The organism is Exiguobacterium sp. s5 (assembly GCF_018618075.1).
In the GTDB taxonomy this organism is placed as follows: Bacteria; Bacillota; Bacilli; order Exiguobacteriales; family Exiguobacteriaceae; genus Exiguobacterium; species Exiguobacterium mexicanum_A.
In genome coordinates this window covers 567,285-623,664 of record NZ_JACSLK010000001.1, presented here as the reverse complement: position 1 = coordinate 623,664, position 56,380 = coordinate 567,285, and the positions used below count along the sequence as shown (strand labels likewise).

The following is a 56,380-nucleotide window of genomic DNA, read 5'->3' as shown; positions in this document are numbered from 1 at the left end:
CGAGTTCGCGAGGAGCCTGCGTTTCGAGCAGCTGTCCAGCTTCCGCGACATATCCGCCAAAATAAGTGAGATAGAAGATGCGCACCCGTTCCGTGAGCACCGGATCCGTGAAACGTTCTGCTTCTTTGACGATGGCCGCCCCTTCACGCAACATGTTAAAGTTCATCAAAAAACGATTCGTTCCCTTGTCCCCTAGTCGGACAATCTCTTTGATGAGCCGAAGCATCTCTTCAGCTTCGAAGCCTTCGCTGAAATAACGGTTCAACGTCGTCTTCACGTCTGCGTGCTGTTTATACAGACCGACGATGAGCTCAATCAACTCGTTTTGGTCGAATTGCTTGAGCTCGGCCCGCAACTCGCCCACCTTCATCTTCTTCATCCAATTCCCTCGCTTCATTTTTTGCCTCATTCATCATAGCCGATTTTTTGAACGGGTGAAATTACGTTTCCACAAAAAAATGATGACGTCACTGTCATCATTCCCCGGATTTGCCCTTCGCAAGCCGAAACGTCAAGAAATCTTCATCCGACAGCATGTTTCAAGCGTATTCAAATAGACGAGAGTGGGTACAGTATAGTATAGTAGTCTTACCAAATAATCAGAATATTCTAATAAAAGGAGGTGTGGAGAATGGCTTCCGTCATTCGTAACCGTCACCACATGGTACATGACCCGAAACGTTCATTCTCTAACTTCGGATTTTGGTGGTTCACCGGCGCCTTTTCCGTCGGACTGCTCATCGTCGCCTTCGAACCAATCCGGGAACGATTCACCGCCATCCATCCGATTCTGTCCGTGCTGTCCTTTGTGTTCCTTTCGTTCTTCATCGGTGTCGCCATGAAACTCGCGCGTGACGTCTGGTGGCTCAACTACCTGCTCGAACGCACATCGAACCGATACATGTACATCGGAGCCGACACGCTCCGTAGCTGGCAGTACACGCTCGACTCCATCTGGTTATTGACCCGCACGTCACAAAAAAAACTCGGCCGATTGTATATCCAAATCGACCGAACTGTCCGTTCTGAAGAGGCAAAACGTCTGTTCGCCGCCTATTTGATTGATCGTGGTGTGCTCGTCGTCTACTCGAGACCATCGAAACCGAAGAAGATGGCTTAACCGAGATACGGCGCCAGCCAGGTCTGCGCTGCCTCAACTTCTTCCATACGCAGCTCGTGCCCGCCTTCGTGATAGAAGAGTTCAACGTCCGCTCCGGCACTTCGGAGCGTCGATGTGAGCTCTTCTGTTTCTGTTTTCGGGCAAATCGGGTCACGCTCCCCGGCCGAGATGAACACGTTCGCCCCCGTAAGGTCTGGCAATGTGAGTGAACGGTCGGGCACCATCGGGTGGAACAAAAGTGATGCGTGGAACGCATTCTTCCGGTAAAGCGCCGATCCGATCAAGTTGGCCCCGTTCGAATAGCCGAGCGGGATCATCTGGTCGCGGTCGATGCCATACTCCGCCGCCGCATCATCCAAGAACGTCAAGAACCGTTCCGTCTGCTGCTTCAAGTCCTCTAGGTCAAGGACCCCTTCCGCATGACGCCGGAAGAAGCGGGACATGCCGTTCTCAAGCACGTCCCCTCGGAGCGTCAAAATGTTCGCCTCGGGAGCGAATCTTCGTGCGAGCGGAATCAAGTCCTGCTCCGTCCCTCCTGTGCCGTGCAATAAAACGAGTGTCGTCTCGGTCGTGCCTTGAATGAATTGATGTATCATGTCATGTCTCCTCTCGGGATTGTAATTGTCGGTAACGTACGGGTGATCGCGTCACGGTCTTGTTCGAACCATGCCGGGAGCTGGAGCGTCGAGCCGAGGCCCTCCAAACTCTCATCAATCAAAAAGCCGGGCGCATCGGTCGCCAGTTCATGTAGAATTCGGCCGGCGTCATGGAAGTAGACCGAGCGGAAGTAATGGCGCTCCTTCACTTCGGTCGGACGGAGCCCGAGCTCGAAGATGGCGTCTTGCCACGTCGTGTAGTCTTCCCCGTCGCCAATACGCCACGCGATATGATGGACCGTCCCCGAACCGGGCACCCCGTTCGGCAGGATGGTCTTTTTCACGTCGATGACGTTGCCGTAGTCGGCAGAGGCTTGTAGGCGAATCCATTCTGAATCTTCCCCTACCGCCTCAAAGCCAAACAGTCCCGTCAACAAGCGGACCGTCGCCTCAGGGTCTTTCGACAACAGCGTCGCCCCGGCAAAACCGGTGATCGCTTCAGCTGCTGTCACGCCCGGCACGACCCAACTCGTCTGTTTCGAACTCGCCCGGGCGACGAGCTCGACGACGAGTCCGTCCGGGTCTTCAAACAAGAGCGACGGCTCGCCGAACCGTTCGGTCGCGACCGTGCCGACGCCATGGTCGTTCAATCGTTTCTCCCAAAACAAGAGACTGTCTTCCGGGACGAGATAAGCCGTGACCCCGACTTGTCCGCTGCCGACGCTGCCTTTGCCGACCCCTGGAATCGGGAAGAACGTGATGACCGTCCCCGGTGACCCTTGCTCGTCCCCAAAGTAGAAATGGTACGTGCCCGGGTCATCGAAGTTGACCGTCTGTTTGACGAACCGGAGTCCGAGGACATTCCCGTAAAAGTCTAATGTGCGTTGTGGGTCTTTCACCATCGCCGAGATGTGATGGATACCCGCTGATTGCTTCGTCATCTCATGTCCTCCTTTTTATTATCTTGATTTCAAGATAAATCATTTTCGAAGAAATGTGAAACTTTTTGCTCAATATGGCGTACGCTAATAGTAGACACCTATAAGGAGGTACATATATGACGTTACAAATCGATCGTGTGTCAAAACAGTTCGGTGACTTCACCGCTGTCGACGACTTGAGCTTCCACGTCCCGAAAGGCGAGATGTTTGGCCTGCTCGGGGCGAACGGGGCTGGGAAGACGACGACGTTCCGCATGATTCTCGACATTCTAAAACCGAGTGACGGGACGATCCTCTGGGACGGCCGAAAAGTCGACCACCGCATCGTCGGCTATCTGCCGGAAGAACGGGGCCTTTATCCGAAGTCACCCGTCCGGGACCAGCTCGTCTTTCTAGCAAGCTTGAAAGGAATGCGCCAAGCCGAGGCGAAACGGGCGGTCAAGTCATGGCTCGAACGACTCGAAATCCCGCAGTATGAGACGATGCGCGTCGAACAACTGTCCAAAGGGAACCAGCAGAAGATTCAACTCGTGGCCGCCCTGCTCCACAACCCGGAGCTGCTCATCCTCGATGAACCGTTCAGCGGGCTCGACCCGGTCAACGTCGAGATCTTGAAACGTGAAGTGCTCGCCCTCCGCGACGCTGGGACGACGATCGTCTTCTCGAGCCACCGGATGGAGCACGTCGAGGAGCTGTGCCAACACATCGGCATCTTGAAAGGCGGCCGCGCGGTCGTCAGCGGCGACGTTCCGACGATCAAGGAACGTTACGCTGAACCGGTGCTCTTTATCGAGACGGACCGACCTGACGTGCTCCAAGCCCTCCCGGTCGTTCGGGCGATCGAGTCGCATAAAGATGGTCTTTTCGTCCGACTCGACTCATTTGAAGACAGTGATGCGGTGCTCGGGGCCCTCGTCTCGAACGGCGCCACCGTCAAGACGTTCATGCGCCAACCCGTCTCATTAAACGACATCTTCATCAAGGAGGTCGGTCAACATGTTTCATAACTTCGGACCACTTTACTCGTTCACGTTACGCTCGAAGCTGCGCTCAAAGGCGTTCCTCATCTCGACGATTTTAACGATCTTGTTCATCCTCGGCTTCACGAACATCGACCGTCTGCTCGCGAACTTTGAGGATACCGACCAGGCCCAAGCCATCCTCGTCACTGAAAACAACGACCTGACGACGCTCATGCAGTCGCTCGGTTATGAAGACATCGAATCGGCCGCGATTTCCGAGTCCGAGGCGCGTGCTGGTCTCGACAATGGGGATTATGAGATTGTCGCTTTCATCGAGGGCGATTCGGCCCGCGTTCTATCGGAACGTCCAGAACCGGACTTCACGACGGTCCTCCAGACGGCACTCCGCGAAATTCGGAACGCCGAACTGATCGAGACGTCGAACATCGATCCGGCCGTCCTCGCGGCATTGAATGAGCCTGTCACGGTCGAAGAATCATATCTCGGCCGCGGCGGAGAAAACTCGGACGAGCTGTTCTCGTCGTTCGCGTTCGTCTACGTCATGCTCATGTTACTCTACGTCTCAATCATCACGTACGGCTCGATGATTTCGACCGAGGTCACGACCGAGAAGTCGTCACGCGTCATGGAGCTAATCATCTCGACGACGCATCCGGTGACGCACATGCTCGCCAAAATCTCGGCCATCGGGACGCTCGCGTTGCTTCAAATCGCGATTTTCCTCGGCTTCGGGTACTTCAGCGCCCGCAGCAACGAGATGGCCCAGTCGGTCATCGATAACGCCGGCAACGTCCGCGCCGTCGTCTATCTGTTGACGTTCTTCACGCTCGGCTATCTGCTCTATGCGGCCATGTTCGCCGTACTCGGCTCACTCGTCAGCCGGGTCGAAGAGTCGCAACAGATGACGATGCCGGTCATCATGCTGCTCGTCGCCGGGTTCCTCGCCGCCATGTTCGGCTTGAACAACCCGGAAGCACCAATCGTCACGATTTTGTCGTACGTCCCGTTCTTCACGCCGATGCTCATGTTCCTTCGTGTCATGCTCGTCGATGTGCCGGTATGGGAAGTCGCGTTGTCGATTGGCATCATGATTGCCACAATCGGTGTGATTTTGTGGGTCGGTTCGAAATTTTATCGCGGCGGCGTCCTATTCTACGGCAACAACGCGATTAAACAATGGCGACAAATATTACAGAATCGACAATAACGTTTACAGCATTTTCGTTTTCGTATACTCTAAAGAATGTGCAAAATGAGGAGGAAACGAACAATGCGATCACGATTACTCGCAGCTTTAATCTTTACTTTCATGACGACGCTCACGACGTTCATCTGTTATACCGTCTTCTTGGACGCCGATGCGCTGTGGCAAATCTTGCTCGCATACGCGGGAAGCACGTTCCTCGGGACGCTCGCTTTTTGGTATCCGGTCAGCCGGCGTCCAGAGACGTCGCGGTTCGGCGGCGCGTGGATCGGCATCTTGATCACGACGACGACGCTCATCGGATTCACCGCGATCCGCTTCACCGTTCGTGGTGACGCCGCGTCCTTACTCGACTGGCAGACGATGCTCGCGAGCCTCGCCTATACGTTCGGTTACGTCGGTTGGGTGCTCACGATTCTCAACATCGTGCTCGGCTTCCTACTTGCCGGGACACGACCGAAAGTAAGATATGACTCGCGCATGGCGCGTTAATATCGACAAAAGGAGCCAAGACAATGTGTCTTGGCTCCTTTTGTATTTATCCTTTGCTCTGTTCCTTTCCAATTTGCTGATGATATAACATCGACGCATCAAGTAGTTCATCAAGTTTAAGAGATAGCATCATTTTCTCTCGTTTGCTTAATTTCTGTCCATAAAACATCAAGTCTCTAAATTCACTATCCGCACTTCGATAACTTTTACCTAATTGCTCCCTAGAGCTTTTCATTGTTTCCACCATCTCCATATCTGTACCTCCTCCCTAACTAAATTAAAAAAACACGAACTTTTAGTCCGTGTTGTTCACTGCAATTTATACGATTTATCGACGACCCCGAACTCCGTGTATTGGAACGAGTTGTCGACGAACTGGTCCGGTACGAGCTGCTCGATATAGCGGGCGAACGGCACGATCCGATGCGTCGGTTCGTGCGAGCGTCCCAGGTCGAGCACAGCATCGACGAGCGCCTCGAGCGCATGATGTGACGTCGGTTCCTCGTCCTCGGCGAAGATGCGACGGAGTTCTTCCTCATGCATGAGGTCGAAGATGCGCATCCGCGCCTCGAGCTGCCGCTGCATGTCCTCGGTCGACTTGCCGTGCATCGCCTCATCGTAGGCGAGCTTCATTTGTTCAAGTTCTGGGACCGTCCCTTTCATGAGCACTTTGAGCGACTCGCCCGTCCAAATATGGCGGGCCAAATAGTTCGCGTCGATCTTGAGCGCCTCGGCGAGCGCCTCTATGTAAGGCATCGTCGGGTAGACTTCACTCAGTTCGGTCCGGCGAATAAAGTACGGGGCGACGCCGATGCGGTCGGCGAGTGCCTCGACCGAGATGCCGGCCCGCTCACGTAATATTCGAATCCGATCCCCATAACCCCGGTACGGTGCGTTTTTTCCATCCATGTCTCTCTCCCCCTCTCTTTTTAGTATAGTTCCCGAATCCATAAAAAAATACTCGGAAGCATACGCCTCCGAGTAAAATGTTCAACTTATTTTTTCGTCAATTCGACGACTTCTGTAGAACCGGCTGTGACCGTGTCGCCTTCAGCAACGAGTTTGTTCACGCCGAAGCTGTCGTGGTTCGTGATAATCACCGGTGTGATCGTCGACGGCGCGTTCGCTTTGATGAAGTCGAGGTCGAACGTGACGAGCGTGTCGCCAGCTTTGACGGCTTGACCTTCTGTCACGTGCGTTTCGAAGCCTTCACCTTTAAGGTTGACCGTGTCGAGACCGATGTGAATCAAGTACTCTGCACCGTTGTCAGCGTTGATTCCAATCGCGTGTTTTGTCGGGAAGACAGTCGCGATTGTACCGTTGACTGGCGAGACGACTTTGCCGTCTGTCGGTTCGACGGCGATGCCGTCACCCATCATTTTTTGCGAGAACACTTGGTCAGGAACGTTCGTGATGTCAATGACCTTCCCTGTAAGCGGTGAAACCGCGTTAAGTTGTTCTTCTTTACCACCAAATAGTTTTTTAAAGAATCCCATAGCTTAATCCCTCCAACATGTTCTGTTAATCAAAGTCTTAGCTTTTATACCCGAAAAGCTTCCTCTTCAATCCCTACCCTATAAACGGTATAGTTGTAATAAGGTAGTGCGAATTCGTTTACACATCGTAAGAATACGAGTGTGCAATCGCTTTTGCAAGCCCTTTTTACACTTTATAAAAATTTCACATGATGGAGGCGCTTACAATGACGACTTTCACAAAATTGTCATATGAACGGCCCGACTTGGACGCTTTGAACAGCCGATTGTCGGACTATTCAGTCGAATTGCAACAAGCGAGCACACTCGAAGAGGCGAACGAATTGATTCGCCAAATCAACCAGGAACGGAACGCGTTCGAGACGCAAAGTCAACTCGTCGCAATCCGCCACTCGATCGATACGCGTGATGCGTTCTACGAGGCTGAGCAGACGTTCTTTGACGATGCGTTACCGGTTTACGAGAAAGAGGTCCAAGCGTATTATCGCGTCTTGACCGAGCACGACCTGCGCAGCCAACTCGAACAGGAATGGGGCAGCCAGTTGTTCGAACTCGCCGAGCGTGCACTCAAGACGTTCGAGGAGTCGCTCATCCCGAAACTGCAGGAAGAGAACCGATTGGCGACCGCCTATCAGAAAGTCATGTCGGCGGCCCAAATCGAATTCGACGGCAAGACGCTCAACTTGTCCCAGTTCGGCCCGTATCTACAATCCCCTGACCGTTTGGTACGAAAAGCGGCATCCGAGGCCCGTTATACATATCTGGCCGACAACGGGGACGAACTCGACCGCATCTACGGCGAACTCGTCCGCGTCCGGACCGACATCGCGCACGCGCTCGGCTTCCCGTCGTTCGTCGAGCTCGGTTACGCCCGGATGCAACGCGTCGGCTATGACGAGTCGAACGTCGACAACTTCCGCAAACAAGTGCGCGACGTCATCGTCCCGCTCGCGACGACGTTAAAAGAGAAGCAGGCGAAACGGATCGATGTCGATTCGCTCACGTACTACGACGAGTCGTTCGTCTTCCCAGACGGCAACGCGACGCCACAGGGCGACGAGGCGTTCATCATCGAAGGCGGGAACACGATGTATCGTGAACTCTCAAAAGAGACGGACGAGTTCTTCCAATTCATGCAACAGCGCGGCGCCCTCGACTTGACGGCGAAACCGGGCAAGGCCGGCGGCGGTTACTGCACGTACCTCCCGTCGGAAAGTCTGCCGTTCATCTTCTCGAACTTCAACGGGACGGCCGGCGATATCGACGTGCTCACGCACGAGGTCGGTCACGCCTTCCAAGTGTACGAGAGCCGTCATTTGACGACGCCAGAATACGCGTTCCCGACATACGAGGCGTGTGAGATCCACTCGATGTCGATGGAGTTCTTCTGCTGGCCATGGATGGAACTGTTCTTCGGCGATCAAGTCGACAAATACAAGTTCAATCACTTGGCAGGAAGCATCACGTTCCTCCCGTACGGCGTCCTCGTCGACGAGTTCCAGCACGTCGTCTACCGCAACCCTGACATGACGGTCGCTGAGCGGCGCCAGGCATGGCGTGACCTTGAGAAGGTGTACTTGCCGCACCGTGACTATGAGACGAACGACTACCTCGAGTCAGGCGCTTGGTGGCACCAACAAGGACACATCTTCCAGAGCCCGTTCTACTATATCGACTACACGCTCGCGCAAGTGTGCGCCTTCCAGTTCTGGGTGCGCATGCATGAGGACCGTGAGGCGGCGTGGAGCGATTACCTCACGCTCTGCCAAGCCGGCGGCAGCCGCTCGTTCCTCGAGCTCGTCGAATTGGCCGGCCTCAAGTCACCGTTCGAGGACGGCGTATTGAAACAGACGGTCGGACAGATTGAAGACTATCTATTGAAACACCCGCTCGCGAACTAAAACGAACCCACTCACATCAGCGTGAGTGGGTTTTCTCGTTCCAGCCCGAGCATGGCGCCGACGTATTGCGAGGCCGTCATGAAGGCGATAAAAGCGCAAAGTTCACTGATCTCGGCATCTGTGAAGACGTCTTGGAGCACACGGATCGACGAGGCCGGCGTGTCGCCTTTCAGTTGTAAAAACACATCGGCGAACCCGACGGCGAGTGCCGTCCGTTCGTCGAACATATGCGGTTCAGGCTTTCCTTTCGCCTGGCAGTAGTCACAGCCGTTCTGTTGGGCGAGCGTCCGTCGTACCTGCTCTTTCAGCTCGGCGGACAGTCTCCCCTCGCCCGTTAACATGTCTCCGAGCATGGACCACTGTCGCATCACACCCTCGTCATGCCCGAGCAATCGTTCGAACGGTGTCTTTCCGATGACAGCTGGTTGGATTCGACTCATTTCAACACCTCCTGTATATAAGTATAGAAGGTGCCCATGACGTTTCCCATTTCATTCATAACGGAATCCAGGTACAATACATGCCATATAATACGAAAAAAAGGAGAATTCATTTCATGCTAAAAATCGACGATATCGACCGTCTCCTCTTACATGAACTAACAAACGACAGCCGCCTCTCGATGAGCGAACTCGGGCGCCGCATCAATTTATCGGCTCCGTCCGTCGGCGAACGCGTCCGCCGACTCGAGTCATTTGGCGTCATCAAAGGCTACACGATTGATATCGATCATGAATTGCTTGGTCGACCGATTCAATGTCTCATCGAGGCGACCGTGAAGAACGGGAACTATGAGGCGTTCACTCAGTTTTTGGGTCAGCAGTCGAACGTGTCATTCTGTTATCGCATCTCCGGGAGCGCCTGCTATATGCTGAAGATGCAATTCGCGACGTTCGCCGAGGCCGAGCAGTTCATCGATGCGGCCATCCCTTACGCCCAGACCGTCACACATTTCATCTTCTCCGAGGTCAAGACGCAACAACAGGTGAGCCCGTGAGCCCACCTGTGTCTTCAAATCACATCTAATGGTTCTTTTTGGCTCGGTGGCGGGAACGCCTCGTCAAGCGCATTAAAGTCATCCTCGGTCAAGTTGAGGAGCAACGCCGCGCCGTTCTCTTCGACGTGCGCTTTCTGCCCCGCTTTCGGGATAGCGATGACGTTTCCGCTCCGCACCGTCCACGCGAGCAAGATTTGGGCCGGTGTCGCACTGTACGCCTCGGCGATCCGGTTCACCGTCTCGTCGTTGAAGACTTTCTCTTTCACGTCGCTGCCTTCGGCGAGCGGGGCGTAAGCCATCATCGGGATTCCTTGCTCCTGTAAAAACGGCAACAAGTCGTATTCGACGCCGCGGCTGCCGAGGTGATAGAGCACTTGGTTGACCGCGCAATGTTTCCCTTTCGGCAAGGCGAGCAGTTCTTTCATGTCGTCGACATCAAAGTTCGAGACACCCCACGCTCGGATTTTACCGTCCGCCTTCAACTGTTCGAGCCCGTCGACCGTCTCCTCGAGCGGGATGTTCCCGCGCCAATGCAGGAGATATAAGTCGAGGTAATCGGTGCCGAGCCGTTCGAGCGTCGCGTCACAAGCTTGGACGAGTTTGTCGCCCCCGGCGTTATGCGGATACACTTTCGAGACGAGGAACACGTCTTCCCGCCGGTCTTGGATCGCTTCACCGACGAGCGACTCCGATTTCCCTTCCCCGTACATCTCCGCCGTATCGATGACGTGCAACCCGCAGTCGAGTCCCGTCCGGAGCGCCTCGATCTCGGCATCCCGTTTCGATTCGTCTTCTCCCATGCGCCATGTGCCTTGCCCGAGAGCCCTCATTTCACGCCCGTCTGGCAGTTCAGCCACGTGTTGTTTCAGTGTCGCCAAAATTAATGTATGTGGAATGCGGTTCATGCCATCTCCTCCTTCGTCCATTGTTCATGTAACGGCCCGGTCGTCCCAAAGACGGGATCGGTCGCCGGTTTGTCGACTCGTTCGATCCGTTGCACACTGTCCGGCCGTTCTTCCGGTTTCCCTGTCAACGTGTCATAATCGCGTCCTTCCGGATAGGCACCGACGATGGCGAAGTCTTCACTCGCCTCGAGACGGCGATGTCCCGTCCCGGCCGGCAAAATCAAGACGTCTCCTGCTTGAAGCGAGACGAGGTCCCCGGTCGCACCGCCAAGTTGGACGGTCGCCCGGCCCGACTTCACGCCGAGCACTTCATGCGTGTTGCTATGGTAATGGTGATAATCGAACACCCCGTTGACCCAACTGTTGCCCCAACCGTTATGTTCGAACGTCGCCTGCATCCCGTCCGTCTCATCGAACACGCCGCGATACAACAACACCGGGAAATCCGGATTGTTCGGGATCGAGCCGTCATCTTCAAATCGATATGTCAACACATCCATATTGTTCCCTCCTTGTCTCTGTCTTTGTACCCGAGTTGACGCCCGATTAACCTGTGAGCCAACTCACGGTGAAAAAGTTCAAAAAGATAATTCAAAAAACTTAGTTTGTTCGATAGACAAACTAAAAAGTTTGATGTATTCTATTCCTGAAAACGATTACAGAAATGAGGAGGATGAATCGCATGTCACAAACTCAAACGAAAAAGGAATACTATCAAGGTGTCGGACAAATCAAATTTGAAGGTACTTCTTCTACAAACCCATTCGCCTTCAAACACTACAACCCAGAGGAACAAATTGGTGGGAAGTCGATGGAAGAGCTGCTCCGTTTCGCCGTCTCATATTGGCATACGTTCACAGCCGATGGAACCGATCCGTTCGGCAAAGCCACGATGATCCGACCGTACGACCGCCTTTCAGGAATGGACCTCGCCAAAGCCCGTGTCGAAGCGGCGTTCGAGTTCTTTGACAAGTTGAACGTGCCTTACTTCTGCTTCCATGATTTCGATATCGCCCCCGAAGGAAGCACGCTCGCTGAGACAAACCGAAATATCGATGTCATCGTCTCGATGATGAAAGAATATATGAAAACGAGTAAGACGAAATTACTTTGGAACACAGCGAACATGTTCTCGCATCCGCGCTGGATTCACGGAGCCGCCACGGCACCGAATGCAGATGTGTACGCCTACGCAGCAGCGAAAGTGAAAAAAGGATTAGAGGTCGGGAAAGAGCTCGGGGCCGAGAACTATGTATTCTGGGGAGGTCGTGAAGGGTATGAAACGTTGCTCAACACCGACATGGGACTTGAGCTTGATAACTTGGCCCGCTTCTTCCACATGGCCGATAGCTATGCCAAAGAGATCGGCTTTGATGCCCAGTTCTTGATCGAACCGAAACCAAAAGAGCCGACGAAACACCAATACGACTTTGACGTGGCGACGGGTCTCGCCTTCTTGCAAAAATATGACTTGGCGGACCGCTTCAAATTCAACATCGAAGCCAACCATGCGACGCTCGCCGGACACACGTTCGAACATGAGCTCCGCGTCGCCCGCGTGAATGGGATGCTCGGGTCCGTCGACGCGAACCAAGGTGACCCGCTCCTCGGCTGGGATACGGATGAATTCCCGACCGACCTCTATTCAACGACGCTCGCCATGTACGAGATCTTGTTGAATGGTGGGCTCGGAAGCGGTGGGCTCAACTTCGATGCGAAAGTCCGCCGCGGTTCATTCGAACCTGAGGACTTGTTCTATGCCCACATCGCAGGCATGGACAGCTTCGCCGTCGGTGCGAAGGTCGCTCAACGCTTGATTGATGACCGTGTGTTCGAAAACGTCATCCAAGATCGCTACGCAAGCTACAATGAGGGAATCGGAAAAGACATCGTCTCCGGTCAAACCGACTTCCACAAACTTGAGGCCCATGCGTTCACGCTTACTGACATCCAAAATAAATCGGGACGTCAAGAACAGCTCCGTCACATCCTCAACCAATACTTGTTGGATGTACAACGCCCTTAATCGCGAAGCCCAGACTCCATGATGGGGTCTGGGCTTTTAAATCAAACCGGAAAGGATGAACCTAATGAAATACGTCATCGGAATCGATTTAGGGACGAGTGCGGTCAAAGCCATCCTCGTCGACAAAAACGGGCAACTTTGCGGGGAAGCGAGTCGCGCCTACCCCCTCATCCAAGAACGAGAAGGCTACAGCGAACAAGATCCGTCAGCCTGGGTCGAACAGACGGTCAACGCCTTGACCGAGCTCGTTCAACAGTTCGAAGGACGTCCTGAAGACATCGAAGGCATCAGCTTCTCGGGACAAATGCATGGGCTCGTCTTACTCGATGCGCAACATCAGTTGCTTCGCAATGCCATTCTTTGGAACGATACGCGGACGACGGCTGAATGTGAGGAGATCAAAGATCGACTCGGACCGCTACTCCTCGACCTCACTAAAAACCCTGCGCTCGAGGGTTTCACGCTCCCGAAACTACTATGGGTGAAACGGCATGAGCCTGACTTGTTCCGTCAAGCTGCCGTCTTCCTGCTCCCGAAAGACTATGTCCGCTATGCGTTGACAGGTCAACTGCACATGGATTATTCGGATGCAGCCGGAACGCTTCTCCTCGATATCGCTAAAAAGGAATGGAGCGACGAAATCTGTGAACGGGTCGGTGTGCCGAAATCCCTCTGTCCCCCACTCGTCGAGTCGTCTGATCAAATTGGGACGCTCAGCTCTTACTACGCGACGCGCACCGGCCTTTCTTCGAGCGTTAGCGTGTTCGCCGGAGGTGCGGACAATGCCTGTGGTGCCATCGGGGCCGGTATTTTGAACGATCAACAAACGATGTGTAGCATCGGCACGTCGGGTGTCGTCTTGGCCTATGAACCAACCGCCCGGCTCGATTTCAAAGGGAAAGTCCATTATTTCAATCATGCTAAGCCAGGTGCCTATTATACGATGGGTGTCACCTTGGCAGCAGGACATAGCTTATCCTGGTTCAAGGATACGTTCGCACCAGATCAATCATTCGAGACGTTGCTCGCCGAAGTGAAAGACGTACCGATCGGGGCGAACGGCCTCTTGTTCACTCCTTATCTCGTCGGTGAACGGACCCCTCATGCGGATGCCATGGTGCGAGGAAGCTTTATCGGGATGGACTCCACCCATCGCTTGGCCGATTTTTCACGGGCCGTGCTAGAAGGGATCACGTTCTCCTTAAAAGAATCCCTCGAGCTGTTCCGTGCGGAAGGAAAAGTGATCACGTCGATCGTTTCGATTGGAGGGGGCGCCAAAAACGAGGCGTGGCTGCAAATGCAGGCAGACATCTTCGACGCCACCATCATCAAGCTTTCCAACGAGCAAGGCTGTGCGCTCGGTGCCGCCATGTTGGCTGCTTACGGCTGTGGGTGGTTTGACAGTCTCGAGGCCTGCAGTGAGGCGTTCATTCAGGAAGCGAAGCGATACGAACCGATTCCAGAAAACGTCACACGCTACCACGCCTTGTTCGCACTCTATCAACAAGTCTATCCGGCCACGAAACAGCTCTCTCATGGCCTGTCCGCATTTCGGAGAAAGTGAGACGACGATGAACTATACATCCGACCATTACGGGACCGTGGACGGTATCCCCGTCTCGCGTCACCGCGTATCGACAGACTCGTTCAGCTTTTCTTGTATCGATTATGGGTGTACCATCACGGAAATTGCCGTCCCCGATCAACTGGGGAACATCGAGAACGTCGTATTAGCGCTTGATTCGCTTGAGGAATATGTCTGTCACGATTATTATCTAGGTTGCGTGGTCGGACGGGTGGCCGGAAGGATACAGAATGGTCAGTTCACACTCGACGATCAGACCGTTCACCTGCCTTTGAACGACGGTCCCAACCACCTTCACGGTGATCACTTCCATAAGGTCGTCTGGAACCCATCCATCGAACAGACGGATGATGGCGTGACCATTCGATTTGAACGGTCGTTTCCGCATGGCCATCACGGATACCCTGGGAATATTGACGTGTCGGTCGAATACACGATTACTCCCCACGCCGTGGCGATTCGCTATGAGGCGAAGACCGACGCGCCGACCGTCATGAACATGACGAATCACACATACTTCAATTTATCAGGGACGTCCATGCCGATTTCTGACCATACGCTTCAGCTTATGAGCGACTCGTTTTATGAACTAGACGAGACCCTCATTCCGCGCCGCGTGAAGTCCGTCATGACCTCCCGTGCATTCGATTTTAGAGAGGCGAAACGAATCGAAGATGGTCTAAACGATACAGATGCACAACTTGACCTCGCCGGAGGCTTTGACCACCCGTTTTGCCTGTCCCAAACGGAACGTCCTCAAATCGAGCTTCGTCATGCTTCCGGCCGCAGGCTTTCCGTCCATACGACCGAGCCGTGTGTCGTCTTCTATTCGGGCAATATGCTTCCGAACGGGCTGAGACGGACCGGCCTTTGTGTAGAGACCCAACAAGCACCGAACCTGTTGGATCCTCGTAGTGTATTACGTCCCGGCGAGACGTACGTCGCCGAGACGACGTGGACGTTTGCCCCATAACAATAGCCCGCCACCTGAAGGTGACGGGCTATTTGTCATTGCATCATTCGACGCTGTAAAAACTGCTCGATGGCAAGCGAGGCCATGCCGATCGCTGAAGCGTGGTCGCTCAATTTCGACGGGATGAGCTCGAACGAGTGGTCGGCTTGCGCATACACGCGCGATGAGATGGCCGTGCGAATCATGTTGAGGACCATCGGATGCGACTCGATGACCCGACTTTGAATGATGATCGCTTTCGGATTATAGACGTTCAGTACCGTATTCAACCCGATCCCGACGTAAAAGCACCATTTTTGTAGTTCATTCAACACCGATGCCTCATTGGCCTGTAAACTTCGTTGGAGCGTCTCGACCGTGTGCCCCGGCAAATACTTGTCCCATAGTACTTTTTCCGAGGCATACAACTCCCAACACCCGCGGTTGCCACACGTACATTTCGGCCCATTGTATTCAATCGACATATGCCCGAACTCGCCAGCGAACCCGTCCTCGCCTCGATACAGTTCCCCGTGTAAGATGATGCCCGTTCCGACACCGGTCCCGAGACTGACGAAGACCATCTCCTCATGGTCTTTCCCGGCCCCGAACCGTCGTTCTCCGTAAGCCCCCGCATTGGCCTCGTTCTCTAAATTGACGGGTACATCATAACGGTTCTCTAAATCGTGTTTCAAACTCGTCACGTCAGGACGGAGGTTCGGGACAAAAATGACTTGTTGCTCCCGATTGATGAGTCCAGGCACCGAGACGCCGATCCCAATGAGCCCGTATGGAGAGGACGGCATCTTACCAAGCAACGCATCGATGGCAGCTCTCACTTTCGGTTCCGCCTCCTGGTCCGCCTCGGCCCACTCGGTCGTCAACGACTCCACGACGTTGCCTTTTAAATCGGTCAATACCGCATTGATCGCTTTCACGCCTAAATCGACTCCGATGGTGAATCCTGCCTGCTGGTTGAACACGAGCATGACCGGGCGACGCCCCCCGCTCGAATCGCCTTGTCCGATTTCAAAGATCAGTTCTTCATTCAAGAGAACCCCGACTTGTGCGGATACTGTCGATTTGTTCAATCCCGTCACTTCTGACAGTTTTGCGCGTGAAATTGGATAACTACGAATGATTTCATTCAACAATACGGTTTTATTCATTTTTTTCACAAGCTGTTGATCAGCGGTCACATCTAATTTTGCCAATGACTTTGTCTCCCCTTTATACGAAGTGATGTCTCATCCATCGTTTAACTTTCGTTCCATTCCGTTTACTCTCAAATTCATTATACAAAAACTGAAAAAATATAGTTGAGAATTCGAGGCTCATTTTGTATGATAAGGATAGTTAGTTTATCCGTCAAACAAACTAACTTATTTTTTAACTTGATATTGTAAGCGTTACCAATTCCAAGGAGGGCAAAACGTGATGAAACAAAATCAGAACACGCTATACCTCATGACCATCACACTCGTCGCGACATTAGGTGGCCTGTTGTTCGGTTATGATACTGCTGTCATCTCAGGCGCAGAGAAATCATTGGAGAAGTATTTTATTGACGGGCTGAACTTAAGTTCGCTCGTACACGGGGCGACCACTTCCTCGGCATTGATCGGTTGTATCATCGGGGGGATCATCTCCGGTATATTCGCAAGCCGATTTGGTCGTAAAAAATCATTGATTTTCGCGGCCACTCTTTTCTTCTTGTCCGCACTGGGATCGGCTTATCCCGAAGTCCTCTTCTTTACGAAAGGCGAACCGACAATTGCCCTTCTACTTACGTTCAACTTGTATCGCATCATCGGCGGAATCGGCGTCGGACTTGCCTCGGCCATCACGCCGATGTATATCAGTGAGGTCGCTCCAGCTGCGATTCGAGGACGGCTCGTGTCGCTAAACCAATTCGCCATCATCCTCGGGATGCTCGTCGTCTACTTCGTCAACTGGTCGATCACAAGTGGGCAAACGGTCGCCTGGATCGATGACATCGGTTGGCGGTATATGTTTGCCTCTGAAGCCATTCCGGCCCTCCTTTTCGGTTCGCTCTTATTGATTGTTCCGGAAACACCACGGTATTTGGCGCTCCAAGGCGAGGAAGAAAAAGCTCTCCACATCCTCAGTCGAATCAATGGCAAAGAACGTGCCGAAGCGATCATGCAAGACATCAAATCGTCTGTCAGTCATTCTTCAGCCAAGCTGTTCACTTACGGAAAACTGGTCATCACCATCGGGATTCTACTATCGGTGTTCCAACAATTTGTCGGCATCAACGTCGCATTGTACTATGCCCCACGAATCTTTGAAAGTATGGGTGCCGCTAAAGACGCTTCCATGATGCAGACCGTCGTCATGGGGCTCGTCAACGTCGTCTTCACCATCGTCGCCATCTTGTTTGTCGATAAAGTCGGTCGAAAACCACTGCTCATCATCGGTTCGGTCGGCATGGCAATCGGGATGTTCGGTGTCGCTTCGATGGCCTACACGAATGCAATCGGAATCGGTACACTCATCTTCATCATCATCTACACAGCCTCATTCATGATGTCATGGGGACCGATTTGTTGGGTACTCATTTCGGAGATCTTCCCAAATAAAATCCGAGGGCAAGCGGTCGCGATCGCCGTCGCCGCTCAATGGACAGCCAACTACTTCATTTCATCGACCTATCCGATGATGATGGAATTTAGTGGCACGATGACATACGGATTTTACGGGGTGATGAGCGTATTGTCCGCCTTGTTCGTCTGGAAGCTCGTACCGGAGACGAAAGGCAAAACGCTCGAAGAGATGGAGACGTTATGGAGTCGCAAACAAGCTGTCTCAAAAGACGCATCCGCCTCATAACGATAAAAAGACAGCGGTTCTCTCATTGAAGAGCCGCTGTCTTTTCTGATTTAGGAAATGACATCTTCCCCGGTCTGTTCAATATGCCCTTCTCCCCAGGCACACATCGCATCCAAAATCGGTTGGAGCGACCAGCCGTAGTCGGACAGGGAATAGACGACTTTCGGTGGGACTTGTTCATACACCGTGCGAATGATGACACCGTCCGCCTCGAGCTCGCGCAACTGTTGCGTGAGCATTTTTTGCGTGATGTTCGGCATGAGCTTTTTCAACTCGCTCGTCCGACGTTCCCCTTTAATCAAATGACACATGATGACGACTTTCCACTTGCCGCCGATGACGTCGAGCGTCGCCTCGACCGGGATGTTGTATGGCATGATGGTTCCTCCTTATGGACCGGGATAGGTACTTTTCGGTGCCTATCGTACTTGAAAGTGCGTACTTCCCAATTAAATTCGATGGACTTATGATAGCAACTGTAGCTCAGTTATACAAGTTCATCTCACCAGTAACCGCTTCTTGAGACAGTAAGGATCTTTTTCGACCGTACTGGACAATAGAGAAGATGGGAGATGCTCGAGCTGCCTCGAGATGAAGGGCCCTCATCTCAACAAACATTCTTAGGAGGAATTACTCATGAATCAACCGTACACCCAGCCTGTCGACGAACAGGCACCGAAAAACGGAGGGCTGGCACTGCTCGCCCTCGCCATCAGCGCCTTCGGCATCGGGACGACCGAGTTCGTCCCGGTCGGCCTGCTCGCATCAATCGCCAGCGACTTGAATATTGGCATCACGCTCGCCGGTCTTATCATCTCCGGTTATGCCATCGGCGTCGCCGTCGGTGCGCCGATCTTGACGGCACTCACGAACCGGATGAATCGCAAGACGTTACTCATGGCACTCATGGTCGTCTTTATCGGCGGGAACTTGGTATCCGCCTTATCAACCAGTTTCGAACTGTTGATTGCCGCCCGATTTATCACCGCGTTCGCACACGGTGTCTTCTTCTCCATCGGGGCGACGATTGCCGTACAGCTCGTGCCACCGCATAAAAAAGCGAGTGCCATCGCACTCATGTTCACTGGCTTGACGGTCGCGACCGTGACCGGCGTCCCGCTCGGCACGTTCATCGGTCAAGCGTTCGGATGGCGCGCCACGTTCTTCGCCGTCGCCGCACTTGGGATCGTATCGATCATCGCCAGCTTCTTCTTGATTCCGAAAGATTTGAAACAGTCGCCACCAGCGAAGTTCTCCGATATGAAGAAATTGCTCACGAACGGCCGAATCATGCTCGGCTTCTTGATCACAGCACTCGGTTACGGCGGAACGTTCGTCGCCTTCACGTACTTGACGCCAATCATGCAGGACGTGACGAACATCAGTCCGAGCTTGATTAGTATCGTCCTACTCGTCTACGGGATCGCCGTCGCCATCGGCAACTGGGCAGGCGGAAAACTAGCCAATGAAGACCCGGCCAAGGCGTTGTTCTATATGTTCATCGTCCACGCCGCTGTCATGATCGTCATGTCGTTCATGATCCCGTTCAAAGTCGCGGGACTCATCGCCATCGTCTTGATGGGACTGCTCGCCTTCATGAACGTACCTGGCCTTCAACTATATATCGTGCAGTTGGCAGAGAAGTATGTACCGGCCGCGGTCGATGTCGCGTCGGCGCTCAACATCGCCGCCTTCAATATCGGTATCGCGCTCGGTGCGACCATCGGTGGGATTGTCGCGGACTCGATCGGTCTCGTGCATACGCCTTGGGTCGGTGGCATCATGGTCATCATCGCTGTCATCTTGACCGCCGTCTCACGTCGTTTGGAAGCGAACTAAGGAGGACACCATGTTCAACAATCATGTCAGCTACAATCGGATGTATCGGGAGGGCGAGCTCACGCTCGGCCTCCACATCCCGTTAGAAAATTTCAAGATGCGCACCCCGACGCTCGAACGTCAAGTCGAGCTCGCCCAACGAGCAGACGACTATGGCTTCACGGCGCTCTGGCTCCGAGATGTCTTGCTGAAAGACCCGAACTTCCTAGACCCGGCCGTCGGACAGATTTACGACATGCTCATCTATGGGACACACTTGCTCGGTCAGACGAAACGCATCGCCCTCGGCACGTCCGCCCTCGTTTTGCCGCTCCGGCACCCGCTCCGTTCGGCGAAAGAAGTCGCGACGATTGAAGCGTTGTTCCCAGAACGTTTGATTCTCGGCATCTCGTCCGGTGACCGTCGAGCCGACTTCAAAGGACTCGGGGTCGACCCTGCGACACGGGGCGAGCAGTTCAAAGAGTCGCTCCGTGTCATGGAGCAGGCGCTCTACCACAACTATCCGACCATCGATTCGTCGTACGGTGAGGTCCATGAGGCGACGCTCGTGCCCCGTCCGAAAACACGCATTCCGACGATGATCACCGGTTTCGCGCAGCAGGACATGGACTGGCTCGGGCAACACGGGGACGGGTGGATGTATTATCCGCAGGCCCCATTCGCCCAACAGCAAGTTCTGAGCGATTGGCGCGAGTCAGGTCAGACGCATGGAAAAGGGTTCCGCCCGTTCTCGATGCCGATGCATCTCGATTTGGCGCATGACGCGGACGAGCTTCCGACTCCAATCCGGCTCGGCTTCCGTGTCGGTCGCAATCAATTGATCAAACTGCTCGAGGCGTATCGGGCCATCGGCGTCAATCATCTGTTCTTCGCCTTGTTCGACGGGCAACGTCCGGCCGACGAGGTCATCGAGGAGCTCGGGGAATATGTGCTCCCCCATTTCCCGCCGCTTTCGTAAACTCCAGGTATTCAAAAAGACGACCTCCCCCCGTGGAAGTCGTCTCTTGCGTTACAGCCAGTGGCTCGGTCGCGTGTAAACGGGCGCCAATTTCGTATGCCGGTCCCCGTTCATCGCGTTCACTTGCATCTGTGTCAAAAACAGACTGTCGGTCAACGTTGCTCCTCGCACATCCAAATCTCGTACGTCGGCCCCCATGAAATCGACATAGGACAGGTCTTGCCCACGTAAGTTAGCACCAATCAACAAGGCGCCTCGATAACACGTCCCTCTCACGTCATGCTGACTCACGTTTCGACCAATCAAATCGGCCCGGTCTTGCTCGTGGCGTGACGTCAACGTCAGGCCGTTATGTTTCAACCCTTCCGCTCGAATGTGCCGACTGAGTCGGACAAACAATGGGCGGGCCCGTTGTCGGAATGCCATCAGTGCCGTACCGCTCAACTGTTCAGGCGGTAACTCACGGAAAGCCAGTAGCTCTTCCAATAACGTCTCGAGTAATCGTGCATCGCGCTTTGGGATTACTCGGCTCAGGATGTCGCTTATGTAGAACAACAGCTCATGGACTTGACTCATGATGGGTAGCACCGTGAACATACGCGTATCGTCGACATCCGCCTCCCGCCAGCTTCGTCCGTGAAACGTCACTTGTGACACGAACTGCCCGGCCCCGAGACAGTCGTACACCGTACATCCTTTGAAGCCCCGCTCGCGCAGTTCGGAATGGATGTTGCAGGCATACGAATCTGCCAAATGGACGCACGGCTGTCCTGCGGGTTTATCAATCGGGAAATCCTCAGATTTCAAGTAGTGGAACGCCACACAACAGAGACCGAAACAATTCGCACAATCCGGTTTGAGCGATTCACGCAGCATATGTAAATCGGGCATCGCCATTCATTGTCACTCCTTCCTTGTATGTCTTGACTCTATACGTAAAAGTATAAGGAATGTCCCTATTTTTCCATAGCCTTTATTCAATCAATTAGCGTTGCCTTCATCCTTTTCCCCATAAAGCAGTTGCTCCCTCGTTCGCCTTTTCTGCTCTGCCTCGGATATTTCTTTGTAAAGAGCAATCACGGCATCGAACGAGCTTTCGACGTCGATTCGTTGTTCCAACAGTTGATCAACATAAAATCCGTGACGCAAATCTTCGAGATAGAGTTCCGTTGCTTGATCGAACATCATCTCAAACTGCTCTTTTGCGTCTCGAATCTCGTCATAGGGTTCCTTATCCGTTAAAAGTTGCTGGTCGAAAGGGTCTGTTGAATGAATGAGCTCGTCCCACGCTTCCGGTGACAGTCTGGCTTTCCAATAATCATAGCCCGATTCAAAGCGTTGCAATGGTTGACCGGACGGAAACGACTTTTCGGCATACGCTTCGTACAGCTTAAGCCAATGCTCGAAAAACCACTTGATGATCGCCATGTCCCAATCCATAAACATCTCTGATTTGTCATGTTCGACATATTGGACCCTTCCGCCTTGATACTTCACCTCGAAACGAATCGTCCCTTGAATGGACTCGTCGCGATAAAACATGTCATCGCGATACTCGATGTCATCTAAATCGAGGTCTGCCGGTTTCTCATACGCTTCGAGTGCACTCGCAAGCGATTGGACCGCTCCTGTCGTCAAATCGGTGAACGTCACTTCAATCCGCTCGATAGTTCGGGGTGTCTCGATGATTCCTTCGTTGTAACAGACGGCCAACACGAGCGGTCGTAGGCTGTCCGTCGAATCGGGAATGACAATCCATTTCTGCAGCAGCGGGTCATGGTAATATCCCTCTTTGATTAACGCTTCTGTGTTGTGGGCATCATTTTCAATAATTGAATACAACAGAACGTCAAGTGGTTGAACTTCACCGTAAGGGATGATCCCATAGAAGTTCTCTTCTATCTCGTCACCTGTCCGGAAGTCTCGACCACTGCGCCACTCCACGACAAAACGCCATCGTTCGATGAGCCACCATACCCACTCACCGCCGCTCATACCGGTTTGCCATTCATTCCGTTCATGGGCGACCCACTCGTCTTTATCGTACAAGACGGACTGAGAAGTCCCATCTTGGTAGCGGACCTGATAGGTGAAGATGCCATGTAACGTGTCTCGGTGAAGCAAAGAATAGGCGGATTCATTCAAAAACAACATAAAGTCGATGAAGTTCACCGTTTCCTCAGACCCTGCCTCTTGAAACCATAGCTCAATCGATTCAATGACTTGTGCTTCCATCTATAGCTCGCCTCCCCGTTGCTTGTACTCACACATACAAAAACCAACCCGCTTTCACAGGTTGGTCCATTCGTTCAGTTCACTTTATTCTCGAGCTGTTGCAACTTCGTCGAGTAATACTCGATGATGTCGCGGCGCCGGATGATGCCGATGAAATACTTCCCGTCATCGACGACCGGCACGAAGTTTTGATCGGTGATCGCATCGACGAGCTCCTCGATTTGCGCCGTGATGGCGACCGGCTTATACCGTACGCGTTGCTTGATGTCTTTCAGGCGTGTCCGGAGCACTTTTTCGTAGTCTTCTTCCCCGCGAAGCTGTTCGGCGAGTGCCCAGAGCAAATCTCCTTCCGTCATCGTGCCGGCGTAAAAGCCGTTCTCGGATACGAGCGGCACCGAGGTGAAGCGATGATGTTTCATCTTCTCGAGCGCTTGACGCACCGTCGATTCCGGGTCTAAATATTTGACGTCTTCTTTCGGATATAAAAAGAAAGCGATATTCATGTACAATCTCTCCTCAATCTAAAAATCCACCTCTCCATTGTACCATGTATTAAGGTCTAGTCAGCACAAATTGACCATCTAAATGTCATCCGTTCTAGCAAAAGGAGGCTTATTTCTTTTTTCTTGTGAAGCGTTTCCAGACGAGCTATTCGAATTGTGTGAGAACACAAAAACAGGCACGGTCCCGAGCGGCTTTTCCATAGCCATCCTTGACCGTGTGACGAACACCAACGACTCTATGTCAAAACCTCGACATACAGCAAACTTGTTCAATCTCAACTCGAATAAAGTGCTTCATTTTAGCTATACCCGTGTACAAGTCGTTCTAGCCTCAAAATCCGTAACAAACATGCTACAGATGGCCATCAAAAAAAGCCTAGGAACGTCCTAGGCTTGTCACACACTCAAATAAATTCGAGCAACGTCTTGTTGAACTTGTCCATCTCGTCGAGGACGGTACCGTGACCGCTCTCCTCGAATCGCTCGATCCGGGCGTTCGGGATCCCTTTTTCCATCTCGAGCGCGAACTCGAACGGACAAATCTTGTCATGGACGCCATGGATGATAAGCGTCTCGACATTGACTTTCGGCAAGTCCTCGCGCAAATCCTCATCACGGAGCGCTTTCGCCGAAGCAATCGTCCCGTGGCTCGACGCGACGAGCGACAGATGATGGAACCAGTTTTGCATCGGTTTCGAATGTTCTTTCTCGAAGAAAATCTCACCGAACCCTTCGAGCATCTTCGGACGGTCTTTCAGCGTATCCTCAATCAACGCGTCGACCTCGGCTTGCGTCATCCCGTACGGATAGTCTGGACGTTGCGTGAACACTGGTGCCGCTGCGCCTGAGAGGACGAGTTTCTTCAACCCGTCATCCGGGAAATCGACGGCGTAACGGATGGCGATGGCCCCGCCCATCGAGAAGCCGACGAGCGTGAAATCTTTGATGCCAAGCCCGTCAACGACCATGTGCACGTCCGACGCCATCGTCGCATAGTCATAACCTGTCGCCGGTGCATCGGACTTGCCGTAGCCACGATAGTCGATCCCGACGTAGCGATAGCCTGCTTCGAGCAATGCATTCTTTTGATACTCGAACATGTTGTTGTTTGCCGGCCAGCCGTGCAAGAAGACGACGGCATCGCCTGTCCCGACGTCTTCCACGTAAATACTCGTTCCGTCATGTGCGGTAATATAATTCCCCATTGGTCAAAACCCCCAGTTGGATTGTTGAGCGGCATGCTTGTTTGCCCACAACCCAACTTTTCCCGTTTGACCGATGTGGAAACCTATCAACTGTCGCGCCAGAGCGATTCGCCTTTCAAGACATGCTCAATCGCCGCCGCTCCTTCGCGTAATACGGACGTCCGCCACGACTCGTCTTCCGGATAAAACATCGCCATGAACTCTTTTCGAATGCCGTTGCGGGCTTCCGGGTCTTTCGTCCCTTCAAAGTAGAGCCGGTTCTCGAGGATGATCGTCAAGAACTCGCGAATCGTCGCTTTCGTCGACGTCCCGAATGTCCCGAACTCGAACAACGCCGAGACGAGTTGTTTTTCCGGGTGATGTGTGTCGCGCACATAGTAGAAGTGGTTCGTCGAGTCCCCGAGGACGTCGGTCGGGTCATACGTCTGGATGTTCTTCAACCCGTAAGTCCGTTTCAACTCGTCGACGTCACGCCCGTCGCGCTCACTGATGACCATCGTCACTTCGTTCGTCGGACCGAGCGCCGTATGCCAATCCATGTGGACGACGCGGTCATAGCGATCAAGCAGGTCATGTTGAATCTCCTTCAAAAAGATGGCGGACGGCTCATCCGACTCACCGCCATAATAGACGCCTTTCGGGAACTGATATTGTCCCATCCCTTTCGCCTCGGTCATCGCCTCGAAGCCGTCGAGCTTGATACCAGAACCGAGGAACGAGTAAATATGTTCGCGCGATTCATGGTAGTCATCGATGACGCCGTCCGGGACGAACAAGTGCCGCATAACTTCATACTCTTTATTGACGTTACGCGGGAGTGATTCCCGGTCGATGACGTAGTTGCGGTTCAAGTCAACGTTATGTTCATTGACGCGGCGGAAGTGCTTCATCCCCCACGGATTGACCGCATGGATGAGACAGATCCCTGTCGACTCGTGCCGAAGGTTTTCGAGTTGCGTCTCGATGAACTGGTGTGTCACCGCGGCCCCGGCGTATCCTTCGATGCCGTGCTCCCCGATTGTCATGAGAAGCACCGCTTCGCGTGATCCCGCAGGTTCACCGATGATGACATCAATCGTGTCCTCCCCGATCGAGTGGGACATCACGCGGGCCGTCGGATAATAGGGTTTGATGCGGTCGAGCAGGGCGAGAAACTTCTCGCGCGACTCTTCGTATGACGATGAAAAATACTGACTCATAGCGACTCCCTCCATTCTAATCTTCTGTATCCCATTCCCATTCCACGCCAGACTAAAAACGCCTCCCTAAGGAGACGTTTTCTAAATTTAGTGGGCCCCGGCTTTCGTTCCACGGTTTTGACGCCGGAACTCGAACAAGTAGACGAGCGGAGCGAGCAGAACGGCGCCGAACACCCAATACGCGCCCGGGCTCACAAACAACATCTCGAACGCCCGGAAAAACCAGGCGACGAGCGAGAAGCCGACGACGAGTTCGGCCGTCCAAATGACACTACGACGAACAGCAAGCGTAAGCGTGTTCGTTTTTTGGAAGAGGGCCGCGAGAAAGGCGATCAAAAAGGCCGGGAAGCTACTGAGCCAAAGCATCCGGTTCATCGTGGACTCGGCAAAATACGTGTTGCCGAGTGATACCGTGATCACATAATGCGCAACGAGCACCAATAAGACGACAATCCAACCCATGAGGACGTCACGTTCCCATTTTTTCATCATTCTCCCTCCGTTCCACACAATAGAGCTACCCTTATATTTACCCGTTTTGCGAACGCTTCGGACAATTCTGCGTCAAAAAAGACGCGTCCCGTAAGGAACACGTCAGATTATTTGTCCATCAAGTGACGGGCCCATTCGGTCGCCCGCTCGAGCTCTCCGTCTTTAAGTGGTCCTTCTTTATCAAGGACGATGAACGATTCTTTCAGCACCGGCTCCGCTCCTTTTTCGAGCAATAACTGCTCCATCCGGGTCGAGGCGTGACCGAACCATTTGACGATTTTCCCGACGAAAAAGCCTTGATCTTCTTCGGCCATACTCGTATCGAAGGCTGCAGCTCGCGTACCACGCAGTGCATGGTCCGATAAGCCGTCGAGAAACGTCTTCACATCCTCGGTTTCGCGCCCTCCGTGAGTCGGCGAACCAACGATGAACAAATCAAGGTTGGCGAGGTCGCCGTATCCGACGTGGCTGATCTGCATGATGTCGACGCGGTGTAAGTCGCTGAATCCGTCCTTGATGGCATATGCGACTTTTTCGGTACACCCGTACATCGAGTCAAAGATGATGAGGATTTTCATGTTTGTCCCTTCTCTCTCCAAGACTGGGTAACCCCTACATGAATCTGTTCCCCATTTCCATACTTGATTATCAACTTACCAACTTTCTTCTGTTAACACTTTCGTGAACTCGTCCAGGTGCTCCAAATCACTAGCCTCGGCGTGCGTGCTTCTAAACCGATTGATTTGGTCGATGAGAAACGTCTTATCTCCTTCATAGATGGGGACAATCACTTTCAACAATTGAACATGAACGTCATTGTAAACGGCTAGATGCAGTTCATGCCACATCAAAATGAAACGTTGAAAAACCATGTCTCGTTCCGCCTCTGGGATTTCCTCAATGGCTGACACCATCAAATCAGTGACTTCGTCCCGCACAGCGAACAACAAGTGAAGAAATATATCACATCTCATGATTGTCGGAGTGACTGTATCAAGAAATGAAATACTATTGAATAAGCGTGATACAGGATTTTCATCTGACTGAATCACATCTATTTTACGAAACAGATAACGTTTCAAGGTCTTCATTTCTTGTTGATTAATCGTGCCGTTTGAAAACTTTTCGGCAATTTCTCGCTCACAGACTTGAACGAATGTTTCTGGGTTGCTTGATGGCGGTCCGAGGTCGTGTGCCAAACGATGGTGAATATCCGGGTCATGCGCTAGCTTTATCATCACATCGATGAGGTCGGCTTTCTTCAGCTTACCGAGTTCTTTTGCTAAATCAAATGGTGCCCCCGGTGTAAGCCGATCGCGTAACCAATAATAAACTGCGACTTCATGTTTACACGTTCCTTGATTATAGGGGCAATCGCATGACGATTGAATCATCCACTCGTTCGCACATGTAACCCCCACTCGATAAACGCTACTGCCATATACATCAAACCAGTACGTATTTCGAGTTTGTGACACTAATTTGAGGTTCCCACTCATATAATAACCGTAGCCACGGTCCTCGATTCGCCGTGATACATATCTTTCAAACTCAAATAAATTCATCTTGTCCCCCTAAATCGATACATAACAAAAAATACGAGGCCGAGTCCGACGAATCCATATGCCACCTTATCCAAATGGTCACGCATGCTGAACGGGGCGTCATGCCGATATTCGGCCCGCTTCCACCCAGACCCATCCTCGACCGCGAGCACGTCCTCCGTCGCTTCCCCGTTCACTTTTCGATAGGTCGTCCCGACCGGATACATGTTCGAGGCGTCCCCATAATAGCTGCCATCCATATCGTCGGCCATCGTCTTGACCTCGCCGACGACTTCTCCCAAGTCAGCCTCCAATACCGCGACGTCCATCACTTCATACACCCGTCCATCCAACACGACGAACGCATACGCCCAAGATAAGGCTTGGGCTGACATTGAAACCGATAGGAACAGCAGCACCAATCCGATGATACGCCTCATCGAATCGCCCACACGAACGTCGCCGAGTCACTCAAGTCAATCTCATCCGGCTCGAGTTCTGGCATTGCCGCCTCCGAGAAGAGAACCTCGTCATGGAGCGTGAGACGCGTCGGCGAATAAAGATGAAGCTCGCCCCACGTGTAATCGATTTGAAGCAAGTCACCGAGCGTCGCCCCGGCCCCTTTCGCCAACAGTTCGGCCCGATGACGCGCGTTCGCCGCCGCGCTCGCGAGCAGTTCGTCTTGGATTGTGTCCGCATCCTTGATCGTAAACGAGATGGACAGCTTCGGCTCGGCTAGCGAGTTGCTGACATGTTCGATGACCGCTGACAATTGTTTCGTATCGAGCGAAAATTCGAGTTTCGTCTTCTGCTGACAGACGTAACCCCGGAAACGAGACTTGTAGTTACCTTGTTTGTCGCGGTAGCTCTCATAGTCGGTGTCAATCGAGAAGTCGGTCGTCTTTAAATCCGTTTTCGCGAAGCCAGCCTGCTCAATCGCTTTTTGCAGACGTGTGACGGCGAGTGCCGCCCCGTTCATCGTCTCCTCATAGCGGACGGCTCTTGACGACAAATCCATTCTCACGACAATCAAATCAGGCTTGGCCGATACTTTCCCTGTGCCTTTGACAGTGATGGTGCGGTCCATATGATTTCCTCCTTCATTGTTGGCGATTTAAAAACGGCACACTGCTTTTAGTTCACGAAAATGCGCAATAACGCATAATTTCGATATTTACGATTTCTCCGCTCTGTGTTCGAAGCGTATAAAAGTTCTTTTTCCACAAGTTGATGAAGTGCTTTTCGAACCGTGTTCGGTGAATAGCCTGTCATTTCGACACCTTTCGCCACCGTCAAGATTGGTTGTTCAAAGCTCGTAATCCATAGTTTACGTTCCGCTTCGTTTTCAATTAGCTGTTCACCTTCTGACAGCAAGCGATTGGCTTTATTCAATTGATCCAACAACTTTGTCGCCATTCGTTCTGAAGCATCAACGAAAAACAGTAACCATTTCCCCCAATCCGACTGGTCTCCACGAACACCGTTGAGCAAATCGTAGTAGCGGGCTTTTTCTTTCTCAAGTTCTTCACTCACAAAAAAGATGGGGTGCGTAATCACTTTTTGCTGCAGGAGGTAAAGCACAATTAGAATCCGCCCTAAACGCCCGTTCCCGTCCAAAAATGGATGGATGGATTCAAATTGAGCATGCATAATTCCTGTTTTAAGAAGTGGAGCCGCTTGTTCATTAATGACATATCCGTCTGACTTTAAGTGGTTCTGCGGTAGCAATCGTCCGTAAGAATCAGTATTGATAAATTTTTCTAAGTTCTCCATGTATTCGTTAATCAAATGAGCCTCTACCGGAATATAAGAAGCATCTTCTAATCGATTCGTCGGCCCGATAAAATGTTGAATTTTACGGAACTCACCGGCTGAACTGACTTCGCCTCGACTTCCTTTCATCAAAATCTCATGTAACTGCTTGATCAATCGCGTCGTCACCGGATAACCATTTTCGACAGATTCATACCCAAACTGCAAGGCCCTCATATAGTTCTGAATTTCGATAACATCGGAATCGTCACTTTTCTTCAGCGAAGACTCCATCATATCCGTGAACGTCACCTGTGATCCTTCGATTTTCGTTGATTCAACGGATTCTTGAAGCGATAAGAGTTGCATTAATTGCTTACTTGCTTTCGAATGCGTCAATTCACCATCGAGTTTTCCAAGTAGCGTATTCACATGCGCCAGACGTTCAAGTAATTTGATGGCTTGTGTGATTTCTATTTTGACAGGTAATTTGGTTAATCCTTGTATCGCCATGACACTCATCCTTTAAGTCATATTTATTATAATATTGACTTAATAATAATCTATCAGCTTTTAAAAATCAAATATACATGAAATGTGACTTATTTAAATTTAGTCATCATGAACTCCTCTATGTCATCAAGTGTTTCAGCGCCACGTAGCGACGGATAGGCATCTCGACTGAAGACGAGTCCTTCGTCCGTGTTCAAGAACATGTACCGCTCACCGTCCGGAAATCCGTAATCACTCACATCCATCACTTGAAGCGTGGCTTCGTTTTGTGACCAGATGTGTGACGCATCGTATGGGATCGGCATAAAAATCCCTTCCATCCCAAGGCGAAGTTCAGAGATGACGTCCGCATCCGACTGAAGCACTTCAGAACCGACACCGGCAACGGTAAGTACTTTCATCTCACTCCCAGGCTCAACCTCACCCCGATAGACGTCTGTCACGCTAATCGTCACAATCGACTGATATTCCGCTTGTCCGTTGAAGTCGAGCTCGATGTGGTCAATCTGTTGCACGACGCCCCGTACCACCGCAGGTTCCCATTTCGAGAACAGCTCGTCTTCACTCATCTCGGCAAGGTTTGCCGATGACATCCCGACGTCGATGTCCCCTTCATCGATATAAGCGACCGACATATTGCTCGAGCTGTCCGACAGCGGAATCAATTCTTTAAAACTGTCCCATGTCACGACAAAGAGTGTGACAGCGGCTGCTGCGATGAGACCGCCCATCCAACGCCAATGTCTTCGTTTCTTTACCTCGACTTCCATCGATTCCTCGACGAAACGATCATCGACGTCCCCCATCAAACGTGTAAGTCGATCTCCATTCATAGCGCCACCCCTTCCGCTTCGAGCGCTTGCTTCAAGTCATTACGGGTCCGCAGCAGCACCATCTTGACCTTGCTCTCACTCACCTGGTGCATCTTCGCGATGTCTTTGATCGATTGAAAGTAAAAGTAACGTCCCATGAAAATCTGCCGGGTCTCTTGCGATAACTGGGCCAAAAAGTCGTTCAACAACTCGACGACTTCTGAATCGGTCGCGACGGAGGAGGCGAGACAGTGCTCGAGCTCACTGACAATGAGCGGGACTTGCCCCGCTCCACGCTTCTTGGCGTTCGCCTTCTCATACTTATGGAGCGAGACGTTACGAACAAGCTTCGCCAAATAGGCGGCGAGTCGTGCTGGACGTGTCGGCGGAATCGCTTGCCACGCCTTCATGTACGTATCATTGACGCACTCGTCCGCGTCCTCTCGGCTATTCAAAATATTATAGGAAATCGTATGACAATAGCCGCCGTACTTTTGGGCCGTCGCCTCAATCGCCCGTTCGGAACGTTGCCAATACAAATCGATAATCGCTTGATCGTCCAATCGAATCCCCCTCTCGATGTACTTACATCTTTATGGACCGGAAATGAAGTCCATCGGTCACAACTTCTGTAAAAGTTTTTTGGAGCGGCTCTTCACGGCCGGACTCCCTGTCTCGAGCTGCGACTCGAGCAATGCTTTCAGCTCGTCACGGAATCGCGGATGCACGGCGCTCAAGTCGAACATCGCCTGTAGGGAGTTGACGATGACGATGTTGCTCGTCTCCGTGGCAATCCAATCGGTGAGCACATGAACGATGTCGGCCGCCTCGTCTTCCGTCCACGTCAGCCGTGGCATCACTTGCGCCAAGTGCCACCTCACTTCTTGTTGAGTGGCACGATGTAACTGTTGGAATAAGGACGCTTGATGCGCTTGAAGCAGCTTTGGATGACGGCGTGTCACTTTCTCCATCGCGTCTGCGCTCCGCATCCGAACGACGGGACGGTCATCGGTCAAGCCGGTCATCAATTCGCTGAATCGGTCCGGGTCGTTCCCGACGTAGGCGACGACCGCATCGACATGGCCAATCGAGCGCAAATCCCCACCACTCAATACTTCTCGGATGTCCATTCTCCCACCTCTTTCTTCTCTCTCATTTTACAGAAAAAGGGACTCAGTAGACACTGAATCCCTTTGCATGCATATTAGTTATTCTCTTGCTTCAACCGGTCGATGATATTATCCGACTTCACTTTCGAAATCGCGTACAGCATCGAAGAACCAACGATGAGGAAGATTACGACCGTGACGAACAAGATATCGCCCCACGGCAACGTGAACGCTGCTTCGAACGTGTTGATTTGCGCTCGGTAAATGAGGTACATGATGAGAATACTGATCGGCACTCCATACGCCAATGCTTTCATGCCGTAGAAGATGCTCTCATAGTACACCATCTTGTTGAACCCTTTCGGTGTCATCCCGACCGACCGTAGCATCGCGAATTCGCGGCGTCGGAGTGAGACGCTCGTCGAGATTGTGTTGAAGATGTTCGCCACCGAGATGAGCGAGATCAAGACGATGAATCCATAGACGAAAATCGATAACAGCAACAAGACCTGCTCTTGTTGTTCACGCTGCTCCGACACGTTGAAGATGTATTGGTCCATATTTTGTTCCGCCTCAATCACTTGTTGCGTCGCCTCAGGATTACTCGTGTTCAAGGCGATTGATGGACTTGATTGTTTCATCAATTGACCAATCGCATCCTCTTCAAACGTCCCTTCCCGAACGATCACATCAAGCCATCCAAGTGAGCTCGTCATCACACCGGTCGGGGGGACGTCGGTCATGGCGCCGATTTTGATTGTTTTGAGCGGTGCCGTCTCGTCCGTTGCGTTCTCGTCCCGGAGTTCAAGCGTATCGCCGATTTCGGTCTCAATCGTCTTCGAGTTCACAAATTTCTTCTTGTCGACGTCTTGATACGAAATTTCATCAATCAAGACGGCACCCGGCATCTCCCCGTCTTCAAAATTGCTGGCGGATGCCCCGATCTGCTTCAAGTACGCATCGAAACTTTCATCATCTAATTGATAAAGAGAAACGTAGTACACAAATTTCCCATCGACGAACGTGGACACCAAGTCTTCATTCTCGGTGACCGCGCTCGGTAACCGCGCTTCGTCAACCACCGTCTGGACGGTCGTGTTCTCGAAGTACGTCCCGCTCGTCACATGGTCCAACGTCTCATAGCGACGTAAGTCATCTTTACTGAGATGCGACCCGTTCACGAGAATGTCGAACTCGTACGTGCCTTGTGACATCTCGAGTGACTGTTCGAGTCGATCCGTGAAGTAACTGACGACTAAAAACAGCACGATACTGATGACGAGCGAGAACACCGTCGCCAAATACCGTTTCCGGTTGCGTTTTGTGTTTTTCAGCCCAATCTCCGCTTCCAATCCGAAGATCCGTCGCACGAGTTTCGAGGTCTTCACGTTCTTCGACGTCAGTCGCACGTCCTGGGTCTGACGAATCGCGTCAATCGCAGAAATCTTTGATGCGCGGCGAGCCGGCAGATAACACGAGATGAAAATCGTCACGCTCGAAATGAGCACCGTCAACAGGAGCGTGATTGGTGTGACGACGACTTCAAACTTCTCCGTCACGTTGAGCGCCTTCTCCGCAAAGGCATTGATGAACAGGAACGTGACCCCGATTCCGGCCACCCCGGCAATGATACCGATTGGGATGCTGATTCCTCCGATAATCAATCCTTCAAAGAAGACCGAATTTCGTTTTTGCCGTTTCGTCGCCCCGACACTCGCGAGCATCCCGAGGTAGCGTGAGCGCTCAGATACGCTGATGGCAAAGGCATTATAGATGAGCGAAATCGAGCCGATGACGATGACCGCCATGATGATGCCACCGAACCCGTACAGCGTCTTGCGCAAGCCGTCATCATCGGTCACCCCATAATAGCGAAGCAACGACGCGTTATAGGCAATTCCTTCAATTTTCTGTTCGCGCATCAGTTGTTTCGTATCTTCATAAATCGAACCGTTCACGTCGTTCAAGGCGACGAACGTATCGACGGTCGCACCGTTCAACGCTTTGTCGTCAATGTATCCGACGACCGTATACCCCGGCGACCAAGTCGGCTCCCAGGCCGGGCGCGTCATTGTGCCGACGACGGTCAACGTTACCGTATCTTCGACCTTCAACTGTTCAAGCATTGTCTCCCCTTCGCGGATCAATCCATCGTTTTGGGTCAACACCCGACCGGACGACTCGTCCACGCGCTCACCGACATCAAGCGTCAATTGATCACCGATGTTGTACGTGACTTGCGCATTTTGACGGATGGCCTCGGAAATGACGACTTCGCCTTCTTTGTTCGGCAAACGCCCGTCCGTCAATTCGATGGGAAAGTTTTTCAGCCCCGACGTGTTATAGTTCCGGACGTATAAGTAAGGTTTATACGCATTCTGCGATTCCTTTAATTCCGCATAGCCGTCACTTGATAGGATGACGTCCTTCGTCGATGCATCATTCCGGATCGCCTCGACCTGCTCCTCATTCGTGTTGATGTATTGGACGTGCCATTCCCCATTGTCCGCGATGTCTTGACGGATCATCAAGTCCAGGAACGACGAACCCAGTGTCGTCACGGCCGTGATCATCGCCACCGAGATGATGACCCCGATGATAGTGACGAGCGAGCGCCGCTTGTTCTCGCGCAAGTGGCGAAGCGTCATTTTATTGATGATGTTCATGAGCGGACGACCTCGTTCTTCGCAATCTTCCCATCCTCAATCGAGATGATGCGGTCGGCCTGCAAGGCGATTCGTTCGTCATGCGTGATGATGATCAGCGTCTGATTGAACTTCTTGTTGAACAGTTTCAGGAGGCTCATGATCTCTTCACTGTTTTGACTGTCTAAGTTCCCCGTTGGCTCATCGGCCAAGATGATGGCCGGGTTGCTGATGAGCGCCCGACCGATGGAGACCCGTTGTTGCTGCCCGCCAGACAGTTGGTTCGGCAGATGCGTCAACCGGTTCGATAGCCCGAGGATGCCGATGATGCGCTCCAAATGGGCGGCGTCGACTTTTTGTTCGTCCAACAACATCGGCAACGTAATGTTCTCCTCAACCGTCAAAATCGGAATCAAGTTGTAAAACTGATAAATCAAACCGATTTGACGGCGACGGAAGATGGCGAGCTGCGTCTCGTCCAATTTATAAATATCCGTGTTGTCGATCAACACGTGTCCACTCGTCGGGACATCGACGCCGCCGAGCAAATGTAACAACGTCGACTTTCCCGAGCCCGACGGTCCGACGATACAGACGAACTCACCTTTTTTCACGGTGAACGACACGTCATCGAGCGCCCGGACTTCCATCTCGTCTTTCCCGTATACTTTTGATAAATTTTGCACTTCTAATATATTCATGGTTGCACCCTCCAGTACTTGATCTACTTTGAGTGTACCGAGCGAGTGTGACACGTCCGTGACTCGAAAGTGACTGTTTCGTCACTTAAGCGATTAGACGATTGCTTTGTAGAATCGAATTTGAAACGCAGCCCCAGCTCCGCGTTCACTGCGGACGGTCAGTTCACCTTGCTGGCTCGTGATGATGCTGTGAGCCATGGCGAGCCCGATGCCGACGCTGTCGTCACTCGCATTCATACCCTTATAAAAACGTTGGAAAATATACGGGATGTCTTGCTTGGCGATGCCATTCCCCGTATCGCGAATGACGATTTCCGTATACAGTGTGTTCTCACTGTAATCGATGAACAGCTCGCCTTGTTCCGGTGTATGCTCGACGCAATTCTTTAAGATGTTGATGAGCGCCTCGGTCGTCCACTTTAAATCGCCTTCGAACGTGACGTCGCCCTCACCCGCGATTTGGAGCCGTTGCATTTTAATATCGATCGGCACGAGCATCGGTTCCGTCACGGCTTGAACGAGCACGGGGACGGACACCGGTTCCTGTTTGAACTGAATCGTCCCGGCATCGATTTTAGACAGCTTGAGCAGTGACGAGACGAGCCACTCCATCCGCTCGAGCTGCACCTGCACGTTATGCGTGAACTCTTGACGCTTGTCATCTGACAGCCGTGGGTCACTGAGCAAGTCCGCCATGACGGTCATCGAGGTAAGCGGGGTCTTCAACTGATGGGAAATGTCGGAGATAGCATCCGTCAGCTTCTGCTTGTCCTCTTCGAGATGCGTCCCTTGCTCGGACAGCATCTTCGTCACTTTATAGATTTGGCTCTTCAATAGACTAAGCTCGCCTTCACGATTGTCGCGGACATCGAGTTTATAGTTACCGTTGCTGATTTCTTGCAGGTAGCTCGACAGCTGATCGATCTCCCGATAGCGCCACGCCGTGAACCGATATGTCACGATCAAGAACGCAACCGACAAAAGGAGGACGAGAATGACGGCCTCCATCGATAGGAACAAAGCTGCGACGATAGAAGCCACCCCAATCAGCAGCAACAGACTGACTAAATAGATACGGATTTCTCGATTGCGCAACATGTCAGCGTTCCACCTTATAGCCAATCCCGCGAACCGTCTTAATCAACGTCGGCCGTTGCGGGTCATCTTCGAGTTTCTCGCGTAATCGTTTGATGTAGACGGTCAACGTATTGTCATTCACAAAGTCCCCGCCCATGTCCCAAATCTGGTCGAGCAGCTGGGCCCGTGACAACACTTGGCCCGTATGTTTCCCGAAGATGAGCAGTAAACGATACTCGAGCGCTGTCAACAGGATCTCGCTTCCATCTTTTTTGACTTTCGCGTCTTGCGTGTTGATTTCGACCGACCCGATTGTCAAAACGGGCGAGCTGACCTGTTTATGGTAGCGGCGCAACACCGAATGAATCCGCGAGATAAGCTCACGGACCCGGAACGGTTTCGTGATGTAGTCGTCCGCTCCCATATCGAGTCCCATGACGACGTTCACTTCATCATCGAACGCCGTCAAAAAAATGACGGGCGTATCCTGTTGTTGCTTCACGAGCCGACACAAGTCATAGCCGCTCCCGTCCGGCAACGACAAGTCGAACAGACACAGGTCGATCGTATGTAACTGTTGTTCAATCAAACGTGTCGCGTCGGTCGCATTCTGGCACAACGTCGTCGTGAATTGTTCTTGTTCGAGCGAATATTGGAGACCGGAGGCGATTGTCCGGTCGTCTTCAACGATTAAAATGTGCATCTGATTCCCTCCTGACTCTTCTCTTCATAATATAGCAGTCTTTTTCAAGTGAGGAGACAAAACAAAAAACCGAACGAGACATCTCGTTCGGTCAGGTTATGCTTTTGTCACGCGAAGGCATTCCGGCCGATCGAACCCATCTGTACCTAAAAAACTTAGCGCATCAATCGTTAACGCATCGAGCGTGATCGATTGAACGTTTGGTGCTGTCTGTTCATCGACCCACACTTTCCAAATCTCGACTTCCTCCGCCGTCTTCAAGTGGTCGGTTATATACTCGATGAGCTGTTCGGCTCTCACATCGGAATAGCGCCAACGCAACTCAACGACGTGCGGTTTTATGGAATACGCCTCGACGTTCTCCACGTCATAGTACAAGTCTCGCTTGATCTCAATGTCGTCGAGCTGCTCTTCCGACTCGACGTTCATCAAAATCTTTTCGTCACGATCGAGGTCCTCGTCGTCTGTGAGCATCTCAGGCAAGATGACGCCTTTTTTGATGGCCTCGTTGATCGATAAGAACTCGATATATGGATTTTCGACTTCTTTCAGTGGTCGATCGCTCGTTATAAATTGAAATTCACTCATGTAAAAACCTCCTGATCTTTGATATCCTGCTCGTTATCGCTTCATCGCACGAATGGAAATGAGGAGTCCAATCCAATATCCAATGATTGAACCGATGACAATACCATACATGGACGGAAAATCGAGTAAGACAGAGATGAGTAGTCCGCCCGCCGTTCCAAACGCAAGGCCAAGACCGACCGCTGATTCACGCCATTCGTTCATGTTTACCCTCCCCTTCCACCCACTTCATACGAAGCAGCCCGTCCAAACGTTTCATCGCCCATCTACTATTTTTCATATAAAAAAGGGACCCAGTATACACTGAATCCCGGTAAAACTTATTCAACTGTCGACGCTGCCTCGGCAAGCGCAGCTTCTTCTTTATGATAGTTCTCGACGAACGCATCAAGGTGCGCCCGCACTTCGTCTGTCGATTTCGTGTCCATCAGTTTCACACGGAGGTCGCTCGCCCCACGGAATCCTTTCACGTAAATCTTGAAGAAGCGGTGCAAGTTTGAAATCGAACGCGGCACTTCTTCTTGGAACTTATCTTGCAAATCGAGTTGGAGACGAAGCAAGTCGAGGTACTCTTCCATCGAGTGCTCACGCGGCTCTTTCTCGAACGCGAACGGGTTCTTGAAAATCCCGCGGCCGATCATGACGCCGTCGACGCCATATTTCTCGACGAGTTCTAACCCCATTTGACGGTCGAGGATATCGCCGTTGATCGTGATGAGCGTATCCGGTGCGATCTCGTCACGCAGTTTGACGATATCCGGAATCATCTCCCAGTGCGCATCGACTTTACTCATCTCGTTGCGTGTGCGCAAGTGAATCGACAAGTTGGCGATGTCTTGCTTCAAGAGATGCGTCAACCAGTCGCGCCACTCATCGAGTTTCGCGAAACCGAGACGCGTCTTGACGCTGACCGGGATGCCGCCGGCTTTCGCCGCTTGGATGAGTTCCGCTGCGACGTTAGGACGGAGGATGAGCCCGCTCCCTTTCCCGCGCTTCGCCACGTTCGGCACCGGGCAACCCATGTTGATGTCGAGGCCTTTATAGCCCATCTTGGCCATGCCGATGCTCATCTCGCGGAAGTAGTCCGGATTGTCACCCCAAATGTGGGCGACCATCGGCTGCTCGTCTTCGGTGAACGTCAAGCGTCCACGCAGGCTGCCTTTCCCTTCCGGATGACAGTAGCTGTCCGAGTTGGCGAACTCGGTGAAGAACACGTCCGGTCGGCCGGCATGGGCGACGACGTGGCGGAAGACGACATCGGTCACGTCTTCCATCGGGGCAAGTATAAAGAATGGACGCGGAAGGTCGCGCCAGAAGTTTTCGTTCATCGTAAAATCAGTTCCTTTCATCCATACAGTCCAACAAAATCACTCATCTATTCTATTATGTCTGTCGGATTGTATCAACTGTTTCACCACACCGTTCGATATAATAAAGGAACAATGACAATGAAATGAGGAGTAGGAATGATAATATGGATTAACGGTGCATTCGGTTCGGGTAAAACAACATGTGCCAAGATACTCGAAAAACAGTTGCCAAACGCGTTTCTGTATGACTCCGAACAGGCCGGCTTTTTCATTCGGGACCAATTACCGAAGAGCCTCCAACAGCCTGATTTTCAGCATCATCCGGAATGGCGTGAGTTCAACTATCAGATGTTGTTGAAGATTGCCACATCCTTTGATGGGGTCATCCTTGTTCCGATGACACTGGTGAACGCAACGTATTTAGATGAGATTATAGGTCGTCTGCAACGGGACGGCATCGATGTACGACATCTAATCCTCGAAGCAAATCGACAGACTCTTGTAAAACGCTTGAATAAACGATTCGAATGGTTCAACTCCTGGGGGAAATCTCAAATCGACCGCTGCCAATTCGCATTCGAATCTGAAATCCATGCAGAAAAAATTATAACGGATTATCAATCAAAACAAGACGTCGCGAGAGCAGTCGCTCAGCATGTAGGACTTAGGCTTTCTTCAAAGTGATTCAGATTCATATATTTCTTCCACGGGTTCGTCTTCCCATTGGATGACGAGGTCGCTTGCATGGGAGAGATTCAACTCCACCGTCTCACATGTCGTATCGGTCAACCACATGCAGCGGAATAACAGCTGGCGATAACCATACAACTCATCGACAATCTCGAAACGTCCACGTTTTACAAAGTGGCTCAACTGTTCAATCGGACCCACAGTATAAGTCGATTCATCAAATCGTGTAAGTGAAGAAGAATCTCGATCTACGTTCGAAATCGTGACGATGGCACGTACTCTCCAAACCGCTTCATTCTTGAACAAATCACGGATTCCATCTGCAAATACGAGACGTATCGTCGAACCCATCACGGTCGCTTCCGTGATGACAGCGTCATGTAAGGAAATCGGGACGCTTCGGTTTCGAATCGTATATATCATTCTACAACCATGATTGTTTTCAGAAACGACTAAACGGCTTGAGCCCTGTCGAATATAGGGCTCAAGCCGCCTAGGCTAGTTTTCATTATTTGCCCTGTCTACTTGACGGGGAGCAGTTCAGAATCAATCGAAGGCATGATAAATTGATCTTATTCTACTTTCTTCATCACGCAAGTCTCTACATGCGAAGTCACATTAGTTTTATACAAATTATCAAATCAAAGTTCACAAAAGGTTTAATTGACTGCCTCCCCCAGTTCTTGATTAAATATAGTCTATTTATTAGATTAATCAAACTATCAGTTTTCCAAATACTGAATATATTCCTCGTACCATCCTGTATCCCAACCTAGTTCTTCACATAAAGCATAAAGCTCTTCCTCATCATTTATTGAATTTTCCGTTATAATATCATGTGTACTTTTGTTGACTACATGTCCATTAAAAATATTATCCATCAAGTTGGGATATACGCTACAGCTTCTAATATGAGAAAACTCGCTTGTTTTTTCAATTAATGGTTTATTTGTTAATTCATCGTATTTTATGTTAAATTTCTTAATACGCGCCTTTTTAAGTTTTTTTACACAATTTTTTATACTTTCATAGTACTCTGCTCTCAACAATTTTGCAGTGTCTGAATCTCTTATTGCTGAATACATATGATAAGAATATCTTAAATTCTTTTCCTTACCTGTCCCACCAGCATTTTGTAATCTTGAATCTATAAAAGGAATTATTGCGAATCCTCTAATATAAGTAACCCCACCATCTTTAAACTTATTCGATTTTTCTATTTGTTGAACATAATACTTAGCATTATCTTTTGTTGTCCGTAATATCGAATGTAGATGTGTGTCTACAATCCATAAATTACCCCCTTTATCAACTACACAGGAATTATCCCACGCGTCTTTAATTTCTTTTACAACTCTTTTATTTTCTATATACTCGTCATTTGGCGAAATATACTCAATATCTTTAGCAAATGAATGTATAGGGTTTAAATAGTTGCCGCTCATTTAATCATCTCCTTATACATTTCATTTAACTCAGCCGTCGCTTTTCCCGCTTGAGGATGCATACAAACATCAGGATGTATTACTTTTAAAATCTCATTTCTCCATTTATCAGAAACCTGCTTCTTGCTATAATGAATTCTATTAACCCCAAGTTTTTTTAATCTCTGTTTTCCATCCATCTCAAGAAGTATATAGATATATTTTTCAGCATTACCTTTAAAATATAAATCATCATAAAAGCTGTCTTTCAGCTCGTTACCTGAAATAGAATTAAACAGATTCTTCAAACTTTGAATACTACTAAACAAATCTTCCCAACTTCTTGTTTTCACCTTAATATTATCACCCAAAATATTATTCACTTGCTTTCTTACATCAATTATATTTCCAAATGTTTTAAGTTCATCTACAGATTTCACATTAAATATTTTCACAATAATCGCTCCCTAACTTTTATTTTAATCACCTTGAAATAGTTATGTCCCTGTTATAAAATCATCTTATTTTAACAATAGAAAATTAAAATACCCATTTTTTTATAATCGAATTTTTTATAACCGAATCAAAATTATCCTTATATTTTGACTTGTCATATAAATCACTGTCAGTGGAATATAGAACTCTCTTATGTGTACTGTTTTTCTTACTTGAATATCACTCTAAATTAAGAACGCATATATCTTAAATAACTTCTTTATGTTCCTCTAACATCTTGAATACTTCACCACTATATATACCATCAAATTCGCAATGACGATTTTCCAACGATGTTTAAAAATGCGCGATATCCGTTCTTACCAATACTTATGTTATACCAATTTTTTCTGATTTTCTCGAACCAATATCTTTATTTATTCCCATCTCTTCACAATAACTCACAAAGCTGGCCCAAAACTCTATTTGTAATTCTGAAATTGAAGCTGGACCTTCACTAATTTCACAAGAATGCGTCGATCATTCATTGGATGCTTCGTATATATATACTCTTAAGTCTTCTAATTCTTCGAACTTATTGATCGCGACTGCATTTCCTTTCATCAGTTCCATGGCTCGCTCGTCAAACGTCTGTATTTTCTCAGAAACGATAGCAAAATCACCACAATGCAAATGAGCAACTACATCCGGTAGTTCCAAATCATCATAAATTTTTCTGTCCTCTTTATAGATGCGAAGGCTTGAATGGTACGTTTCATCAAAAGAAGTGGAAAGCATCAAAGACACTTCATTCTGTATTTTTGTCGCAGCTGCGAACATAGCGATTTCATTTTTCTTGTTGCATGCTGAACGTACTTTATTTGTATATGCAAAAACTCCAGGATAATAACCCTTGAATACCTCTTGAAACGGTTCTCTTTCCCCGAGTCGTTTTTGTTCGGCCAACAATAATTCCCTCATCTCTTCCTTTAGCCTCAGCGCAGTTTCTTCAATTTCATGCAAATTCTCAGAAGTTGATATTATTGTCCAAATCGATTCCAATAGTTTTTCAGGTCTAATTTCAAAGGATTGAAGTTTTTCGTCGTTCGCCCACCACACTCGGTTGAAGTAGGTTTGATTTATGAGAGCCAGACAATCTACGGATATATCAATAAACTCTAATACGGCCATCCTGATCGAAGTGACATCGTTCTCTTACATTCTCAACGAGTACTTCTGTCAACAGCGGTTTAAAATTGGTTCTTGCTCACTTTTGATGAAGCCCGTCTTCGGGAATTAGTTCACTAAAAGGATTGAAGGGATCAATCATGTTAAACGAGTTTCTTCCAGAACTAGAAGTGGTCGAGGTGAACCGTCGTGATGAAACATATCAGTTCATTTGTCATGGAAAAAAGTCGTGCGCACCCTGTCCCCATTGCACTAAAAGCTCACATCGTGTCCATAGCCGATACATCAGGACATTGTACGATGAGCGTGTGTTCGGATTTGATGTGCAGCTACGGATTCAGGCAAGACGTTTCTTTTGCGACGAACCAAGCTGTCCCTCAAGCATCTTTACGGAGAGATTTCCTTCCCTGTGTCGACCACACTCCCGCAGAACAGTCCGTTTAGAACGTGGGCTACTGAGGCTCTTAAGTGGAATGAGTGCGATCGGGCTGGAACGTATCTTGAACAATATCAGCGATAGTACGCTACTCCGACTGTTGAAACGCTCACAACATCATCGGAAAACGCCTGACCCTCGCGTGGTCGGCATTGATGATTGGGCCTGGAGAAAACGAAAAAAGTACGGGACAATCATCTGTGATCTAGAGACACGACGCCCGATCGCCTTACTTCCTTCTCGGGATGTCAAAACCGTCTGTGCTTGGATTCGTTCGCATCCCACCATCCAGGTGGTGGCACGTGACGGGTCCATGGAGTTTCGGGAGGCCATCCGTTTGGCCGATTAGACGATTCAACAGGTGAGTGACCGATGGCACTTGTTTCATAACTTAGGAAAGAAAATTGAAGACATCTTGAAGCGACGTCTTCCATATAGCGAAAAAATCCTTCTCGAACCGGATGGCCTTAACGCCGAACGTGAACTGACAGACGCTGAAAGAAGAAAATGGACGCTTATTCTCGCAGTACAACAGGATGCGAGACAGGGTGTTCCGATTTCCGAGTTGATTAGACGTCACCATATCGACCCAAAGACGTGCCGTAGATACCTACAGATGACAGAGCCACCAAGAATCAGTCGGTCACATCGACGACACAGCGCAGACATCTACAAGGGAGACATCGTCAGATGGATCCGTCAAGGTAGGACGACCGAATGGATGTACCGGACGTTGAAACGGAAAGGATATCTCCGTGGAATCAGTACGTTTCGACCTTATGTGGCAAGATTGAAAAAAGCAGTCCCACACGAGATTAACATCAATCGACGAATCATCCAGAAAGTCCTCTGGGAGGACAAGCCTTCTAACAAACCACTTCTCATAAAGATACTGGACATCCATCCTTTCTTGAAGGTATTGAACGAGCTCGTCCGTTCGTTCAAAAATCTTTTCAGCGAAGCGACGTCTGAACAAGATATCTTATGGTGGTGTGAACAGGCGCAAAGGGCGAACGAAGCCCCACTAGCCTCTTTCGCAACCTATATACGAGGGGACATCGACGCTATCCGGCTCGGGATGACGCTGCCCTGGTCGAACGGCATGGTCGAGGGACAGGTCAACCGACTGAAGACGATCAAACGCCAGATGTATGGTCGGGCGGGATTGGAGCTGTTGCGCATCAAAATATTGAATGTCACTTGAGGCTCGTTGTTCTACTGAAATATAAATCGATGTCTACATAACCACAGGGATGAGGCGTTTCACCAAAAGTGAGGAAGAACCATTTTAACAGCGTTGATTACATACTTCTGCAACTTTAAAAACGTCAACCACTTATATTCACCCCTTTTCAACCATTGAAATCAGATTCATTTTGTAACATTATGGATTATCATCTATAAATAATGGTGAATTAAGGATAAGTAAAACGCAAGGTGAAAATCTTTGCGTTTCTTGTTCCTCGTACAAATTTGCACAAAAATAAATTCCCCCAAACTACCTGTTTGGGGGAACATACAACACGCTTCAATATATACTTTTTCTACTCTTTCTCCATCCACGCCACCGTCTCCACATGCGCCGTATGCGGGAACATGTCGACCGGTGTGACTTCGACAAGTCGGTAGCCGCGGTCGGCGAGATAACGCATATCGCGCGCTTGCGTCGCGACGTTACACGACACGTAAACGATCCGCTTCGGTGCCATCTCGACCATCGTCTCGAGGAACGACTCGGCACAGCCTTTACGCGGCGGGTCGACGACGATGACGTCTGGATTGATGCCATCCTGCTTCCACTTTGGCAACACATCTTCTGCCGCTCCACACGCGTATGTCACGTTGTCGATTTCGTTGACGAGCGCGTTCTGTTTCGCGTCCTCAATCGCTTCCGGTACGACTTCGACGCCGTATACGTGCGCCGCTTTCCGGGCAAGGAACAGACTGATCGTCCCGATGCCGCAATAGGCGTCGACGACTTGCTCGGTCCCGGTGAGTTGCGCGTATTCAAGCGCCTTGCCGTACAGCTTCTCCGTCTGGACCGGGTTGACTTGGAAGAACGAGTGCGGGGAAATCGTGAACGTCAGTCCACCGATTTTATCCTCAATCGTCTCATGGCCATATAACAATTTGTTCGTCGACCCTAAGATGACGTTCGTCTTGTCCGGGTTGACGTTTTGCATGATCGACGTCACGTCCGGGAGACGCTTCAAGATGTCGGCGACAATCTCGTTGACGCCTTTGATTTTCGTCGTCTTCGTGATGAGGACGATCATCAATTCACCCGAATGGTAGCCGTAACGGGCCATGACGTGGCGGATGACGCCGCGCCCTGTCTTCTCATCGTACGCCGGGACACCATGGGCCGCGAGCACGTCACGGACGACTTGGACGGCCTCATCGTTGCGCTCGTCTTGGATGAGGCATTCCTTCATCTCGACGATATCGTGCGAACGTGGACGATAGAAACCGGCGACGAGGCGACCGGCCTCGTCTTTGAACGGCACTTGCGCCTTGTTGCGGTAACGCCATGGTTCCGGCATGCCGATCGTCTCGTGGACAGGCACATCGAATTGGCCAAGTCGCTTCAACGCATCGACGACACGGTCCCGTTTTTGACGGAGCTGGCCGTCGTAGCTGAAGTGTTGGAGCTGACAGCCCCCGCACTGATAGAAAATCGGGCACGGTGGCTCGACGCGGTCCGCACTCGCTTGTTTCACATCGATCAAGCGGGCGAATCCGTACTGTTTATTCGTCTTCGTCACGACGATCTCCACGGTCTCCCCCGGAAGTGCGTTCGGGACGAACAACGTATAACCGTCGACCCGTGCCACGCCCGCGCCTTCGTGCGTGAGGTCGTGGATGTGGACGTCGAGACGGTCATTTTTTTGGACTGGTAACATGAGTCTCTCCTTTCCCGATTCAAAAAATAGTGTGTATTGGTTCATACCCGTTCCAAGCGAACGAAAAGCTCGGCGTGTGCGCCACGCCGAGCCGACTCATTCTGCTTTCTCGTTTGACACGTTGAACAGCTGTTTGATCATCTGTTCGCGTTCATACTGGGCGTTCAAGTCTTCCATCTCACGGATGCGCGCGTTCGGCGCGAGCACCGTCAAGTGACGGAACAAGTTCCGCATCTCGCCTGTGCATTCGCCGCCGTACTCGCCGTCGATGTTGAGACTCATCGGTTCCGTCGTCGTCTTCATCTTGACGCGTCCCGTCTTGACGTGCTCGACGAGCGGACTCGACAAATGTTCGCCACGGAGCAGCAAGCGGACGACGTGGATGAACTCGAACAAGTTACACTTGCGCAAGATGAACAAGTCAAACAGTCCGTCGTTCAATGACGCGTGCGGTGAGATTTTCTCAAAGCCACCGACCGAGTTCGAGTTCGACGTGAGGAAAATCATGACCTCGCCGCTGAACGTGCCCTCGTCGTGTTCGAGCTCGATATACGTCGGCTTGATGAGTGGAAGCTTTTCCATCCCTTTGACGTAATAGGCGAGCTGGCCGAGCGCCGTCTTCAGTTTCGACGGCACTTCATACGACAGCTCCGTCATGATGCCTCCGCCGGCGATATTGATGAAGTAATGGATGTCGCCTTTCTCCCCTTCAATCTCACCGAGGTCGACCGGCATCTCGAAACCGTCACAGATGACGTCGAGGGCGCCGACAACGTTGAGCGGGATTCGCATCGCCCGAGCGAAGTCGTTCGTTGTTCCGACTGGGATGAGTCCGATCGTCGGACGCGTGTCGAGCGGGGCGAGTCCCGAGATGACCTCGTTCAGCGTCCCGTCCCCACCGGCCGCGATAATCAAGTCGAACTCGGCCTCTGCGGCCCGAACGGCCTCGAGCGTCGCGTCGCCGATCGCTTTCGTCGCGTACGTCGACGTCTCATAACCCGCATCCTCGAGGCGGTTCAAAATGTACGGGAGTTCCCGTTTGATCACTTCTTTTCCAGATGTCGGGTTATAGATGACCCGTGCGCGTTTTCGTTGCATAATGTTCTCTCCCCATGCTCAAGTCGAGCGAAAAGCGAGACACAAGTGCCTCGCCGCTTGTTTAGCGTTTGGCGATCTCTTCGTGGAACAAGCCATCGAGGAGTGCCGGGTTCGCCATCCCTTTCGTCTGCTTCATGATCTGCCCGATGATAAAGCCTTTAGCACGGTCTTTCCCGTTCTTAAAGTCTTCAATCATCTGCGGATGCGCTTCGAACAAGTCGAGGATGTAGCCGCGGAGCAAGTTCTCGTCCGAGATTTGGGCGAGACCGTTCGCTTCGACGTACGCCTTCGGCTCGGCGCCTTCTTCGATCATGGCTGTGAACACGCGTTTGGCGATCTTCGAAGAAATTGTACCTTCTCCAATCAAACGAATCAACTCCGCAAGCGAGCTCGGTGTCAATTTCATCGTCTCGATCGTATCGTCCGATTTGTTCAAGTGACCGAGCACTTCGCCCATGAGCCAGTTCGCGGCCGCTTTCGGTTCGGCACCGGCAGCAGTCGTCGCTTCGAAGAAGTCCGAGAACTCCCGCGTCGACGTGAGCGCCTTGGCGTCATAAGCCGACAGGCCGTAGTTGTTCATATAACGTTCGCGACGTGCGACCGGAAGTTCCGGAAGCGTGGCGCGGATGCGTTCTTTCCATTCCTCATCAATCTCGAGACGGACGAGGTCCGGCTCTGGGAAGTAGCGGTAATCAGCCGCCCCTTCTTTGACACGCATGAGGATCGTCTTCTTCGCCGCCTCGTCAAAACGGAGCGTCTCTTGACGCATGACGCCGCCAGTGATAAGCAGTTTGCGGTGACGGTCTTCCTCATACTCGAGCGCCTTCAAGACGTTCGAGAACGAGTTCAAGTTTTTGAGCTCCGTCTTCGTGCCGAACGGCTCTTGACCGAATGGACGGACCGAAATGTTACAGTCGCAACGAAGCGACCCTTCTTCCATCTTGACGTCCGAGACGCCCGCAAACGAGAGCACTTCTTTCAAGCGCTCGAGGTAGGCGACAGCATCTTTCGGTGAGCGCATGTCAGCCTCACTGACGATCTCGATGAGGGGTGACCCGGTCCGGTTGAAGTCGACGACCGAGTGTTTCTCGCCCGTGTGGTTCATCTTCCCGGCATCTTCCTCGAGATGGACGCGTTCGATGCGGAACCGTTTCATCTCACCGTCGACTTCGACATCGACGTGACCGTTGAAACCGATTGGCTGGTCGAACTGCGAGATTTGGTACGCTTTCGGCGTATCTGGATAGAAGTAGTTCTTGCGGTCGAACTTCGTGTCGGTCGCGATTTCGCAGTTGAGTGCCATCGCGGCCTTGATGGCGAGATTGACCGCCTCTTCGTTCAATTTAGGCAAGACGCCCGGGTGTCCGAGACAAATCGGACACGTCTGTGTATTCGTTTCGGCACCGTATGTGCGCGAGCAGCCACACCAAATCTTCGACTTCGTGCTCAGCTCGGCGTGCACCTCGATCCCGATGATCGTTTCAAAGTTCATCGTACGTCCTCCTTAGAGCTGTGGCATCTTGAAACCGCCGTTTGCTTGTTCAAAAGCATGGGCCACGCGGTAGAGTGTTGGTTCACTGAAATGGTTCCCGATGATCTGTAAACCGACCGGGAGGCCTTCTGACAAGCCAGCCGGTACCGAGATGGCCGGGATGCCCGCCAAGTTGACCGGAATCGTCATAATATCGTTGGCATACATCGTGAGCGGATCTTCGAGCTGGTCACCGAGTTTGAACGCGACCGTCGGCGCAGTCGGTCCGATGATTGCATCGTAGTCGGCGAACACGTTCGCGAAGTCTTGCTTCATGAGCGTGCGGACCTGCTGTGACTTTTTGTAAAACGCATCGTAATAACCCGAGCTGAGTGCGTATGTCCCGAGCATGATGCGGCGTTTCACTTCTTCCCCGAAACCTTGTTCGCGCGAGTACGTGAACACTTCTTCGAGCGCATCGGCCTCGGCGCGGCGTCCGTAACGGATGCCGTCAAACCGGGCAAGGTTCGAAGACGCTTCTGATGACGCGAGCAAGTAGTACGTCGGGAGCGCATATTTCACCGTCGGGAGCGAGACCGTCTCGACCGTCGCACCGAGCGACTTGAGCGTCTCGACCGCTTGTTCAATCTGTTTACGGACACCGTCTGACACGCCTTCGGCCATGAACTCTTGTGGAAGTGCGAGCTTCATACCTTTGATATCGCCGTGAAGCGATTTCGTGTAATCCGGTACGTCGACCGTTGCCGACGTCGAGTCCATGTCGCAATGACCGGCAATCGCGTTCAACAAGTAGGCGTTATCTTCGACCGTACGAGTGAGCGGACCGATTTGGTCGAGCGACGAGGCGAATGCGACGAGACCGTAACGTGAGACGAGACCGTACGTCGGTTTCATCCCGACGACGCCACAATAGGCCGCCGGTTGACGAATCGAGCCACCCGTATCCGAGCCGAGGCTGAATAAGACTTGACCGGCCGCGACCGTTGCCGCTGAACCGCCTGACGAACCGCCTGGTACGCGGTCTGTGTCCCACGGGTTGCGGACGACTTTGAACGCCGAGTTCTCGTTCGATGAACCCATCGCGAACTCGTCCATGTTGAGTTTCCCGATTGTGACGGCACCGGCATCATGGAGACGCTCGACGACCGTCGCGTCATGGGCCGGGACAAAGTTCTCGAGGAACTTCGAGGCACACGTCGTGCGTGTCCCTTTTGTGACGATGTTGTCTTTGACGCCGATCGGCAAACCGAAGAGCGGGTTGTCCGATGTCTTGGCGAGCTCGTCCATCCGTTTCGCCTGTTCGAACGCGTCTTCGTTGAGCGTCAAGAAGGCACCGATTTTCTCGTCGGTCGCCTCGATGCGGTCAAATGATTCTTTGACGAGGTCGGATACCGTGACTTCGCCTTCTTTTATAAGCGTATGCAGCTTGGCTACACCGTGATCAAATAAACTCATGAAGGGCCTCCTTATTCAAAGACCGCTGGGACACGGACTTGGCCGTTCTCCCAATCAGGTGCCATCCGTTCGACTTCCTCGCGTGGAAGTGAAGGACGAACCTCGTCTTTGCGTAGTACGTTTTTCAAATCTAGGGCATGGGTCGTCGGGATGACGCCCGTCGTATCGAGTTCATCGAGTTGCTCGGCGAACTCGAGGATTTTTGTCAATTGCTCCGTGAAGTGCGTCACTTCATCTTCTGTGATCGCAAGTCGGGCGAGTCCGGCGACGTGCCGAACTTCAGCTTCTGTGATTCGAGCCAAAGGTTCCACCTCCAACAGTTTTCAATACATCGTCCATTATCATACCACTTTTTTATAAGACAAAAAAGAAAATCCCATCTCGCCAATCTTGATGTCTTTTTTGAAAAGTTAGGGAATGTCCCTGTAATATTGACTCGTTTCCAAAAACGCCTATTCGGTCCGTCCCTCAATCTCATTATGCTTAGAAAGAAGCATTCTTTTTTTCGAGGAGGATCCCTATGTCAATCCGTAACAAACTGATCGTCGCCTTCACCGTCTTGCTCGTGTTGTTGCTCGGGGTGAGCGGCTACTCATTCTATGCATTGAACGCGTCCAAGGCCGCCCAGCAAGATATGAACGTCTCGTGGGTGCCGGGGATGGACCAAATTCATCAAGTCGATAAACAGCTGCTTGAGATTCGCCAACAGATGATGCGTCACGCCTTGGTCGAAGACGAGGTGACGAAGCAAAATGTCGAAACGAACCTCGACACGGGCATCACGATTCTCGAGCAACAGATGAGCGGTTATGAGTCGACCATCATCACGAAAGCCGACCAGGAGCTGTTCGATCAAGCTACGGACCAATGGACGACATTTAAAACGAATATCGAAGAGCTCGTCCGCATCTCGAACGCGGACGGTCAAGCCGCAGCCGATGCCTATATCCGGGACACGGCGACACCGGCCGCCGATGCCCTCTCGAACACGCTCGGTCTGCTCGTCAACTTGAACCGTGACGCGATTCGGTCTGACACGGAATCCGGTGCGGCGCTGTTCGAGCAAGTCCAGTTCACGCTCATGGTCATCATGGCCGCGGCGGTCGTCTTTACAGTATTGATGATGGTATTCATCTTCCGCTCGATCTTCGAACCGCTCAAAGAGTTCAAACTGAAGATGCGCGAACTCGCCACGAGCCAAGGCGATTTGACGACCGCCATCCCGGTGAAGCGACGCGACGAGTTCTCGGGACTCGCCCGCGACTTCAACCAATTCCTCGCCAACCTCCGTCAATTGATCCTTCAAGTGAACGGTGTGTCACGCGGGGTGACCGAACAATCCGCTCACATGTACGACGAATTGAAAGCGCTTGATACGTATATGACGACGACCGCCGCGACGACAGAGGACTTGACAGCCGGCATGCAACAGACGGCCGCGAGTGCCCAAGAGATGAACGCGTCGGCCTCCGACATGGAACGGACGCTCCACCATATCGTGACGATGGCCGCCGAGCGAAAAGCCGAGGCCGCACAAGTCGATGCCCGTGCCGTCGCCCTGCGTGACCATGCCGTCGAGGCGAAAGCGTCCGCACTCAGTGTCCTGTCATCGACACGTGTCAATTTAGAGAAAGCGATGCAGGACGCCAAAGCCGTCCGGGAAATCGCGACACTCACGAATGACATCCTCGACATCGCCGCCCAGACGAATCTCCTGTCCTTGAACGCCTCGATCGAAGCCGCTCGGGCCGGTGAAGCGGGACGCGGGTTCGCCGTCGTCGCCGATGAGATTCGAAAACTGGCGGAGACGAGCCGGACGACCGTCGAACGGATTCAAGCCATCTCGACGACCGTGCTCCACTCCGTCGACCATTTAAATGACACGTCGAGCGAGATGCTCGGTTTCCTCGATACGAACGTATTGAAAGACTATGATCAGCTTGAGGAAGCGGCCGAGCATTACAGTGAGGACGCCGGCCGATTCGAGACGACCGCATCAGAATTCGCCGATGCCGCCGTCGAACTCGAACAGTTGACGTCGAATATGATCGGGGTCATTCAAGATGTCGCCGTCACGGTCAACAACGGGGCGCTCGGCACGCAAGAAATCGCCGAGAAAGTGACCATGTCCGTCGACCGCTTCAGCGAGTTGAACCGGGCCACCGAGATGTCCCAACAAAAAATGGATGAGTTGAACGAGTTGATCGGTCAATTCAAAGTATGAAAAAAAGGAAGCGTCCTCGCGTGAGGATGCTTCCTTTTGATTAGGCGGCTGCTTCCCGCAATTCTTTTTTCCGCTCCAATTCGAAACGCTTCGTCTCGGCGACGACGACACCCGACAAGAACAAGAGACCAATCAAGTTCGGGATTGCCATCAGTCCGTTGAAGACGTCCGAAATGGCCCAAATCAGATTCAAGTTCGTCGTCATCGCACCAAGTCCAGCGACGAGGATATACATCATCCGATACGGAACGATCGCTTTCTCCCCGAGCAGATAATAGACCGACCGTTCGCCGTAATAACACCAGCCGATGACCGTCGAGAAGGCGAAGAAGACGAGCGAGATCGTGACGATCAGTTCCCCAATCGGGCCGAGGAAGTAGGCGAACGACGCTTGTGTCAACTCGATACCTTGGAGCCCGCCCGTATATTGACCGCTCATGACGATCGTCAATCCGGTGATCGAACAGACGATGAGCGTATCGATCAATACTTGCGTCATCGAGACGAGCGCTTGTCGTCCCGGGAAATCGGTCTTCGCCGCAGCAGCTGCGATCGGTGCCGAACCGAGACCCGCCTCGTTCGAGAACACGCCTCGGGCAACCCCGTAACGGATGGCCGCACCGAGCGCCCCGCCGCCGATGGCCTCCGCACTGAACGTGCTCGAGAAGATGGTCGCGAACGCCGATGGGATCAACTCGTAATTGGTGACGAGAATGACGAGACCGCCTCCGACGTATGCGAAAATCATGACCGGTACAAAAATGCCGACGACTTTCCCGATCGATTTGACACCGCCGAGAATGACGAACGCCGTCAAGACCATCATGCCGATTCCCGTGGCGATCATCGGTACCCCGAACGACGTGTTCAAGGCAAGACTGATCGAGTTCGTCTGGACGCCGTTGCCGATCCCGAACGCAGCGATTGACGCGAACAAGGCGAACGTCATTCCGAGCCACCGTTTTTTCAACCCGTGTTCCAAATAGTACATCGGTCCGCCGGCGATTTCTCCCCGCTCATCGACGACACGATATTTGACGGCAAGGATCGCTTCGGCGTATTTTGTCGCCATCCCGATAAAACCAGAGAGCCACATCCAGACGATGGCCCCCGGACCCCCGAGGACGACCGCCGTCGCGACACCGACCATGTTGCCGGTCCCGACCGTGGCCGCGAGCGCCGTCATGAGTGCTTGGAAATGTGAGATATCCCCGCGCTGCCGTTTCTGTTTCGCGACCTCTGCGTCCGTCTGCTGTTTCGGGATGAACGCTTCTTTCAAACCGACACCGAGACGTGTCACTTGGATAAATCCGAGCCGGAACGTCAAGTAAATCCCGGTCCCGATCAATAAAATCAACAAATGTGGTCCCCAGACGAGATTCGATAGACTCGTCAAGACCGCTTCAAATTGCTCCATGCTAGTTATGCCCCCTATGTATTTCTTGAATTCACTGTTCCTTCATATTTTTCAGAACATTCTCAACTTCGTCAAGTTGACGGGGCATGAAACCGAGACGTTGCCGTGTAATATTTTTGTAATATACCTCTCTGACGCTTTGAATGACCTTGATTCTAAATTTAGTATTTGAAATAAATTTGTAATGAGAAACTATAAACAAAAACGGCCTCCCCTCAAGGAAGCCGTCGCCATTTATGATGTGAGCGCCGCGACGACTTCGTCGACGTGCCCATTCACTTTCACACTGCGCCATTCCTGTTCGATATAACCGTCCTCATTGATGAGGAACGTCGAGCGGACGATGCCGTAGTACTCTTTCCCGTAGTTCTTCTTCAACTGCCAGACGCCATATAACTCCGACACCTCATGCGTGTCGTCGACGAGCAAATCGAACGGAAGCTCGTGTTTGGCGATAAAGTTTTGGTGCTTCTTCTGGCTATCGGCCGAGATGCCGAGGACGACGGCCCCGTTCAATCTTGGTGTCGCGTCACGGAAATCACACGCCTCGGTCGTGCAGCCCGGCGTCGCGTCCTTCGGGTAGAAATAAAGGACGACTTTCTGACCACGATAGTCCTCGAGCGAGATCATGTCCCCGTTTTGGTTCGGTAATGTGAATGTCGGTGCTAACATATTGTTTCCTCCTTATCCGAACGACGGATCGACGAGGTTCTCGTCATAACCGTCAATCGCTTGTTCTAATTTTTGTTTGAGTGGTTCGAGCACTTCGAGATACTCGACCGGGTCTTCTGTCGCGGCCGCTTTTTGGAGCTCCGCCTCATTGTCGGTATACCACGTCCGGTACGCCTCGAAATAGTCGGTCATCGTGTCTTGATTCTCTGGTACGGTGAGTGTCTCAGACATGAGCAAGAAGACGTTATTGTCGGCTTCGAGCGCCATATAGTCGGTTTGGGCGTTCACTCGGTCGTAAATCGGACCGGCCTCATCTTCCGGCACGTCGGCGAGACGGGCGTTCGCTTCCGGATTCACCCCGTACTCGTTCGCCTCGATGCCCGTCAGCATGACTCCGACTTCTCCGATCACGTCGGCCGGGAGCAAGGCCGGTGTGACGACGAGCTTCCACTCATCCTCTTCTTTAATGGCGACTTTCGAGAGCCGGTTCGGCAGTTCGTTGCCGTCCGCGTCTTCCATCTCGTGGACGATGAAGGCGACGTCCCCGTCCTCGTTCACCCAACTCTCGTACATATCGCCTGGTGTGAGCTCGCGCGTCTTCGCGCCTGTCGCCGGGATGGCGGTCAACTCGCCCGCATAATCGATTGCTTTAAGCGCGGCCGCATCCCCGTCTTCGAGTGCTTGTTGATACGACGCATATACCGTCTCAACCGCTTCCGGGAGCGGCGCTTTCGTCTCTTCGGTCGTCTCCTCGACCGGCGCCTCTTCTCCCGTGCCGCACCCCGCAAGCAGGGCGGTGAGGGCGAGTGGCAATATCCACTGTTTCATCGAATCATTCCCTTCACAAGACGTCCTGTACCCCCATCCTACCACGACTCGATTTCGAGCGAAAACGACAAGCTTTTTTGGAAAATTGTTTCACTAGGATTTCACCAAGATTTTCGATACAATACAGACGTAAGCGCTTAACTGCTTGATCACTTTTTAAGGGGGAACGAGAATGATTCCATACAAACATGAACCATTCACAGACTTTACAAACAAAGAGAACGCCGCAGCCATCCAAGCGGCAATCGAGAAAGTGAACGGTGAGCTCGGGAAAGACTATCCGCTCGTAATCGGTGGGGAAAAAGTTACGACGGAAAGCAAAATCACGTCTTACAACCCAGCTAACAAAGAAGAAGTCATCGGACACGTCTCGAAAGCGAACCAAGAGCTCGCGGAGCGTGCGATGCAAGAAGCGCTCACTGCGTTCGACTCATGGCGTCACGTCGACCCGGCCGTCCGTGCCGACGTCTTGTTCAAAGCGGCGAACATCGTCCGCAAGCGCAAGCACGAGTTCTCGGCCTACCTCGTCAAAGAGGCAGGCAAGCCGTGGAACGAAGCAGACGCGGATACAGCGGAAGCGATCGACTTCATGGAGTACTACGCACGTCAAATGCTCGAACTCAAACCAGGTAAAAAAGTCGAGAGCCGTCCGGGCGAATACAACCGCTATGACTACATCCCACTCGGGGTCGGGATCGTCATCAGCCCTTGGAACTTCCCGTTCGCGATCATGGCAGGGACGGCCGTCGCGGCCATCGTCGCCGGTAACACGATCCTCTTGAAACCAGCTTCGACGACACCGATCGTCGCTGCGAAATTCGTCGAGGTCATGGAAGAGGCAGGCTTGCCGAAAGGCGTCCTCAACTTCATCCCAGGACCAGG

Annotated in this window: 61 protein-coding genes and 1 pseudogene (2 of these 62 only partly in view); 18 read left to right on the top strand and 44 right to left on the bottom strand. The window is 51.7% G+C overall.

What is annotated here, in order from left to right; translation table 11 throughout:
• A protein-coding gene (locus KNP60_RS03265) for a hypothetical protein (RefSeq protein WP_214753921.1) crosses the window boundary here: on the bottom strand, positions 1–379 show its 5' portion. The gene continues 176 nt to the left of window position 1, outside the view; the window shows 379 of its 555 coding nt (coding positions 1–379); the start codon lies at positions 377–379; the stop codon falls past the left edge of the window.
• A 252-nt stretch (positions 380–631) separates the two neighbouring features.
• Here KNP60_RS03265 and KNP60_RS03260 point away from each other — a divergent pair, with 252 nt between their 5' ends.
• On the top strand, positions 632–1,120 hold the full coding sequence (locus KNP60_RS03260) for a hypothetical protein (protein ID WP_034778666.1): 489 nt from the start codon (positions 632–634) through the stop codon (positions 1,118–1,120).
• Here the strand turns inward: KNP60_RS03260 and KNP60_RS03255 are convergent.
• The gene (locus KNP60_RS03255; protein ID WP_214796916.1) at positions 1,117–1,716 is read right to left on the bottom strand and encodes an alpha/beta hydrolase; all 600 of its coding nucleotides are present in this window, start codon (positions 1,714–1,716) and stop codon (positions 1,117–1,119) included. The two genes, KNP60_RS03260 and KNP60_RS03255, sit on opposite strands and share 4 nt — an antisense overlap.
• Positions 1,713–2,657 carry a VOC family protein gene (locus KNP60_RS03250; protein WP_214796915.1) on the bottom strand — a complete coding sequence of 315 codons (945 nt, stop codon included), beginning with the start codon at positions 2,655–2,657 and terminating at the stop codon, positions 1,713–1,715. The genes KNP60_RS03255 and KNP60_RS03250 overlap by 4 nt, the downstream gene beginning before the upstream one ends.
• Positions 2,658–2,773: 116 nt before the next feature.
• Here KNP60_RS03250 and KNP60_RS03245 point away from each other — a divergent pair, with 116 nt between their 5' ends.
• The 3 genes from KNP60_RS03245 to KNP60_RS03235 all read left to right on the top strand — a co-directional run bounded on the left by KNP60_RS03245 (position 2,774) and on the right by KNP60_RS03235 (position 5,336).
• Positions 2,774–3,664, top strand: coding sequence for an ABC transporter ATP-binding protein (locus KNP60_RS03245; protein WP_214796914.1), 891 nt, complete (start codon positions 2,774–2,776; stop codon positions 3,662–3,664).
• Positions 3,654–4,847 carry an ABC transporter permease gene (locus tag KNP60_RS03240; RefSeq protein ID WP_214796913.1) on the top strand — a complete coding sequence of 398 codons (1,194 nt, stop codon included), beginning with the start codon at positions 3,654–3,656 and terminating at the stop codon, positions 4,845–4,847. The genes KNP60_RS03245 and KNP60_RS03240 overlap by 11 nt, the downstream gene beginning before the upstream one ends.
• Before the next feature lie 63 nt (positions 4,848–4,910).
• Positions 4,911–5,336, top strand: coding sequence for a hypothetical protein (locus KNP60_RS03235; protein ID WP_214707114.1), 426 nt, complete (start codon positions 4,911–4,913; stop codon positions 5,334–5,336).
• Positions 5,337–5,382: 46 nt separating this feature from the next.
• Here KNP60_RS03235 and KNP60_RS03230 read toward each other — a convergent pair whose 3' ends face one another.
• The 3 genes from KNP60_RS03230 to KNP60_RS03220 all read right to left on the bottom strand — a co-directional run bounded on the left by KNP60_RS03230 (position 5,383) and on the right by KNP60_RS03220 (position 6,832).
• Entirely contained in the window at positions 5,383–5,589 is a 207-nt protein-coding gene (locus tag KNP60_RS03230; protein WP_214753929.1) for a hypothetical protein, read from the bottom strand.
• A 56-nt stretch (positions 5,590–5,645) separates the two neighbouring features.
• Positions 5,646–6,245 (bottom strand): helix-turn-helix domain-containing protein, encoded by a 600-nt coding sequence (locus KNP60_RS03225; protein WP_021066527.1) that lies wholly within the window; start codon positions 6,243–6,245, stop codon positions 5,646–5,648.
• Between the two features lie 86 nt (positions 6,246–6,331).
• Entirely contained in the window at positions 6,332–6,832 is a 501-nt protein-coding gene (locus tag KNP60_RS03220) for a PTS sugar transporter subunit IIA (protein WP_021066526.1), read from the bottom strand.
• A gap of 206 nt (positions 6,833–7,038) precedes the next feature.
• On the opposite strand from KNP60_RS03220, the gene KNP60_RS03215 reads away from it, so the two are divergent.
• Positions 7,039–8,733, top strand: coding sequence for a M3 family oligoendopeptidase (locus KNP60_RS03215; RefSeq protein ID WP_214753931.1), 1,695 nt, complete (start codon positions 7,039–7,041; stop codon positions 8,731–8,733).
• Between the two features lie 11 nt (positions 8,734–8,744).
• On the opposite strand, the gene KNP60_RS03210 is transcribed toward KNP60_RS03215, so the two are convergent.
• On the bottom strand, positions 8,745–9,173 hold the full coding sequence (locus KNP60_RS03210; RefSeq protein ID WP_214796912.1) for a carboxymuconolactone decarboxylase family protein: 429 nt from the start codon (positions 9,171–9,173) through the stop codon (positions 8,745–8,747).
• A 116-nt stretch (positions 9,174–9,289) separates the two neighbouring features.
• Here KNP60_RS03210 and KNP60_RS03205 point away from each other — a divergent pair, with 116 nt between their 5' ends.
• Entirely contained in the window at positions 9,290–9,730 is a 441-nt protein-coding gene (locus KNP60_RS03205) for an Lrp/AsnC family transcriptional regulator (protein WP_131472905.1), read from the top strand.
• 14 nt (positions 9,731–9,744) lie between these two features.
• On the opposite strand, the gene KNP60_RS03200 is transcribed toward KNP60_RS03205, so the two are convergent.
• Positions 9,745–10,635, bottom strand: coding sequence for an aldo/keto reductase (locus KNP60_RS03200; RefSeq protein ID WP_285800870.1), 891 nt, complete (start codon positions 10,633–10,635; stop codon positions 9,745–9,747).
• Positions 10,632–11,135: a cupin domain-containing protein gene (locus KNP60_RS03195; RefSeq protein WP_034778690.1), complete on the bottom strand. Its 504-nt coding sequence runs from the start codon at positions 11,133–11,135 to the stop codon at positions 10,632–10,634. The genes KNP60_RS03200 and KNP60_RS03195 overlap by 4 nt, the downstream gene beginning before the upstream one ends.
• 182 nt (positions 11,136–11,317) lie before the next feature.
• On the opposite strand from KNP60_RS03195, the gene xylA reads away from it, so the two are divergent.
• The 3 genes from xylA (at position 11,318) to KNP60_RS03180 (ending at position 15,219) form a co-directional block, all read left to right on the top strand.
• Complete coding sequence (gene xylA, locus KNP60_RS03190) at positions 11,318–12,661, top strand: xylose isomerase (RefSeq protein ID WP_034778691.1); 1,344 nt, start codon at positions 11,318–11,320, stop codon at positions 12,659–12,661.
• A gap of 64 nt (positions 12,662–12,725) precedes the next feature.
• Positions 12,726–14,225, top strand: coding sequence for a xylulokinase (gene xylB / locus KNP60_RS03185; protein WP_214796911.1), 1,500 nt, complete (start codon positions 12,726–12,728; stop codon positions 14,223–14,225).
• Positions 14,226–14,232: 7 nt separating this feature from the next.
• Positions 14,233–15,219: an aldose epimerase family protein gene (locus KNP60_RS03180; protein WP_214796910.1), complete on the top strand. Its 987-nt coding sequence runs from the start codon at positions 14,233–14,235 to the stop codon at positions 15,217–15,219.
• Positions 15,220–15,254: 35 nt separating this feature from the next.
• Here KNP60_RS03180 and KNP60_RS03175 read toward each other — a convergent pair whose 3' ends face one another.
• The gene (locus tag KNP60_RS03175; RefSeq protein WP_214797000.1) at positions 15,255–16,367 is read right to left on the bottom strand and encodes an ROK family protein; all 1,113 of its coding nucleotides are present in this window, start codon (positions 16,365–16,367) and stop codon (positions 15,255–15,257) included.
• A 268-nt stretch (positions 16,368–16,635) separates the two neighbouring features.
• On the opposite strand from KNP60_RS03175, the gene xylE reads away from it, so the two are divergent.
• Positions 16,636–18,051, top strand: a complete 1,416-nt coding sequence (xylE, locus tag KNP60_RS03170) for a D-xylose transporter XylE (RefSeq protein WP_214796909.1) — start codon at positions 16,636–16,638, stop codon at positions 18,049–18,051.
• Positions 18,052–18,101: 50 nt separating this feature from the next.
• On the opposite strand, the gene KNP60_RS03165 is transcribed toward xylE, so the two are convergent.
• On the bottom strand, positions 18,102–18,431 hold the full coding sequence (locus tag KNP60_RS03165) for a winged helix-turn-helix transcriptional regulator (protein ID WP_200881502.1): 330 nt from the start codon (positions 18,429–18,431) through the stop codon (positions 18,102–18,104).
• A gap of 256 nt (positions 18,432–18,687) precedes the next feature.
• Between KNP60_RS03165 and KNP60_RS03160 the strand changes: the two genes are divergently transcribed.
• Together KNP60_RS03160 and KNP60_RS03155 are read left to right on the top strand one after the other, a co-directional pair.
• Positions 18,688–19,890 carry an MFS transporter gene (locus tag KNP60_RS03160; RefSeq protein WP_214796908.1) on the top strand — a complete coding sequence of 401 codons (1,203 nt, stop codon included), beginning with the start codon at positions 18,688–18,690 and terminating at the stop codon, positions 19,888–19,890.
• A 10-nt stretch (positions 19,891–19,900) separates the two neighbouring features.
• Entirely contained in the window at positions 19,901–20,848 is a 948-nt protein-coding gene (locus KNP60_RS03155; RefSeq protein ID WP_214796907.1) for an LLM class oxidoreductase, read from the top strand.
• Positions 20,849–20,899: 51 nt separating this feature from the next.
• On the opposite strand, the gene KNP60_RS03150 is transcribed toward KNP60_RS03155, so the two are convergent.
• The 21 genes from KNP60_RS03150 to KNP60_RS03050 all read right to left on the bottom strand — a co-directional run bounded on the left by KNP60_RS03150 (position 20,900) and on the right by KNP60_RS03050 (position 39,275).
• Positions 20,900–21,745, bottom strand: coding sequence for a pentapeptide repeat-containing protein (locus KNP60_RS03150; RefSeq protein ID WP_052090152.1), 846 nt, complete (start codon positions 21,743–21,745; stop codon positions 20,900–20,902).
• Positions 21,746–21,829: 84 nt separating this feature from the next.
• Positions 21,830–23,083, bottom strand: coding sequence for a hypothetical protein (locus KNP60_RS03145; protein ID WP_214753941.1), 1,254 nt, complete (start codon positions 23,081–23,083; stop codon positions 21,830–21,832).
• A 74-nt stretch (positions 23,084–23,157) separates the two neighbouring features.
• The gene (locus KNP60_RS03140) at positions 23,158–23,586 is read right to left on the bottom strand and encodes a CBS domain-containing protein (protein WP_021066516.1); all 429 of its coding nucleotides are present in this window, start codon (positions 23,584–23,586) and stop codon (positions 23,158–23,160) included.
• Positions 23,587–23,990: 404 nt separating this feature from the next.
• A complete protein-coding gene (locus tag KNP60_RS03135; RefSeq protein WP_034778702.1) occupies positions 23,991–24,791 on the bottom strand; it encodes an alpha/beta fold hydrolase in 801 nt (266 codons plus the stop codon).
• Positions 24,792–24,877: 86 nt separating this feature from the next.
• Positions 24,878–25,990: a M14 family metallopeptidase gene (locus tag KNP60_RS03130; RefSeq protein ID WP_214753943.1), complete on the bottom strand. Its 1,113-nt coding sequence runs from the start codon at positions 25,988–25,990 to the stop codon at positions 24,878–24,880.
• Positions 25,991–26,077: 87 nt separating this feature from the next.
• The gene (locus KNP60_RS03125) at positions 26,078–26,479 is read right to left on the bottom strand and encodes a hypothetical protein (RefSeq protein ID WP_214753945.1); all 402 of its coding nucleotides are present in this window, start codon (positions 26,477–26,479) and stop codon (positions 26,078–26,080) included.
• Between the two features lie 110 nt (positions 26,480–26,589).
• The gene (locus KNP60_RS03120) at positions 26,590–27,060 is read right to left on the bottom strand and encodes a flavodoxin family protein (protein ID WP_214753947.1); all 471 of its coding nucleotides are present in this window, start codon (positions 27,058–27,060) and stop codon (positions 26,590–26,592) included.
• Positions 27,061–27,135: 75 nt separating this feature from the next.
• The gene (locus KNP60_RS03115) at positions 27,136–28,047 is read right to left on the bottom strand and encodes an SWIM zinc finger family protein (protein ID WP_214753949.1); all 912 of its coding nucleotides are present in this window, start codon (positions 28,045–28,047) and stop codon (positions 27,136–27,138) included.
• Positions 28,044–28,466 carry a hypothetical protein gene (locus KNP60_RS03110; protein ID WP_214753951.1) on the bottom strand — a complete coding sequence of 141 codons (423 nt, stop codon included), beginning with the start codon at positions 28,464–28,466 and terminating at the stop codon, positions 28,044–28,046. Before KNP60_RS03110 ends, KNP60_RS03115 begins: the two co-directional genes overlap by 4 nt.
• Positions 28,463–29,113, bottom strand: coding sequence for an SIMPL domain-containing protein (locus KNP60_RS03105; RefSeq protein ID WP_214753953.1), 651 nt, complete (start codon positions 29,111–29,113; stop codon positions 28,463–28,465). Before KNP60_RS03105 ends, KNP60_RS03110 begins: the two co-directional genes overlap by 4 nt.
• 47 nt (positions 29,114–29,160) lie before the next feature.
• Positions 29,161–30,291 (bottom strand): Fic family protein, encoded by a 1,131-nt coding sequence (locus tag KNP60_RS03100; protein ID WP_214753955.1) that lies wholly within the window; start codon positions 30,289–30,291, stop codon positions 29,161–29,163.
• An 89-nt stretch (positions 30,292–30,380) separates the two neighbouring features.
• Positions 30,381–31,124 (bottom strand): hypothetical protein, encoded by a 744-nt coding sequence (locus KNP60_RS03095; protein ID WP_214753957.1) that lies wholly within the window; start codon positions 31,122–31,124, stop codon positions 30,381–30,383.
• Complete coding sequence (locus KNP60_RS03090) at positions 31,121–31,666, bottom strand: RNA polymerase sigma factor (protein ID WP_214753959.1); 546 nt, start codon at positions 31,664–31,666, stop codon at positions 31,121–31,123. Before KNP60_RS03090 ends, KNP60_RS03095 begins: the two co-directional genes overlap by 4 nt.
• Before the next feature lie 57 nt (positions 31,667–31,723).
• Positions 31,724–32,233, bottom strand: coding sequence for a HEAT repeat domain-containing protein (locus KNP60_RS03085; protein WP_214753962.1), 510 nt, complete (start codon positions 32,231–32,233; stop codon positions 31,724–31,726).
• A gap of 74 nt (positions 32,234–32,307) precedes the next feature.
• Positions 32,308–34,878, bottom strand: coding sequence for an ABC transporter permease (locus KNP60_RS03080; RefSeq protein WP_214753964.1), 2,571 nt, complete (start codon positions 34,876–34,878; stop codon positions 32,308–32,310).
• Positions 34,875–35,558 carry an ABC transporter ATP-binding protein gene (locus KNP60_RS03075; RefSeq protein ID WP_214753966.1) on the bottom strand — a complete coding sequence of 228 codons (684 nt, stop codon included), beginning with the start codon at positions 35,556–35,558 and terminating at the stop codon, positions 34,875–34,877. The genes KNP60_RS03080 and KNP60_RS03075 overlap by 4 nt, the downstream gene beginning before the upstream one ends.
• 93 nt (positions 35,559–35,651) lie before the next feature.
• Positions 35,652–36,656 (bottom strand): sensor histidine kinase, encoded by a 1,005-nt coding sequence (locus tag KNP60_RS03070; protein ID WP_214753968.1) that lies wholly within the window; start codon positions 36,654–36,656, stop codon positions 35,652–35,654.
• Position 36,657: 1 nt separating this feature from the next.
• Positions 36,658–37,338: a response regulator transcription factor gene (locus KNP60_RS03065; protein WP_214753970.1), complete on the bottom strand. Its 681-nt coding sequence runs from the start codon at positions 37,336–37,338 to the stop codon at positions 36,658–36,660.
• A gap of 96 nt (positions 37,339–37,434) precedes the next feature.
• Positions 37,435–37,926, bottom strand: coding sequence for a hypothetical protein (locus KNP60_RS03060; RefSeq protein WP_214753972.1), 492 nt, complete (start codon positions 37,924–37,926; stop codon positions 37,435–37,437).
• A gap of 33 nt (positions 37,927–37,959) precedes the next feature.
• The gene (locus KNP60_RS03055) at positions 37,960–38,130 is read right to left on the bottom strand and encodes a hypothetical protein (RefSeq protein WP_214753973.1); all 171 of its coding nucleotides are present in this window, start codon (positions 38,128–38,130) and stop codon (positions 37,960–37,962) included.
• A gap of 116 nt (positions 38,131–38,246) precedes the next feature.
• Positions 38,247–39,275, bottom strand: a complete 1,029-nt coding sequence (locus KNP60_RS03050; RefSeq protein ID WP_214753975.1) for a tRNA dihydrouridine synthase — start codon at positions 39,273–39,275, stop codon at positions 38,247–38,249.
• A 117-nt stretch (positions 39,276–39,392) separates the two neighbouring features.
• Between KNP60_RS03050 and KNP60_RS03045 the strand changes: the two genes are divergently transcribed.
• A complete protein-coding gene (locus KNP60_RS03045) occupies positions 39,393–39,920 on the top strand; it encodes an AAA family ATPase (RefSeq protein ID WP_214753977.1) in 528 nt (175 codons plus the stop codon).
• Here KNP60_RS03045 and KNP60_RS03040 read toward each other — a convergent pair.
• Positions 39,912–40,349: a hypothetical protein gene (locus KNP60_RS03040; protein ID WP_214753979.1), complete on the bottom strand. Its 438-nt coding sequence runs from the start codon at positions 40,347–40,349 to the stop codon at positions 39,912–39,914. The two genes, KNP60_RS03045 and KNP60_RS03040, sit on opposite strands and share 9 nt — an antisense overlap.
• On the opposite strand from KNP60_RS03040, the pseudogene KNP60_RS03035 reads away from it, so the two are divergent.
• Positions 40,334–40,423, top strand: a pseudogene (locus KNP60_RS03035) (IS3 family transposase); the annotation flags it as partial. The gene KNP60_RS03040 and the pseudogene KNP60_RS03035 sit on opposite strands and share 16 nt — an antisense overlap.
• 225 nt (positions 40,424–40,648) lie before the next feature.
• Here KNP60_RS03035 and KNP60_RS03030 read toward each other — a convergent pair.
• The 3 genes from KNP60_RS03030 to KNP60_RS03020 all read right to left on the bottom strand — a co-directional run bounded on the left by KNP60_RS03030 (position 40,649) and on the right by KNP60_RS03020 (position 42,976).
• The gene (locus KNP60_RS03030) at positions 40,649–41,371 is read right to left on the bottom strand and encodes a hypothetical protein (RefSeq protein ID WP_214753981.1); all 723 of its coding nucleotides are present in this window, start codon (positions 41,369–41,371) and stop codon (positions 40,649–40,651) included.
• Positions 41,368–41,805, bottom strand: coding sequence for a hypothetical protein (locus KNP60_RS03025; protein ID WP_214753983.1), 438 nt, complete (start codon positions 41,803–41,805; stop codon positions 41,368–41,370). The genes KNP60_RS03030 and KNP60_RS03025 overlap by 4 nt, the downstream gene beginning before the upstream one ends.
• A gap of 520 nt (positions 41,806–42,325) precedes the next feature.
• A complete protein-coding gene (locus KNP60_RS03020) occupies positions 42,326–42,976 on the bottom strand; it encodes a hypothetical protein (protein ID WP_214753985.1) in 651 nt (216 codons plus the stop codon).
• A 137-nt stretch (positions 42,977–43,113) separates the two neighbouring features.
• Here KNP60_RS03020 and KNP60_RS15605 point away from each other — a divergent pair, with 137 nt between their 5' ends.
• Together KNP60_RS15605 and KNP60_RS03010 are read left to right on the top strand one after the other, a co-directional pair.
• Positions 43,114–43,758 (top strand): transposase family protein, encoded by a 645-nt coding sequence (locus KNP60_RS15605; RefSeq protein WP_214753987.1) that lies wholly within the window; start codon positions 43,114–43,116, stop codon positions 43,756–43,758.
• Between the two features lie 372 nt (positions 43,759–44,130).
• The gene (locus KNP60_RS03010) at positions 44,131–44,613 is read left to right on the top strand and encodes a transposase (protein ID WP_214796906.1); all 483 of its coding nucleotides are present in this window, start codon (positions 44,131–44,133) and stop codon (positions 44,611–44,613) included.
• Between the two features lie 340 nt (positions 44,614–44,953).
• Here the strand turns inward: KNP60_RS03010 and rlmD are convergent, their stop codons facing one another.
• The 5 genes from rlmD to gatC all read right to left on the bottom strand — a co-directional run bounded on the left by rlmD (position 44,954) and on the right by gatC (position 50,659).
• Complete coding sequence (gene rlmD / locus KNP60_RS03005) at positions 44,954–46,312, bottom strand: 23S rRNA (uracil(1939)-C(5))-methyltransferase RlmD (RefSeq protein ID WP_214753991.1); 1,359 nt, start codon at positions 46,310–46,312, stop codon at positions 44,954–44,956.
• A gap of 96 nt (positions 46,313–46,408) precedes the next feature.
• The gene (locus KNP60_RS03000; RefSeq protein WP_214753993.1) at positions 46,409–47,410 is read right to left on the bottom strand and encodes a diacylglycerol kinase; all 1,002 of its coding nucleotides are present in this window, start codon (positions 47,408–47,410) and stop codon (positions 46,409–46,411) included.
• 61 nt (positions 47,411–47,471) lie between these two features.
• On the bottom strand, positions 47,472–48,902 hold the full coding sequence (gatB, locus tag KNP60_RS02995) for an Asp-tRNA(Asn)/Glu-tRNA(Gln) amidotransferase subunit GatB (RefSeq protein WP_021066489.1): 1,431 nt from the start codon (positions 48,900–48,902) through the stop codon (positions 47,472–47,474).
• Positions 48,903–48,914: 12 nt separating this feature from the next.
• Positions 48,915–50,357, bottom strand: a complete 1,443-nt coding sequence (gatA, locus tag KNP60_RS02990) for an Asp-tRNA(Asn)/Glu-tRNA(Gln) amidotransferase subunit GatA (RefSeq protein WP_214796905.1) — start codon at positions 50,355–50,357, stop codon at positions 48,915–48,917.
• Positions 50,358–50,368: 11 nt separating this feature from the next.
• A complete protein-coding gene (gene gatC, locus KNP60_RS02985) occupies positions 50,369–50,659 on the bottom strand; it encodes an Asp-tRNA(Asn)/Glu-tRNA(Gln) amidotransferase subunit GatC (protein ID WP_021066487.1) in 291 nt (96 codons plus the stop codon).
• 218 nt (positions 50,660–50,877) lie between these two features.
• Here gatC and KNP60_RS02980 point away from each other — a divergent pair, with 218 nt between their 5' ends.
• On the top strand, positions 50,878–52,581 hold the full coding sequence (locus tag KNP60_RS02980) for a methyl-accepting chemotaxis protein (protein WP_214796904.1): 1,704 nt from the start codon (positions 50,878–50,880) through the stop codon (positions 52,579–52,581).
• 40 nt (positions 52,582–52,621) lie between these two features.
• On the opposite strand, the gene KNP60_RS02975 is transcribed toward KNP60_RS02980, so the two are convergent.
• The 3 genes from KNP60_RS02975 to KNP60_RS02965 form a co-directional block, all read right to left on the bottom strand.
• Complete coding sequence (locus KNP60_RS02975; RefSeq protein WP_214796903.1) at positions 52,622–53,998, bottom strand: alanine/glycine:cation symporter family protein; 1,377 nt, start codon at positions 53,996–53,998, stop codon at positions 52,622–52,624.
• Between the two features lie 234 nt (positions 53,999–54,232).
• Positions 54,233–54,670 (bottom strand): thioredoxin-dependent thiol peroxidase, encoded by a 438-nt coding sequence (gene bcp, locus KNP60_RS02970; RefSeq protein WP_034778758.1) that lies wholly within the window; start codon positions 54,668–54,670, stop codon positions 54,233–54,235.
• 12 nt (positions 54,671–54,682) lie between these two features.
• Positions 54,683–55,498: a nuclear transport factor 2 family protein gene (locus KNP60_RS02965; protein ID WP_214754001.1), complete on the bottom strand. Its 816-nt coding sequence runs from the start codon at positions 55,496–55,498 to the stop codon at positions 54,683–54,685.
• A 172-nt stretch (positions 55,499–55,670) separates the two neighbouring features.
• Between KNP60_RS02965 and pruA the strand changes: the two genes are divergently transcribed.
• Positions 55,671–56,380: the start of an L-glutamate gamma-semialdehyde dehydrogenase gene (gene pruA / locus KNP60_RS02960; RefSeq protein WP_034778762.1), read on the top strand. 835 nt of this gene lie beyond the right edge of the window; the window shows 710 of its 1,545 coding nt (coding positions 1–710); it begins with the start codon at positions 55,671–55,673; the stop codon falls past the right edge of the window.

Coding starts and splice junctions, on each gene's coding strand:
- KNP60_RS03175 (WP_214797000.1), bottom strand. CDS start 16,367: ATGAATAAAACCGTATTGTTGAATGAAATCATTCGTAGTTATCCAATT.
- KNP60_RS03115 (WP_214753949.1), bottom strand. CDS start 28,047: ATGAATTTATTTGAGTTTGAAAGATATGTATCACGGCGAATCGAGGAC.
- KNP60_RS03020 (WP_214753985.1), bottom strand. CDS start 42,976: ATGGCCGTATTAGAGTTTATTGATATATCCGTAGATTGTCTGGCTCTC.
- KNP60_RS03130 (WP_214753943.1), bottom strand. CDS start 25,990: ATGAGTCAGTATTTTTCATCGTCATACGAAGAGTCGCGCGAGAAGTTT.
- KNP60_RS03230 (WP_214753929.1), bottom strand. CDS start 5,589: ATGGAGATGGTGGAAACAATGAAAAGCTCTAGGGAGCAATTAGGTAAA.
- rlmD (WP_214753991.1), bottom strand. CDS start 46,312: ATGTTACCAGTCCAAAAAAATGACCGTCTCGACGTCCACATCCACGAC.
- xylA (WP_034778691.1), top strand. CDS start 11,318: ATGTCACAAACTCAAACGAAAAAGGAATACTATCAAGGTGTCGGACAA.
- KNP60_RS03075 (WP_214753966.1), bottom strand. CDS start 35,558: ATGAATATATTAGAAGTGCAAAATTTATCAAAAGTATACGGGAAAGAC.
- KNP60_RS03065 (WP_214753970.1), bottom strand. CDS start 37,338: ATGCACATTTTAATCGTTGAAGACGACCGGACAATCGCCTCCGGTCTC.
- KNP60_RS03100 (WP_214753955.1), bottom strand. CDS start 30,291: ATGGCGATACAAGGATTAACCAAATTACCTGTCAAAATAGAAATCACA.
- KNP60_RS15605 (WP_214753987.1), top strand. CDS start 43,114: ATGTTAAACGAGTTTCTTCCAGAACTAGAAGTGGTCGAGGTGAACCGT.
- KNP60_RS03210 (WP_214796912.1), bottom strand. CDS start 9,173: ATGAGTCGAATCCAACCAGCTGTCATCGGAAAGACACCGTTCGAACGA.
- KNP60_RS03000 (WP_214753993.1), bottom strand. CDS start 47,410: ATGCAACGAAAACGCGCACGGGTCATCTATAACCCGACATCTGGAAAA.
- KNP60_RS03225 (WP_021066527.1), bottom strand. CDS start 6,245: ATGGATGGAAAAAACGCACCGTACCGGGGTTATGGGGATCGGATTCGA.
- KNP60_RS03250 (WP_214796915.1), bottom strand. CDS start 2,657: ATGACGAAGCAATCAGCGGGTATCCATCACATCTCGGCGATGGTGAAA.
- KNP60_RS03120 (WP_214753947.1), bottom strand. CDS start 27,060: ATGAAAATCCTCATCATCTTTGACTCGATGTACGGGTGTACCGAAAAA.
- KNP60_RS03150 (WP_052090152.1), bottom strand. CDS start 21,745: ATGGCGATGCCCGATTTACATATGCTGCGTGAATCGCTCAAACCGGAT.
- KNP60_RS03070 (WP_214753968.1), bottom strand. CDS start 36,656: ATGTTGCGCAATCGAGAAATCCGTATCTATTTAGTCAGTCTGTTGCTG.
- KNP60_RS03080 (WP_214753964.1), bottom strand. CDS start 34,878: ATGAACATCATCAATAAAATGACGCTTCGCCACTTGCGCGAGAACAAG.
- KNP60_RS03010 (WP_214796906.1), top strand. CDS start 44,131: ATGTACCGGACGTTGAAACGGAAAGGATATCTCCGTGGAATCAGTACG.
- KNP60_RS03245 (WP_214796914.1), top strand. CDS start 2,774: ATGACGTTACAAATCGATCGTGTGTCAAAACAGTTCGGTGACTTCACC.
- KNP60_RS03260 (WP_034778666.1), top strand. CDS start 632: ATGGCTTCCGTCATTCGTAACCGTCACCACATGGTACATGACCCGAAA.
- KNP60_RS03155 (WP_214796907.1), top strand. CDS start 19,901: ATGTTCAACAATCATGTCAGCTACAATCGGATGTATCGGGAGGGCGAG.
- KNP60_RS03240 (WP_214796913.1), top strand. CDS start 3,654: ATGTTTCATAACTTCGGACCACTTTACTCGTTCACGTTACGCTCGAAG.
- KNP60_RS02965 (WP_214754001.1), bottom strand. CDS start 55,498: ATGAAACAGTGGATATTGCCACTCGCCCTCACCGCCCTGCTTGCGGGG.
- KNP60_RS03145 (WP_214753941.1), bottom strand. CDS start 23,083: ATGGAAGCACAAGTCATTGAATCGATTGAGCTATGGTTTCAAGAGGCA.
- KNP60_RS03215 (WP_214753931.1), top strand. CDS start 7,039: ATGACGACTTTCACAAAATTGTCATATGAACGGCCCGACTTGGACGCT.
- xylE (WP_214796909.1), top strand. CDS start 16,636: ATGAAACAAAATCAGAACACGCTATACCTCATGACCATCACACTCGTC.
- gatB (WP_021066489.1), bottom strand. CDS start 48,902: ATGAACTTTGAAACGATCATCGGGATCGAGGTGCACGCCGAGCTGAGC.
- KNP60_RS03125 (WP_214753945.1), bottom strand. CDS start 26,479: ATGAAAAAATGGGAACGTGACGTCCTCATGGGTTGGATTGTCGTCTTA.
- KNP60_RS03030 (WP_214753981.1), bottom strand. CDS start 41,371: ATGAGCGGCAACTATTTAAACCCTATACATTCATTTGCTAAAGATATT.
- gatA (WP_214796905.1), bottom strand. CDS start 50,357: ATGAGTTTATTTGATCACGGTGTAGCCAAGCTGCATACGCTTATAAAA.
- KNP60_RS03195 (WP_034778690.1), bottom strand. CDS start 11,135: ATGGATGTGTTGACATATCGATTTGAAGATGACGGCTCGATCCCGAAC.
- KNP60_RS03140 (WP_021066516.1), bottom strand. CDS start 23,586: ATGAATATCGCTTTCTTTTTATATCCGAAAGAAGACGTCAAATATTTA.
- KNP60_RS03060 (WP_214753972.1), bottom strand. CDS start 37,926: ATGAGTGAATTTCAATTTATAACGAGCGATCGACCACTGAAAGAAGTC.
- KNP60_RS03085 (WP_214753962.1), bottom strand. CDS start 32,233: ATGGACATCCGAGAAGTATTGAGTGGTGGGGATTTGCGCTCGATTGGC.
- KNP60_RS03040 (WP_214753979.1), bottom strand. CDS start 40,349: ATGATATATACGATTCGAAACCGAAGCGTCCCGATTTCCTTACATGAC.
- KNP60_RS03095 (WP_214753957.1), bottom strand. CDS start 31,124: ATGAATGGAGATCGACTTACACGTTTGATGGGGGACGTCGATGATCGT.
- KNP60_RS03235 (WP_214707114.1), top strand. CDS start 4,911: ATGCGATCACGATTACTCGCAGCTTTAATCTTTACTTTCATGACGACG.
- xylB (WP_214796911.1), top strand. CDS start 12,726: ATGAAATACGTCATCGGAATCGATTTAGGGACGAGTGCGGTCAAAGCC.
- KNP60_RS03160 (WP_214796908.1), top strand. CDS start 18,688: ATGAATCAACCGTACACCCAGCCTGTCGACGAACAGGCACCGAAAAAC.
- KNP60_RS03110 (WP_214753951.1), bottom strand. CDS start 28,466: ATGAGGCGTATCATCGGATTGGTGCTGCTGTTCCTATCGGTTTCAATG.
- bcp (WP_034778758.1), bottom strand. CDS start 54,670: ATGTTAGCACCGACATTCACATTACCGAACCAAAACGGGGACATGATC.
- KNP60_RS03105 (WP_214753953.1), bottom strand. CDS start 29,113: ATGGACCGCACCATCACTGTCAAAGGCACAGGGAAAGTATCGGCCAAG.
- KNP60_RS02975 (WP_214796903.1), bottom strand. CDS start 53,998: ATGGAGCAATTTGAAGCGGTCTTGACGAGTCTATCGAATCTCGTCTGG.
- KNP60_RS03220 (WP_021066526.1), bottom strand. CDS start 6,832: ATGGGATTCTTTAAAAAACTATTTGGTGGTAAAGAAGAACAACTTAAC.
- KNP60_RS03050 (WP_214753975.1), bottom strand. CDS start 39,275: ATGAAAGGAACTGATTTTACGATGAACGAAAACTTCTGGCGCGACCTT.
- KNP60_RS03205 (WP_131472905.1), top strand. CDS start 9,290: ATGCTAAAAATCGACGATATCGACCGTCTCCTCTTACATGAACTAACA.
- KNP60_RS03135 (WP_034778702.1), bottom strand. CDS start 24,791: ATGGGGAATTATATTACCGCACATGACGGAACGAGTATTTACGTGGAA.
- KNP60_RS03180 (WP_214796910.1), top strand. CDS start 14,233: ATGAACTATACATCCGACCATTACGGGACCGTGGACGGTATCCCCGTC.
- KNP60_RS02980 (WP_214796904.1), top strand. CDS start 50,878: ATGTCAATCCGTAACAAACTGATCGTCGCCTTCACCGTCTTGCTCGTG.
- KNP60_RS03255 (WP_214796916.1), bottom strand. CDS start 1,716: ATGATACATCAATTCATTCAAGGCACGACCGAGACGACACTCGTTTTA.
- KNP60_RS03045 (WP_214753977.1), top strand. CDS start 39,393: ATGATAATATGGATTAACGGTGCATTCGGTTCGGGTAAAACAACATGT.
- KNP60_RS03200 (WP_285800870.1), bottom strand. CDS start 10,635: ATGAACCGCATTCCACATACATTAATTTTGGCGACACTGAAACAACAC.
- KNP60_RS03055 (WP_214753973.1), bottom strand. CDS start 38,130: ATGAACGAATGGCGTGAATCAGCGGTCGGTCTTGGCCTTGCGTTTGGA.